Annotated in this window: 46 protein-coding genes and 1 pseudogene (2 of these 47 cut by a window edge); 18 read left to right on the plus strand and 29 right to left on the minus strand. The window is 68.0% G+C overall.

What is annotated here, in order from left to right:
• Positions 1-1,043, minus strand: the 5' portion of a protein-coding gene (locus tag ABN034_RS28455) for an ABC transporter substrate-binding protein (RefSeq protein WP_349694059.1). Its footprint begins 895 nt before the window's first position; 1,043 of the gene's 1,938 nt are visible here — the first part of the coding sequence; it begins with the start codon at positions 1,041-1,043; its stop codon lies beyond the left edge, outside the window.
• Between the two features lie 319 nt (positions 1,044-1,362).
• On the opposite strand from ABN034_RS28455, the gene ABN034_RS28460 reads away from it, so the two are divergent.
• Positions 1,363-3,372 carry an AfsR/SARP family transcriptional regulator gene (locus ABN034_RS28460; RefSeq protein ID WP_349694060.1) on the plus strand — a complete coding sequence of 670 codons (2,010 nt, stop codon included), beginning with the start codon at positions 1,363-1,365 and terminating at the stop codon, positions 3,370-3,372.
• A gap of 40 nt (positions 3,373-3,412) precedes the next feature.
• Here ABN034_RS28460 and ABN034_RS28465 read toward each other — a convergent pair whose 3' ends face one another.
• On the minus strand, positions 3,413-5,464 hold the full coding sequence (locus ABN034_RS28465; RefSeq protein WP_349694061.1) for a DUF2599 domain-containing protein: 2,052 nt from the start codon (positions 5,462-5,464) through the stop codon (positions 3,413-3,415).
• Positions 5,465-5,661: 197 nt separating this feature from the next.
• On the opposite strand from ABN034_RS28465, the gene ABN034_RS28470 reads away from it, so the two are divergent.
• Both ABN034_RS28470 and ABN034_RS28475 read left to right on the plus strand, forming a co-directional pair.
• A complete protein-coding gene (locus ABN034_RS28470; RefSeq protein ID WP_349694062.1) occupies positions 5,662-6,021 on the plus strand; it encodes an ArsR/SmtB family transcription factor in 360 nt (119 codons plus the stop codon).
• Complete coding sequence (locus ABN034_RS28475) at positions 6,021-6,581, plus strand: SRPBCC family protein (RefSeq protein WP_349694063.1); 561 nt, start codon at positions 6,021-6,023, stop codon at positions 6,579-6,581. The genes ABN034_RS28470 and ABN034_RS28475 overlap by 1 nt, the downstream gene beginning before the upstream one ends.
• A gap of 96 nt (positions 6,582-6,677) precedes the next feature.
• Here the strand turns inward: ABN034_RS28475 and ABN034_RS28480 are convergent, their stop codons facing one another.
• Both ABN034_RS28480 and ABN034_RS28485 read right to left on the minus strand, forming a co-directional pair.
• Positions 6,678-7,538, minus strand: a complete 861-nt coding sequence (locus tag ABN034_RS28480) for a phytanoyl-CoA dioxygenase family protein (RefSeq protein WP_349694064.1) — start codon at positions 7,536-7,538, stop codon at positions 6,678-6,680.
• A gap of 185 nt (positions 7,539-7,723) precedes the next feature.
• Positions 7,724-8,533 (minus strand): NAD(P)H-binding protein, encoded by an 810-nt coding sequence (locus tag ABN034_RS28485; RefSeq protein ID WP_349694065.1) that lies wholly within the window; start codon positions 8,531-8,533, stop codon positions 7,724-7,726.
• 158 nt (positions 8,534-8,691) lie between these two features.
• On the opposite strand from ABN034_RS28485, the gene ABN034_RS28490 reads away from it, so the two are divergent.
• The gene (locus ABN034_RS28490; RefSeq protein ID WP_349694066.1) at positions 8,692-9,543 is read left to right on the plus strand and encodes a TetR/AcrR family transcriptional regulator; all 852 of its coding nucleotides are present in this window, start codon (positions 8,692-8,694) and stop codon (positions 9,541-9,543) included.
• Positions 9,544-9,587: 44 nt separating this feature from the next.
• Here ABN034_RS28490 and ABN034_RS28495 read toward each other — a convergent pair whose 3' ends face one another.
• Positions 9,588-14,003 (minus strand): S8 family serine peptidase, encoded by a 4,416-nt coding sequence (locus ABN034_RS28495; protein ID WP_349694067.1) that lies wholly within the window; start codon positions 14,001-14,003, stop codon positions 9,588-9,590.
• Between the two features lie 276 nt (positions 14,004-14,279).
• Here ABN034_RS28495 and ABN034_RS28500 point away from each other — a divergent pair, with 276 nt between their 5' ends.
• Positions 14,280-15,215: a DUF2332 domain-containing protein gene (locus ABN034_RS28500; protein WP_349694068.1), complete on the plus strand. Its 936-nt coding sequence runs from the start codon at positions 14,280-14,282 to the stop codon at positions 15,213-15,215.
• Positions 15,216-15,298: 83 nt separating this feature from the next.
• On the opposite strand, the gene ABN034_RS28505 is transcribed toward ABN034_RS28500, so the two are convergent.
• The gene (locus ABN034_RS28505; protein WP_349330548.1) at positions 15,299-16,015 is read right to left on the minus strand and encodes a metal-dependent hydrolase; all 717 of its coding nucleotides are present in this window, start codon (positions 16,013-16,015) and stop codon (positions 15,299-15,301) included.
• A gap of 377 nt (positions 16,016-16,392) precedes the next feature.
• On the opposite strand from ABN034_RS28505, the gene ABN034_RS28510 reads away from it, so the two are divergent.
• Positions 16,393-16,857 (plus strand): hypothetical protein, encoded by a 465-nt coding sequence (locus ABN034_RS28510; RefSeq protein ID WP_349330547.1) that lies wholly within the window; start codon positions 16,393-16,395, stop codon positions 16,855-16,857.
• A 198-nt stretch (positions 16,858-17,055) separates the two neighbouring features.
• Positions 17,056-18,573, plus strand: a complete 1,518-nt coding sequence (locus ABN034_RS28515; RefSeq protein WP_349694069.1) for a LamG-like jellyroll fold domain-containing protein — start codon at positions 17,056-17,058, stop codon at positions 18,571-18,573.
• Between the two features lie 333 nt (positions 18,574-18,906).
• On the opposite strand, the gene ABN034_RS28520 is transcribed toward ABN034_RS28515, so the two are convergent.
• Together ABN034_RS28520 and ABN034_RS28525 are read right to left on the minus strand one after the other, a co-directional pair.
• Complete coding sequence (locus ABN034_RS28520; protein ID WP_349694070.1) at positions 18,907-20,427, minus strand: lysine--tRNA ligase; 1,521 nt, start codon at positions 20,425-20,427, stop codon at positions 18,907-18,909.
• A 124-nt stretch (positions 20,428-20,551) separates the two neighbouring features.
• Positions 20,552-22,705, minus strand: coding sequence for an ABC transporter substrate-binding protein (locus tag ABN034_RS28525; RefSeq protein ID WP_349694071.1), 2,154 nt, complete (start codon positions 22,703-22,705; stop codon positions 20,552-20,554).
• Between the two features lie 247 nt (positions 22,706-22,952).
• Here ABN034_RS28525 and ABN034_RS28530 point away from each other — a divergent pair, with 247 nt between their 5' ends.
• Positions 22,953-23,609, plus strand: coding sequence for an SRPBCC family protein (locus tag ABN034_RS28530; RefSeq protein ID WP_349694072.1), 657 nt, complete (start codon positions 22,953-22,955; stop codon positions 23,607-23,609).
• Positions 23,610-23,707: 98 nt separating this feature from the next.
• Here the strand turns inward: ABN034_RS28530 and zwf are convergent, their stop codons facing one another.
• The 4 genes and pseudogenes from zwf to ABN034_RS28550 all read right to left on the minus strand — a co-directional run bounded on the left by zwf (position 23,708) and on the right by ABN034_RS28550 (position 26,955).
• Positions 23,708-25,081 carry a glucose-6-phosphate dehydrogenase gene (zwf, locus tag ABN034_RS28535; RefSeq protein ID WP_349694073.1) on the minus strand — a complete coding sequence of 458 codons (1,374 nt, stop codon included), beginning with the start codon at positions 25,079-25,081 and terminating at the stop codon, positions 23,708-23,710.
• On the minus strand, positions 25,071-25,529 hold the full coding sequence (locus ABN034_RS28540; RefSeq protein ID WP_349694074.1) for an HAD hydrolase family protein: 459 nt from the start codon (positions 25,527-25,529) through the stop codon (positions 25,071-25,073). The genes zwf and ABN034_RS28540 overlap by 11 nt, the downstream gene beginning before the upstream one ends.
• Before the next feature lie 83 nt (positions 25,530-25,612).
• Positions 25,613-25,966, minus strand: a pseudogene (locus ABN034_RS28545) (HAD hydrolase family protein); the annotation flags it as partial.
• Positions 25,963-26,955, minus strand: coding sequence for a 2-deoxy-5-keto-D-gluconate 6-phosphate aldolase domain-containing protein (locus tag ABN034_RS28550; protein ID WP_349694075.1), 993 nt, complete (start codon positions 26,953-26,955; stop codon positions 25,963-25,965). The gene ABN034_RS28550 and the pseudogene ABN034_RS28545, both read right to left, overlap by 4 nt.
• A gap of 77 nt (positions 26,956-27,032) precedes the next feature.
• Here ABN034_RS28550 and rpiA point away from each other — a divergent pair, with 77 nt between their 5' ends.
• Positions 27,033-27,779 carry a ribose 5-phosphate isomerase A gene (gene rpiA, locus ABN034_RS28555; protein ID WP_349694076.1) on the plus strand — a complete coding sequence of 249 codons (747 nt, stop codon included), beginning with the start codon at positions 27,033-27,035 and terminating at the stop codon, positions 27,777-27,779.
• A gap of 53 nt (positions 27,780-27,832) precedes the next feature.
• On the opposite strand, the gene pgl is transcribed toward rpiA, so the two are convergent.
• The 6 genes from pgl to ABN034_RS28585 form a co-directional block, all read right to left on the minus strand.
• On the minus strand, positions 27,833-28,513 hold the full coding sequence (gene pgl / locus ABN034_RS28560; RefSeq protein WP_349694077.1) for a 6-phosphogluconolactonase: 681 nt from the start codon (positions 28,511-28,513) through the stop codon (positions 27,833-27,835).
• Positions 28,514-28,518: 5 nt separating this feature from the next.
• A complete protein-coding gene (gene gnd, locus ABN034_RS28565) occupies positions 28,519-29,547 on the minus strand; it encodes a phosphogluconate dehydrogenase (NAD(+)-dependent, decarboxylating) (RefSeq protein ID WP_349694078.1) in 1,029 nt (342 codons plus the stop codon).
• Between the two features lie 49 nt (positions 29,548-29,596).
• Positions 29,597-31,231 (minus strand): glucose-6-phosphate isomerase, encoded by a 1,635-nt coding sequence (gene pgi, locus ABN034_RS28570; protein WP_349694079.1) that lies wholly within the window; start codon positions 31,229-31,231, stop codon positions 29,597-29,599.
• Between the two features lie 46 nt (positions 31,232-31,277).
• Positions 31,278-32,354, minus strand: a complete 1,077-nt coding sequence (gene tal / locus ABN034_RS28575; RefSeq protein WP_349694080.1) for a transaldolase — start codon at positions 32,352-32,354, stop codon at positions 31,278-31,280.
• The gene (gene tkt / locus ABN034_RS28580) at positions 32,351-34,513 is read right to left on the minus strand and encodes a transketolase (protein ID WP_349694081.1); all 2,163 of its coding nucleotides are present in this window, start codon (positions 34,511-34,513) and stop codon (positions 32,351-32,353) included. The genes tal and tkt overlap by 4 nt, the downstream gene beginning before the upstream one ends.
• A gap of 158 nt (positions 34,514-34,671) precedes the next feature.
• On the minus strand, positions 34,672-35,415 hold the full coding sequence (locus ABN034_RS28585; RefSeq protein ID WP_349694082.1) for a YcnI family protein: 744 nt from the start codon (positions 35,413-35,415) through the stop codon (positions 34,672-34,674).
• A 149-nt stretch (positions 35,416-35,564) separates the two neighbouring features.
• Here ABN034_RS28585 and ABN034_RS28590 point away from each other — a divergent pair, with 149 nt between their 5' ends.
• Both ABN034_RS28590 and ABN034_RS28595 read left to right on the plus strand, forming a co-directional pair.
• Positions 35,565-36,065, plus strand: coding sequence for a MarR family winged helix-turn-helix transcriptional regulator (locus ABN034_RS28590; protein ID WP_349694083.1), 501 nt, complete (start codon positions 35,565-35,567; stop codon positions 36,063-36,065).
• A gap of 75 nt (positions 36,066-36,140) precedes the next feature.
• The gene (locus ABN034_RS28595; protein WP_349694084.1) at positions 36,141-37,613 is read left to right on the plus strand and encodes a DHA2 family efflux MFS transporter permease subunit; all 1,473 of its coding nucleotides are present in this window, start codon (positions 36,141-36,143) and stop codon (positions 37,611-37,613) included.
• Here ABN034_RS28595 and ABN034_RS28600 read toward each other — a convergent pair whose 3' ends face one another.
• From ABN034_RS28600 to ABN034_RS28625, 6 genes are all read right to left on the minus strand, one after another.
• Positions 37,614-38,132 carry a DnaJ family domain-containing protein gene (locus ABN034_RS28600; RefSeq protein ID WP_349694085.1) on the minus strand — a complete coding sequence of 173 codons (519 nt, stop codon included), beginning with the start codon at positions 38,130-38,132 and terminating at the stop codon, positions 37,614-37,616.
• 77 nt (positions 38,133-38,209) lie between these two features.
• Complete coding sequence (locus ABN034_RS28605; RefSeq protein ID WP_349694086.1) at positions 38,210-38,446, minus strand: hypothetical protein; 237 nt, start codon at positions 38,444-38,446, stop codon at positions 38,210-38,212.
• A 104-nt stretch (positions 38,447-38,550) separates the two neighbouring features.
• Positions 38,551-39,153: a TRM11 family SAM-dependent methyltransferase gene (locus tag ABN034_RS28610; RefSeq protein WP_349694087.1), complete on the minus strand. Its 603-nt coding sequence runs from the start codon at positions 39,151-39,153 to the stop codon at positions 38,551-38,553.
• The gene (locus ABN034_RS28615) at positions 39,150-41,408 is read right to left on the minus strand and encodes a heavy metal translocating P-type ATPase (protein WP_502879108.1); all 2,259 of its coding nucleotides are present in this window, start codon (positions 41,406-41,408) and stop codon (positions 39,150-39,152) included. The genes ABN034_RS28610 and ABN034_RS28615 overlap by 4 nt, the downstream gene beginning before the upstream one ends.
• Positions 41,409-41,526: 118 nt before the next feature.
• Positions 41,527-42,549, minus strand: a complete 1,023-nt coding sequence (locus ABN034_RS28620) for a DUF8832 domain-containing protein (RefSeq protein ID WP_349694089.1) — start codon at positions 42,547-42,549, stop codon at positions 41,527-41,529.
• Between the two features lie 33 nt (positions 42,550-42,582).
• Positions 42,583-42,864 (minus strand): metal-sensitive transcriptional regulator, encoded by a 282-nt coding sequence (locus ABN034_RS28625; RefSeq protein WP_349330525.1) that lies wholly within the window; start codon positions 42,862-42,864, stop codon positions 42,583-42,585.
• A gap of 462 nt (positions 42,865-43,326) precedes the next feature.
• On the opposite strand from ABN034_RS28625, the gene ABN034_RS28630 reads away from it, so the two are divergent.
• Positions 43,327-43,959, plus strand: coding sequence for a bleomycin resistance protein (locus ABN034_RS28630; RefSeq protein WP_349694090.1), 633 nt, complete (start codon positions 43,327-43,329; stop codon positions 43,957-43,959).
• Between the two features lie 9 nt (positions 43,960-43,968).
• Here ABN034_RS28630 and ABN034_RS28635 read toward each other — a convergent pair whose 3' ends face one another.
• Positions 43,969-44,631 carry a VC0807 family protein gene (locus ABN034_RS28635; protein WP_349694091.1) on the minus strand — a complete coding sequence of 221 codons (663 nt, stop codon included), beginning with the start codon at positions 44,629-44,631 and terminating at the stop codon, positions 43,969-43,971.
• Between the two features lie 202 nt (positions 44,632-44,833).
• On the opposite strand from ABN034_RS28635, the gene ABN034_RS28640 reads away from it, so the two are divergent.
• The gene (locus ABN034_RS28640) at positions 44,834-45,628 is read left to right on the plus strand and encodes a phytanoyl-CoA dioxygenase family protein (protein ID WP_349694092.1); all 795 of its coding nucleotides are present in this window, start codon (positions 44,834-44,836) and stop codon (positions 45,626-45,628) included.
• A gap of 103 nt (positions 45,629-45,731) precedes the next feature.
• On the opposite strand, the gene ABN034_RS28645 is transcribed toward ABN034_RS28640, so the two are convergent.
• Complete coding sequence (locus ABN034_RS28645) at positions 45,732-46,439, minus strand: class I SAM-dependent methyltransferase (protein WP_349694093.1); 708 nt, start codon at positions 46,437-46,439, stop codon at positions 45,732-45,734.
• Positions 46,440-46,645: 206 nt separating this feature from the next.
• Here ABN034_RS28645 and ABN034_RS28650 point away from each other — a divergent pair, with 206 nt between their 5' ends.
• Entirely contained in the window at positions 46,646-47,590 is a 945-nt protein-coding gene (locus ABN034_RS28650) for an SDR family NAD(P)-dependent oxidoreductase (protein ID WP_349694094.1), read from the plus strand.
• Between the two features lie 101 nt (positions 47,591-47,691).
• Here ABN034_RS28650 and ABN034_RS28655 read toward each other — a convergent pair whose 3' ends face one another.
• Positions 47,692-48,213, minus strand: coding sequence for an O-acetyl-ADP-ribose deacetylase (locus ABN034_RS28655; RefSeq protein ID WP_349694095.1), 522 nt, complete (start codon positions 48,211-48,213; stop codon positions 47,692-47,694).
• Positions 48,214-48,359: 146 nt separating this feature from the next.
• Between ABN034_RS28655 and ABN034_RS28660 the strand changes: the two genes are divergently transcribed.
• The 4 genes from ABN034_RS28660 to ABN034_RS28675 all read left to right on the plus strand — a co-directional run bounded on the left by ABN034_RS28660 (position 48,360) and on the right by ABN034_RS28675 (position 53,061).
• Positions 48,360-49,043 carry a hypothetical protein gene (locus tag ABN034_RS28660; protein ID WP_349694096.1) on the plus strand — a complete coding sequence of 228 codons (684 nt, stop codon included), beginning with the start codon at positions 48,360-48,362 and terminating at the stop codon, positions 49,041-49,043.
• 165 nt (positions 49,044-49,208) lie between these two features.
• Complete coding sequence (locus ABN034_RS28665) at positions 49,209-50,054, plus strand: phytanoyl-CoA dioxygenase family protein (protein ID WP_349694097.1); 846 nt, start codon at positions 49,209-49,211, stop codon at positions 50,052-50,054.
• Positions 50,055-50,163: 109 nt separating this feature from the next.
• Complete coding sequence (locus ABN034_RS28670; protein ID WP_349694098.1) at positions 50,164-52,122, plus strand: ABC transporter substrate-binding protein; 1,959 nt, start codon at positions 50,164-50,166, stop codon at positions 52,120-52,122.
• An 81-nt stretch (positions 52,123-52,203) separates the two neighbouring features.
• Positions 52,204-53,061: a helix-turn-helix transcriptional regulator gene (locus ABN034_RS28675; RefSeq protein WP_349694099.1), complete on the plus strand. Its 858-nt coding sequence runs from the start codon at positions 52,204-52,206 to the stop codon at positions 53,059-53,061.
• Between the two features lie 14 nt (positions 53,062-53,075).
• On the opposite strand, the gene ABN034_RS28680 is transcribed toward ABN034_RS28675, so the two are convergent.
• Together ABN034_RS28680 and ABN034_RS28685 are read right to left on the minus strand one after the other, a co-directional pair.
• The gene (locus ABN034_RS28680) at positions 53,076-54,803 is read right to left on the minus strand and encodes a DUF7402 domain-containing protein (RefSeq protein ID WP_349694100.1); all 1,728 of its coding nucleotides are present in this window, start codon (positions 54,801-54,803) and stop codon (positions 53,076-53,078) included.
• A protein-coding gene (locus ABN034_RS28685; protein WP_349694101.1) for a glycoside hydrolase domain-containing protein crosses the window boundary here: on the minus strand, positions 54,800-57,671 show its 3' portion. Its footprint extends 1,895 nt past the window's final position; 2,872 of the gene's 4,767 nt are visible here — the last part of the coding sequence; the start codon falls outside the window, past its right edge — the gene reads right to left on this strand; its stop codon occupies positions 54,800-54,802. The genes ABN034_RS28680 and ABN034_RS28685 overlap by 4 nt, the downstream gene beginning before the upstream one ends.

Genomic DNA, 57,671 nt, shown 5'->3' on the forward strand with positions numbered 1-57,671 from the left:
TCGCCCTTTTCACGCCCGCGGGCCAGGACTGGTTTGTTGTCCAACGTGGCGACACCACCGGTCAGTGCCGGAGCGTTGAAGTCGAGATCGCCACTCGTCGTGCGAAGGAGCACAACCTCGAGATCCATGATCTCGTACGTCACCCGATCGATGTACGGCAGCTGACTGCCGTCTGGATCCACCTTCCAGTAGTACGGATTCCGTTCGAACACACCACGACCCGACGAGTCGTCGACCGCCGTCGTGAGAACCCAGGCGTTGAGGCTCGGACGGTCAGGGTTGCTCGTCGTCGTGTTGCGGTCCCAGAAGTAGTCGATCCAGTCCGAGAAGCCCTCGTCTTTTGCGGCCGCCTCGGTGTCGGGGTTGTAGTCGATGTGAAACTTCTCCATGTAATGGCGAGGAGTGATGAGCGAGTTCGCGCTCGGAGTGGCGAGGCGACGGAGGAACAACGCGTTCGGAGCACCGAACACGAAACGCACGGTGTGGTCGTCGATCTTCTCGAGCGTGGCGAGCTTGCCATCGGTCGAGAACATCTCTGGCGGTATCGGGCTGATCTCCTTGTTACCCCAGACATCCTCGAACATGAACGTGAGGTCGTCCGCGGTAAAGGGTTCACCGTCGGACCATTTGACGCCTTGCCGCAGGTTGAAAAGGTAGGCTTGGCCGCCGTTCTCGACTTCCCAGCCTTCGGCAAGGTTGGGGATGAGGTCACTCCAGTCAGGCGCCCAGGACACCAAGGGGTCATATCCGAGTTCGACGTAGAACTTGTATCCCACTGCCGCCAGACCGTCGAGGTAGCTATGCCATGTCCCGCCGTAACGCCCCACCTCATCGATCGGGTTCACCACGAGCGGGTTCTTCGGCAGCCGGGATGACAACGGTGGCAGGTCGCCCGCCTTCACCAGTTTCTCGAGGCTCGGCGCCTGTTTTCCTTTGGCCGCGCCAGCGTTGTTTCCCGCATCAGACCCGCCAGGATCGGTGGAGAGCAGGTCACAGCCCGCGACCGCCACGCTCGTCAGCGCCAAGCCTCCCGCCAGTCCCAACGCGTCCCTTCTCGACAGCCGACGTGGGAACTCTTGACTGTTCCTGACCACGTGAGGTTCCTCCGCTCTACTGTGTGGCTCCTGCGGCGACACCACACGCCACACGCCACACGCCGGCGTTGCCGGCCTCGCCAACGGGTAAGCGCTTACCCTTGGCGCTCACCCTCGTCGTGTCAAGACCTCATCAGCGTCAACGGTCCAGTCGGGCCGAGGTCGGACAGCCGGCTACTCCAGTGCCGACGTCCTGGGAAACGGCTGGGATGCGCTGTGCGACGATCTTCGCCGTACGCATGCGGTGCAGCCATACGGGGGAGGACGCATGGAGTACCACCTGCTCGGGCCGGTCGAAGCACGTCACCAGGGGGACGCCCTCCGGATCGGGGGCCCACGACAACGGACGGTGCTGGCGACCCTGGCCCTCAACCTCGGCCAGGTGGTACCCGTCCGTAGCCTCGTCGAGGCGGTGTGGGATGGCGCGCCACCGGCCACCGCCCACCGGCAGATCCTGACGGCCGTGTCTGGGCTGCGCCGCTCGCTGGGTACGGCGATCGAGACCCGGCACGCCGGCTACCTGTTGCACGCCCGCCCCGACGACGTTGACATTCATCGCTTCGAACGCCTGGTTGCCGAGGCCCGGCGGCTCGACGAGGGTAGCCTGCACGCCGCCGCCGCGCGGCTCCGGGAGGCGCTCGCCCTGTGGCGCGGACCGGCTCTCGGCGGAGTACGCGGCATGGCTGCCGAAGTCGCCCGGTTGGAGGAACGACGACTTTCGGTGCTGGAACTGTGCCTCGAAGCCGAGCTCGCCACCGGCGCACACGCCGACCGAGTGGCGGAGCTGTTCGCGCTGGTGAGGGCGCATCCACTGCGAGAACGGTTCCGGGCGTTGCTGATGAGGGCGCTCCACCAGCTCGGCCGTCAGGCCGAGGCGCTGGAGGTCTACCGGTCCGGGCGTACGCAGCTCGTCGAGGAGTTGGGCATCGAACCCGGCCAGGAGCTGGCCCGGTTGCACGCGATGATCCTCGCCGGAGGCGACGAGCGGATACCCGTCGCCGCGGGGCCACTGCGCGCGTCCGATCGCGTTACCGAGCAGCAGGTCCCGGGTCCGGCGTGGTACCGCGACCCGCCCGTACCCGTGCCGCCGGCTTTCTTCGGCGTGACCCTCAACAGCACCCGCGGTGAGATGCCCGGCTTCCGGGTGAGCGCCGTCCGACTGTGGGACTGCGCCTGCCGATGGTCGAACATCCAACCCCGCAAGGACGTCTTCGACTGGCAGAGACTCGACCGGTTCGTGGCGCGTGCGCAGAGCGCCAGGCTGCCGGTGCTCTACACGATGGGCATGCCCGCCGGATGGGCGAGCCCGGACGCACGACGCGCGCCCTACACCAACGACTCGCGTGCCGCACCGCCGCGCGACCTCGCCGACTGGGACGCCTACGTGCACGCCACCGTGACCCGCTATTGCGGCCGGATCGAGGCGTACGAACTCTGGGACTATGCCAACTCGCCGATGAGCTACAACGGCAGCGCCGACACCCTGGCCGAGATGGTCCGGCGCGCGGCACAGATCATCAGGTCGGTCGACCCGGCTGCGTTCATCGTGTCGCCGTCGTTCGGCGACCTGTGGGAACCTTCTGGCCGCGAGCAGCTTCACAGGTATGCGCTGGCGGGTACGTTCGAACCCTGTGATGCCGTGGCGGTCAAGCTGCATCAGCGGGATACCCTCGACCCGCCCGAGCAGATGATCGAGCTGACCGACCTCATCAACCGGACGTTGCACAAGGCCGGCGTCCAGCGCGCTCTCTGGGCAACCGGACCGTCGCACGACATCGTTCACGCTCCACGACCGGACCAGGCCACGGCCGGTGCACACGCCGTTCGACACTTCCTTGCCGGCATATACGCCCGTTGCGCCCGGATGTACTTCTACAACTGGGGAGGCCGGAAGATTCCCCTCGTCCTGCAGGCCGACGGAGGTCCGCCCACCCAGGCCGCCCGGTTCGTCGAACGACTGCAGCACTGGCTGGACGGTGCGTGCGTACGATCCGGTAGCCACGGCAGCGACGACAACCTCCCGCCGAACGTCTGGCAGATCCGGCTCGTGGCTCCCACCGCACCGGAAGGCGGCCCGCCCGGTCGGTCACCGGGCGACGCGGTGATCCGGTGGACCGACACCGGCGAGGCGACCATGCCGGTCGAGCCGGGCATGGCACGGATCGAGCACCTCGACGGCACGGTCGAGGTGCTCGATTCCGCCGGCCCGATGGTCATCACCGAGTTGCCCGCCCTGATTCACTACCACCCGGGCAGCGAACCCTCCGCGGGCGGCTGAGCAGGTGCCCGCGCCGGTACCGGCGATGCTCCCGCCACACTCATTCGACACAGAGCAGGCAGTCTTGCGCCCCAATGGCGGTGAGCTCCGCGTCCGGAAGCACGCCGTCGAGGGCGTCGCCGAGTGGCAGTGGTGCTCCTGGTACCCAGCCGCTGTCGATCACGGTGGCACCGGTGGTGAGGGCGCGCGGCTCGGCGACGTCGACGTCGAATCCGGCATCAGGACTGGTGTCATAGAGCAGGTCATCGGGCGGAGTGGTTCCCGAGGAGAGCGGCCAGACCACCGCACGGAAGCTGGCGTCGGTGGCGTACGCGACGAATCCGTACTCCCCGGCCGTTCCCTTCACCGCGCTCTTGGCGTCCGGTGTGATCACCAGCCAGTCGAGCGTGGTGGTCGTGAAGGTGAGCCGCTCGTCGCCGCTGGCCGGCGCGGAGAGCGTGAAGGTCCCGAACGGCTTGGTGGAGTCGGTCGTGAGGTACTTCGCCACCGTCGCGAACATGGCCAGGTCGTCGACCTTGCCGGCGCCGGTCAGCAGGCCGGCTCTCGGGTCGTAGACAACGACCATGATCTCGGCCGAGTCCGCGCCACCTTCATCGTCGGTCACGGTCATCTCCATCGTGTACATCCCGGCGTGGTCGAAGGTCCTGCCGCGACTGCACGTGTGGTCGTCCGCGGCGAACTTCGACGTGGTCCCGTCGTCCCAGGAGACGGAACAGGTGTGCGTATCGTTGCTGCCCGGATCGATGAATGGCGCCTCGAGCTCTATCCGGTCCTCGACGCGGTAGACGGCCCAGTTCTCCGGGGCTTTCAGCCTGAGGGTGGGCGCGACATTGCGTACCGTCAGAACCGCGCTGTCGCTGACCGGCGCGTTCACCCCGTCATCCCCCGTGAGCGTGAGCCGGTACGTGCCGTCGTCGGTGCATCGCACCGTGGTCACGGGATCGCTCTTGTCGGCAAAGCGGCACTTCGCTCCGGCATCCACACCGTCCATCGGTTCGTACGTCCAGTGGACGGGAGGCTCTCCCAGCTCGTCGACCGCCTCGCCGCGTAACTTGACGTCGGCGCCTTCATTACCGTCCACGTCCGGTCCGGCGTTCACGACCGGCGGCCGATTGTCCGGCCGGTCCACCGGGGGGATGTTCTCGTCGTATTCTGCCTCGGAACTCCAGTTGCATTCGTGCTCTTTGGCGCCGCCCCACACCTCCGCCCAGGAGATGTTGGGGCGCCATGACTCGAGGTCCCACGAGTCGCCGATCTGGTCCGGTTCGGCGAAGTACTTCCCCTGCGCGTGGCAGACGAGCTGTTTGTAGATCGACTCCCGCTGGTCGTCAGAGAAATGTTCGGGAAGCGGCGTTCGGGCATTCAGCTCCGCCGACATGAATTTGAGCGCAAGCCCTCCGAAGATGTCGGTGTCATTGGTCTCCTGCGTGGGCCACACGCTGGCGGTGATGCCGAGATCCCCGTGGTACTCGTCGTTGTAGACGCTCGTCTTCTCGAAATAGATCTGGTCGTCCTTGTCGTCGGAGAGCGATCCCAACCAGTCCTTCTCGCTCCGACCGCTGTACTGGATCTCACCGTCGGAGTCCTTGGCCCAGAGTCGCCAGGACATTTCCGTGATCTTCGAGGTCTGGCGGTCGATCGTGAATCCATAGTCGTCACCGCACTTGTCCTTCGGAATCTCCTGTACGCCATTCCCACGTCCCACTCGCCAGGTCACGCCGATGGTGAGTCCGTCGTCGCAGTCGAGGTCCAACAGGATGAACGAGTTGAATCCCGCCCCACCCTTGCGGCCGTGCTCGCCGTCGTTGCCGCTGTAGAACCAACCCTCGCCGAGGACGTCGGAGCCGTCACCGACGTACCCGAAGCTGGTGGACGCGCTCGCTGTCGAGGTGATGTTCGACGGGACGAGGAGGCCGCCGACCATGGCCACCAGCACGAGCGCGCGCATGAGAAGGCGGCGCGGCAGCAGCGGTGCCGGCATGATGCGCGCACCGAGAGCGGTCTTGCGTTCCGCCAACCCCCTCGTGCCGGAACGCCTCTCGGCACGCGCCTTTGCCGGCCTGCGGTGGGTCCCGCGTAGCAGACGCCTCATCCGTGCTGTCCCCCTTGGCAGTGCTCTGCCTGTCGCGTCGCCTGGTCGGCCGCATCGTCGGCCGGCGCATATCCGTACGAACCGACCATCAAGACTCGCGGAAGCCGGTATCGATCCGGTACTGCTCCGGTATCGCCGCCGGAGCCCACGCGCGTATGCCTTGACAGGCATATGCTCCTCTCGGCATATTAGGCATCGTGACAGCAGACGCCTTCGGCGTACTCGCCGAGCCGACCCGGCGCCGCATCCTCGACCAGCTCCTGCGGTCAGAGCGCACCGTCGGTGAGCTGGTCGACGCGGTGTCGATCAGCCAGCCCACGATGTCGAAGCACCTGAAAGTGCTGCGGGAGACGGGTTTCGTCTCCTGTCGCACCTCGGCACAGCTCCGCATCTACCGGATCGAAGCCGGTCCGTTCGCGGCGTTGGACGAATGGCTCGAGCCCTACCGCCGGCTGTGGACACAGCACCTTGACGCCCTCGAACGCCACCTCGACAACCAACCCGACGACCAACCTGACGACCAACCTGACGACCAACCTGACGACCAGGAGGAATGATGGATCACAGCACCTTCAAGCCAGGCCCCCTGTCCGAGGTCAATGCCCGGGCCAGCGCGGACCAGTGGACGCTGGTCTTCGTCCGTACCCTTCGCCACTCACCGACCAAGGTGTGGGCGGCCCTGACCGAGCCCGCACAGCTGGCCGAATGGGCCCCCTTCACCACCGACCGCGATCTGGGCAGTCGCGGCGACGCGATTCTGACAATGATCGACGGCGAGGTGGCCGAGCCGACGTCGGCGACGGTGACGCGCTCCGAGCCACCGACCCTGCTGGAGTACACCTGGGGAACCGACCAACTCCGCTGGGAACTGGCCACCGTCGAAGGCGGAACACGGCTGACCCTCCTGCACACCCTCAAGGACCGCGACTGGATCCCCAAGATCGCCGCCGGTTGGCACATCTGCCTCGACGTCGCCGAACACCTGCTCGCTGGCAACCCCGTCGGCCCGATCCGTGGCAATGAAGCACGCGACTACGGATGGGACGAGCTGAACCATGCGTACGCCGACAAGCTGGGAATCCCCGCCACGGACCTACCCGACAGCGAGAAGTCCTGACCGGGCAGTCCTGACCGGGCAGTCCTGACCGAGCAGACCGGGGAGTGCTGGCCGGCACGTGCTGGCCGGGGAGCGTCGTCCGGATCCGGGCGAGACCTAGCGGCGCGAGAGGACGACCGGGAAGCCCTCGTCGGTCATCGGTTCGCCGTCGCCAACGGTGACGAAACGCTTCATCACGTGGTCGCCGCTCGCGTCGTATCTCGTGTCGTCACCCATGACGTGCAGCGCGATCGCCCGGCGAGGCCGGTTGCTCGTGTTGCCGTGGGAACCGTGCCAGGTCAACGAGTGGTGGTAGTGGACCTCGCCCTTGGCGACGGGGCGGAGGACCACTTCCACCCGATGCCCTTCGTAGGTCTCGGGGAGGACGGGTTGGCCCTGCTGCTGGACGGTGTGCAGGAACTCGATCTGGTCACCCCACAGATGGGAGCCGCGCACCATGCTCATGCAGCCGTTCGACTCGTCGACGTCGTCCAGCGCGACCCAGGCGGTGACCTGCGTCATCGGCTGGATGATCGGCCAGAGCGGAGCGTCCTGATGCCAGTGCAGCAGGCCACCCTGCTCCGCCGGCTTGTACTGGATCTGGTCATGCCAGATCCGCAGCTCGTTCGCGCCGGTGAGCTGGCCCAGCTCCTCCGTGATCGTCGGATGCGTCGTCAGGCGGGCGAACGCCTTGCTCGCCTGCCAGATGTTGACGATCTGCCAGATCGGGTGGTCCTCTTCAGCCAGGTTGTTCAGCAGAACCGGCTGCGGCTGATCGGCGCGGTCACGCTCCTCGATCACCCGCAGCATCTCGGTACGCAGCTCGTCGACCTCGGCGTCGTCGAGCACCCTGCCGCCCTTGACGAACCCGTCCGCGTGGAACCGCTTCACCTGCTCATCGGTCAGCATGCTTCTCGCCCCATCCGCCTCATCGGTGAACGTCGACCAGTCTCCGGCGATCCGCGCGCGTCTTGTCAAGAAGTGTTCATCGGACTGACGGACGGGCAGGCTCACGGGCTGGCGGCGGCGAACACGCGCACAGGCCGGGCGGATGCTGATGTGGTGCAGGCGGTGGGCCCTGGCAGGCGCAGAGGCCGGGCGGATGCCGGTGGTCCATGGTCAGTCTCCGTCCATGAGGTCTGCCGTAGCGTACATAGCCCGGGTCAGGCCACACGGAATGCGTCGACGTGCTTGACCGCCCACTGCGCGAACGTCTTCGCCGGCCGACCGGTGACCTGCGCGACTGTCGCGACCGCCTGCTGCGGATGCGCGACGAGGGCGGCCTTGCCCTCGAGGTACCAGTCGGCGTGCTCCCCCATCGCCTTCGACAGTTGCTCGACAGCCTGTTCGCGGGTCAGTTCCACATAAGGGATGTCGCGACCGAGTGCGACCCCGATGCACCGCACCATGTCGGCTCGGGTGATCGACTCCGGTCCGGTCAGTTCGTACGCCTTCCCGACGTGACCGTCCTCGAGCAGTGCGACGGCCGCTACTGCGGCGATGTCGTCCATGGCGATGGGTGCGTTTGCCGCATCGGGGTAGGCGTCACGGACCTGTCCGGTCGTACGGATCTGGTCGGCCCAGATCAGGCTGTTCTCCATGAACTCGCCGGCGTCGAGATGGGTCCACGCGACGCCGGACTCCTCGACCGCCACCTCGATCGCGTGCCACCAGTTGCCCTCCGGCCCGGCCAGGTCGACGACGTGCTGGACGCCAGCCGTCCTGGCCAGGGCGAGAACCTCGTGCACGGTCTCCGTGAGCGGTGCGAGGTACATCCGGTCGACGCCCTCGAGGGCGGGTGGGAGGGTCTCGGGCCGGCCGATGTAGCCCTTGACGACATCAACCTCCATCGGCAGCGCTGCCTTCTCGGGCTTGTTGGTCAGCGCACGGACGTCCGTCGCCCCGGCCGCCAGCAGGTGGTCGACCACGAGCCGCCCGACGCTTCCGGTCGCTCCTGTCACCAGAATCGTCACTTCCGGCCATCCCTTTCCTTTTTCCGTACGTATTACGAGAATGATTTAGTGTACGGCATACGAGAATGTAGGATCGCCCCTGCGACGCGACGCTGGGCTCACCGCAGTCCTGCGTACCCTGGATCGCCGGCGAACCGGCACGAGACGACGAGCAGGCGATGACGATCGAGTACAGCGGCGGCGGGACGGATCCCGACCGACTCCTCGCCCTGCTGTGGCGTCGTTCCCGAACCGGCCCGGTCGCGCCCGCGGCGAGGGTCGCGGCCGCCAACGCCGACGCGAGTGGCGAGAGCGAGAAGACCAGGCCGCCAAGGGGACGGAAGCCACGGCTCACCCTCGACGCCGTCGTGACCGCCGCGATCGCCCTCGCCGATGCCGAGGGACTGCCGGCGATGTCGATGAACGCCGTGGCGGCAACGCTGGGCGTGGCGACCATGACGCTCTACACCTACGTTCCCTCCAAGCCAGATCTCATCGACCTGATGGTCGACGAGGCCCTGTCCGAGAGGGCACTGCCCGCGCCCGGAGAGCCGCGACCGCCGGGCTGGCGCGCACAGGTCGAGCTCTACGCCGAACGCACCCGCACGATGTACCAACGACACCCGTGGCTACGTCACATCTCCACCATCAGGCCACCGATCGGTCCGGGGATGTTGGCCGAACGGGAGTACGTGCTGTCCGCGTTCCTCGACACCGGCCTGAGCCCGCAACAGATGGACGCCGCCGCGCTCGCCATCGGCACGTACGTCGAGACCACGTGCGGTCGTACCGCCGAGAGCGCGGAACTCGAACGCCTCACCGGACAGTCCAACGACGACTGGTGGCACGAACGGACGCTGCTGTGGGAGGAGTACTTCGACGGCGAACGCCATCCGACGATGACGCACATCTGGAACAGCGGCGGCTTCGACAAGGGGACGGCCGAATCGATGACGGTGGCGCACGCGTTCGGTTTCCAGCGTCTGCTCGACGGGATTCAGGCGCTCATCGAGGAGAACTCCCCTCGCTGACCGCGATCTGCGCTGGACGAGATCCGCGCCCCACGTGGGCCGGTCTACTTCCTGACCTGAAGGCGGTGTACGCCGCCACCGTCCGTTCCGGCGAAGAGCCACCCGCCGTCGGCCGTCATCGCCAGCGACCTGACCGACGTGTTCTGCAGGCCGGCGGAGACGTTGGCCCACGTCCTGCCGCCGTCTTTGCTCCTGAGGACTCCGCGACCGGTCCGCCAGAGGACGTCGTTGGCGAAGGGCTCGCCGTGGTGGACGTCCCCGACCTCGAAGGTGCCGCTGGCCGCGTAGATCGTGTCGGGGTCACGCGGCGACGTGATGAGGTCGTTGACCATGGTGGGCAGCGACCCGAGGTCACCGGTCCGCCAGGTCTTTCCGTTGTCCTCGCTCGTGAGAACGCGGTCGCCTCCGGCGATGACCCGGCGCTCGTGGGAGTCCACCAGGACGGCGCGGAACGTTCCGGCTGCGATCCGCGTCGCGGTCTCACCTCCGTCGTCCGATCGCCAGAGCCCGTCGTCTCCGCCAATCCAGATCCGGTCCGGCCGGCGTGGATCACCTGCCAGCGCGTGGATCAGGGCGCCATCGCCCGGTGCGAGGTAGCGCTTCCAGGTGGCGCCGTTGTCCTTCGTACGCAGGAAATAGACGCCGTCCGGCTGGCGGACCGCCACGTCGACTCGGCGCGGGTCGGCCGGGTGGACCAACAGGGCCGTGGGCGTGCCGCCGTAGACGGTGCCAGGTTTCCAGCTACCTCCGGCGTCGTCGCTGCGTTCCACCGCGAAGCCACCGACGGAGTTCGGCCGGACCTTCCACAGCGTGCCTGGAGCCTGCGGCGACACCGCCACGTGGCGGACCGCGGTCGCGAAGGTGGCCTCGGCGCCGTTCGTTCCCCACTCCAGGGTTTCGGGAACGACGGGACCGGTCGGTGCGGGTGTCCGGTGGGTCTCGCGGATGGTGCCGGCGACGAGCACGTCGCGTCCCTGGTCGTCACGGGGCATCGCCAGGTCGTAGACGGTCTGGCCGGGGAATCCGAGTCGGCGGTAGCTGGCGCCGCGGTCGTCGGTGACGTACACACCCGCGCCAGAGATCGAGACCACCACATCGGCATCGGCATCGGCATCGGCATCGGCATCGCCGTTGCCCGACCACGGCGCGGATCCGACCTCCGCGGCGACTCCGCCGGGCACGGGGTTCTCCCACTCCGTCCAGCTGGTGCCGTGGTCCCGCCCGACGAAGAGCCGGCTGTAGCTCGCGACGTACACGACACCATCGGCGACCCACACCCCGTGCACGCGCCGCGTCGGCGGCATGAAGGCCGATCGCCACGTCTGCCCGCCGTCGGTGGAGACGAGAACGCCGGTGTCGAATCCCGCGGCCGCCAGAACCGTGCCGTCGGTGGCGAAGCTGCTGATCCAGCGCGGCCCGGACGCCGGTGTGAGGATGCGTTGCGCAGGTTGTGGCGTGCCGGTGATGTCGCGCACCAGCCACAGGCCGTCATTCGTGGCGACGTACAGGTCGACGCCGGACAGGGTCACCGATCTCACCCCCGGTGCCGGGGCGGGATAGGTCGCCCAGTGTGCGCCCTGGTCGTGGCTCACGTGGACGGCCTCTGACGAGTGGGCGACCAGAACTCGTCCGGTGTCGTCGATGGCAAGACCCACGTGACGGTGGCCGCCGTCGGGCCAGCCCATCTCGGTCCAGGAGCGGCCGCTGTCGTCGGTGCGGAGCAGTTTGCCGTTGTAGACCGGGAAGTCGGCGTCCCCTGGCGAGACGGTGAGCCACATTCGCTTCCCGTCGGTCGGGTCGACGACGGGACGACTCACCGTGGACGTGAGGGCCGGAAACCGTCCGCGTTGGGTCCAGGTCCGTCCCCGGTCCGGCGAAACCCAGATCGACCGGTTGCCGAGGGCGACCAGCTGGTCGGGTGCCGCCGCCGAGAAGGCCAACGGACCGGCATCGCCGTGGGGACCGACCGGCTCGAAGTCGGTTCCAGCGGCGTCGCGGTCGAGGACCTCGAACGTCGACGAGCCGGCGAGGGTGACGCCCCCGTGGTCAGGCGTGGTGACCGCGCTGACGTCGACGTCGTACGTGCCCGGACGTGGACCTGTCACGGCTGCCCGCCACGTACGCGCGTGGTAGGGCACCATCCCCACCTGGGTGGAGTCGCCCCCGGGGTGGTGGACGGTGACGGTCGGCGGTTCGCTCAGGTCCACCGGCGTGTACGCGAAGACCTCGCTGGAGCCCTCACTCGGATCCGGTGCGACGAAGACGTGCAGGGGCGCGACCGCGAGCAGGTACGGAACACGTGAGTCCGACGAGCGGCCCGGCGCGTCGACCTCGATCCAGCCGCCGAGTTCGGTGTCGGCGGCTGGCCTCTCTCCCGAGACCGTGACGGTGACGGTTGCCGATCCACCCGCTGGCAGCATCACCCGGTTCGGTGCGACGCGTACCGACCCCGCGTCGCTTCCCGCCGGCACGCCGCGCAGTTCGAGCTGTACGACGTTCGGCGACGTGTTTGTCACGGTGACCTGACCGGTGGATGTGACGCGGGTCCGTGACAGGTCCGCGAGGCCGAGGGAGAGGGTTGCCGGCGAGGCGAGGACCGACGACGTGGCCGCGGCCGGAAGGTCGAGAAGTCCGGCACCCTGCTCGGTCGGCGTACGGCCGGCAAGCAGTCGTGCACTTCCGACGAGCATCGAACGGATCTGCAGACCATGCCGGTCTGGATGCAGCTGCCGGAGCAGAGCGGCGCCGCCGGCGACGTGAGGAGCGGCCATGCTGGTGCCACTCAACCGCGCGACACCAGGCTCCCAGAGCGAGGTGGGATACGCCGACCGGATCTGAACACCGGGTGCGACCAGATCGGGTTTGAGGTGGTAGCGGTCGTTCGGCCCGCGCGAGCTGAACGACGCCAAGGTGTCGGTGCGGTCGAGGCCCACGATCCGCACACGGACGGTTCCCTGCCCCAACAGGGCACGCAGCTGGGTGTACTCCGTACTGTCCGCGCTCAGGGCCACCAGCCGGTCGAGCCGGCCATCGTCGCCGGAACCCACGGACAAGCGCGGTAGGAGTTCGCCGTCGGTGCCTCCTGCGAGCGGGCCGGGCGTCTGGTCGCCACCGGCACCGGGGTGGAAGACCACACCCACCGCGCCCGCCGACTCGGCCAGTTGCGCGGTCTCGAACGGATCAGGCCCGGGATCCTGCGGTGGCCGCAGGTGAATGAGGGCCAGCTTGTCCCGCAGCTTCTCGGGTACGAGATCGGCAGGTTCGCCGGGTCCGAGGTCCACCACGCCGGCGGTGACCGGCTTGGCCGGAGCGTTGGCGGAGAACGCCAGGGCCCACGCCTGCAGGGTTTCTCGTTCGGGCGTGGTGAGTTCGAGGGCGGGTGTGCGGACCCCCGTCGCCGATGCGCCAACCGCGATGACGTTCGCGGCGGCTGCGGGGCTGCCGATCGTTCGGGGACCCGGCCCGTTGTTGCCGGCCGAGGCCACCACCACGACCCCCGCGTCGGTGGCGCGGTTGCTGGCCTGGCTCAGCGGATCGGTGCCGTCACCGGGTCCGCCCACGCTGAGGTTGACGACGTCCGCGCGGTGTGGGCTGGCGGGATCGACGGCCGCTTCGAGCCCGGCGAGAACCTGTGACATCGCACCGGAGCCGGCGGCGTTGAGGACGCGGTAGGCAGTGAGGTGTGCGTCGGGAGCCACGCCGACGAGGGCGGGAACCTCGCCGCCGCCACTGCCACTGCCACTGCCACTGCCGGCGATGGTGGCCGCCACATGCGTACCGTGACCGTTCTGGTCCATCGGGTCCGCGTCGTTCGCGACGAGATCGTGCCCGCCGATCACCTTGTGTCCGGGACCGAAGCCGCCACCGAGGGCCGGATGGGTGTAGTCGATCCCGGTGTCGACGACCGCGACCGTCACGCCCTTCCCGGTGACGCGGGCACCGGTGGGATCCGTACGCCGCCACAGCTCGGGAGCGCCCACGTGCGGAACGCTGACGTCGAGCGCCGCCCTCATCGTGGCGTCATCGTGGACCACGCGGACACCCGGAAGGTCACGAAGCCGCCCCACCTGGCCGGCCGGCACGCGTGCGGCGACGCCGTTGAACAGCAGGGAGAACTCCCGGGTCTCGGTCACGTCAATGCCCGCGGACCGGGCCGCCTGGTCCAGCTTCTGGTGCTGATCTGCGAGCTCGCCACGCCGGCCCTCGAGCTGGCGCAGAGCCGCGTTCGAAAGAGTCCGCGACTGGTGTTGCTCTGCGTTCAGGATCGCCATCGCCGGTGCACCGGCGAGCTCGATGATGACCCGCCGCTGCTCCTCGCGTGCCTGCGGGCGGGTAATGGTCAGCCCTCCTCCGGCCGACGCGTCGGTGACCGACAGCAACGGAGCGAGCAGGATGGCGGCGACGGCGAGCAGCAGGCCGCCGCGGACCTGTAACGCGGGCGTGGACACGCGAGCACCCATACGATCTCCAAGCTTGATCTGCCTGGTCCCCTGATTGGCCCGGCCGCGGATCGAAGGCTCGGGTCGCAGGGACAGGTCAGTCGTACAACCCCGCGATCGCCCTGGTCCAGAACCTCGACTGGCGCCATGCCGCCAGTTCGCGGTTCCGCCAGTTCGCGGTTCCGCCAGCGCCACGTGCCGGCCGATCGCGGGGCGCAGTCGGTCGGGTAGTCCTGGGTCGCGAGGAGACCGGGACCCGTGAGCCCGCCGCCAGCGCGACGGCGGGATCATCCGTCCATGAAGACCGCTGAGAGGTACGCAGAGTTCGCCGCACGCGAGGCACACGGCGTGTCGCCCGTCTACGAGCGCCTGTCGCTCGCGGTCTCCCGTGACGACGAGACGCTGGCCCTGCTCGACACCCTCCCGCCGGTCAAGCAGCAGCCGAACCTGCTGTTCGGCGTCGTACGTTTCCTCGGAGGTCCGGTCGAGGACCCAGCCGCGTTCCACGACTACACGGTGGCGAACTGGCCGGCGATCGAGGTGGAAATGCGCACCCGCGCCACGCAGACCAACGAGGCCGGGCGGTGCGCCGTCCTGCTGCCGGTGCTTGCCGCCCTGCCACAGCCGCTCGCGCTGCTGGAGGTCGGCGCATCGGCGGGGCTGTGCCTCTACCCCGACCGGTACGCCTACCGCTACGGCGACCAGACTGTCGGCTCAGGCGAACCGGTCCTCGAGTGCGCGGCGACCGGAGTGGTGCCGCCCACCCGCTCCCCCTCGGTGGTGTGGCGTGCCGGCCTGGACCTGAACCCGCTCGACGTGACCGACCCCGCGGATGTCGCCTGGCTCGACGCCCTCATCTGGCCCGAGCACGCGCACCGTCGCGCCCGGCTGCGGGCCGCGGCGGCCGTCGCCGCAGCCAACCCGCCGCTGCTCGTGCGCGGTGACCTGGTCGACGACCTGCCGGCGATGGCCGCTCGCGCGCCGGCCGGCGCGACGCTGGTGGTGTTCCACTCCTCGGTGCTGTACCAGGTGCCGGAGCCGCGAAGGGACGCGTTCGCCGAGACGGTACGCGGGCTGCCCGGGCACTGGATCGCGAACGAAGCCCCGGACGTCCTGACCTACGACGCACTACCGAAGCCGCCGGGAGTCGCGCTGCAGAACGTGCTCGCACTGGACGGGACGCCACTGGCCTGGACCAGGTCCCACGGGCAGGCGATCAGCTGGTTCGGGTAGTTCCTGGACCGTCTTCTCGACCGCAGGTCTCGCCTCAGGATCTCGTGCCCGACGCCGGGCGCAGGGCAACGGAGCGGGGAGTCCTATCGGATGGCCTGCACCGCGGCGGCCACGACGTTCGTGAGCTCCGGCACGGTCAGGCACAGCCCCGCCATGGTGACCACGAGCAGGACCGGGAACACGATCCACGCTTCGTACCACGCGCCGGTGATGAGCGGGCCGTCGTCGTAGTCGTCCCCCGGCTGACGTCCATTGATCCACGACAACGGACGCGGAACCGACGCGCGGGTCACAGCGTCCCCGACGATATGCGCCACGACCCCGAGGCCGAAGGCGAGCGGGAGCCACCACGGGTAGGTCGCATAGGTCACCACCGCCCATCCCGCCCCCGCCGAGACGAGCAGGTTCGCCGGCCAGAACTTCTCGTTGTCACCCGGAATCACGAACGCCAACGCCCGCAGGGCCGCGCCGACCACCGCCGCGACCGCGACACCGGTCGAGATCGGATGCAGTGAGGCTGCGTACGCCAGTGCCGCGAACAGTGCCGGCGCCACCAGCCAGTCATGCGTACCCCCACGGTGGCCGCGGAACACGACGTGCACCAACCGATGAACGACGCGCGACAGCGGGCCCCACATGATCGTCACCGAGGACGAGCGGTGGTCCCAGTCCGGAATCAGTGCCGCGCCCGCGCAGGCGGCCACCCATGCAAACTGGTCCACCATGCCATCGACGGGTACGACGGTGAGCAGGAGTGCGCCCGCGGCGAGCCCCGTCGCCGCATGCGTACGCCACATCATGGGTCAGTCCGTTCGCGATCATGCACGCGGACATCATCAACGCTGGCGCCGACATTTCCTCGCCGGACACGCCGGATGCTCCGGGCGACGGACCTCCACTGGACAGCGCGTGGCACGGATCACATTGGGCGTTATGAACCATTCGGTCCTGACTCGCGTTTCCTCGATGCATCAGCGCCTGGATCAGGCTTGAGCGCGCCACCGGATATGCGGGGGCCCACACATCTGCGTGATGCGTGAGTCCGCTGTCGCGCCGACGACCTGTTTCTCAGGGCATCCGACATGCGTACCGCATCAGCAACAACGGTGTGGCCGCGTGTCTCATCAGGGGATTCTCGTGAATTTCGCTGGTTCGACCAGCTGAAGAGGAGACGACAGTGGAGTTGAGAAAGCAACGGCTCACGGCCAAGGCACTCGTCCTGGCATCGTTGTGTGCCGGGACGGTCATGGTGAACACAGGCGTGGCGGTAGCCGCAGATGACACCTTCGCGGTGGTCACGGCATTCGATGGGTGCACTACGACACCCAATGCAGCGTGGAAGGGCTTCGCACAGTTCCAGGACTACGGGCCTGGCGCACCGGGCGGCGGCGACAACGACGACTACGTCATTGTCGGTGACAGTTGCGCGGACGGTCGCGGTGTCAAGGCGTGGGCCTGGGTCGATGGCGACTACAAAGGTGCCAAGTACGTCGGCACAGGTGTCGACACCTCCGCCGTCTGGGACCCGCTGGGCAACGTTCCAGGTGGCCACTCCGTCGGTCTGAAGGTGTGCTCGGTCGACGGCAACAACGACTCGACCGCACTTTGGTGTGACTCCCATACCGTCACGATCGACGGATAGCGTCAGAGACCCGCTGACGAGCTGGAAGGTCGTCGGCACCCGATGCTGACGTGAGCTGGTCGGCGGACCACTGTGGTCCGCCGACCGGCTGTTCACACTGGCAACACGACCTTGCCAACTCCTCTGGTCGATCCTCAGGATCCCTGTAGCCGCATGCCGTGCGGACGTTTTCGTACCACGACGAAGGAGCCCTGTGGGATGACCGACGTGGCCTTCGACGCCGACTTCACCGTCGCGCTCTGGCTGGTGGTGCCGGCTGACCGACCCGGATCCGCCGGCGGGCTGGCGACCACGTTCGATCCCACGTCCCGGACCGGATTCCACCTCGGCGTCATATCCAGTGCCGGCGGTTACAACGGACCCGGTGACGAGTTGCGCGTCTCTTTCGGTATCGACGTGGGAACCGACCCGCGGTGGATCGACTGCGGGCGGCCATCCCCCTCCTCGAGCCTGATCAGCAATTCGCTCACCGTCTTCGACGGACATCTGCACGCGGCGTCCACCGACGCACCGGCCGTTGCGGACTGGGCGCACGTGTACCGCCACCATGGTGGGAAGGAATGGGAGGACCTCGGCCAGGTCGGCAAGGGTGCGGCGCATGGCGTCGGACCGCTCATCGTCCACCGCGGAAGCCTCTACGCCGCGACGTGGAACTATGACTGGACCCGCGTGGACACCGACGACCTCACGGCCTGCCGCGTCTACCGCTACGAAGGACCAGGACGGTGGGAGGACTGCGGCCAGCCGGGTGCCTCCCGACGCCTCTACAGTCTGGCGTCCTACCGTGGCGACCTCTACGTCGCCGGCGACGACTGCTCCGTCCACGTCTATCGCGGCGACCGGACCTGGGAGAAGGTGCGTTCGTTCGCCTCCCATGCTCATCCCATGACGGTCCACGATGGCTCACTCGCCCTCGCGACGCTCAATCCGGCCACGGTCTGGACGTACGACGGCACCACCTGGACCGACCTGGGCAATCCACTGGGTGATGAGGAGCACTGCAACCAGATTCACACGCTGGACGAATTCGACGGAGCACTCCACCTCGGCTCATGGCCGCTCGGCAAGGTCGTCCGATGGGACCTAAGAAGCACGAGGTGGAACGACCTTGGCCGGCTGGGTGACAGCACCGAGGTGCAGGCACTCGCGTCGTACAACGGCATGCTCTACGCCGGCGCGATCCCCCGTAGCGAGGTCTTCCGGTACGACGGCGACCACAACTGGACCAGCATCCGCCGTTTCTACGACCCACCACGTTGGGAACCGCTCCTGGTCTCCGAAGTCGACGACACTCCACGCGGCGAGCGGGGCCTGCGGGAGTGGAGTCGGGTCACGAGCCTTACCCAGCACGCGGGCATGCTCTTCGCGTCAACGGGAAGTTGCACGGGCGCGGCGGCCGACGCTCCTGCGGACATCCGCGGCACCGTCCACGCCATGAGTGCCGGCGTCACCGCCACGACAGCGCACTCTCTCGAGCCCGGCCGGCACCACATCGCCGCCGTCCGCCGCGGCGGAACGGTGTCGATCTACGTCGATGGGAGGGAGGCCGCGACCGCCCAGGGTGAGGTGACGGGATCCCTCGCGACTGCCACTGGTCTCCGGGTCGGCCCGGACGTCCCCGGGTCCTTCTGCGGTGAGGTCCAAGACTTCGGCGCCTATGACCACGCCCTCGACAGCCGAGAGGTCGAGGCACTCGCCGCGCAACGCCCCGACTGATTGCGTGTGCGGCGCCTACGAGTCGCCGCTGACAGGACAGATCGCCTTCGTCGCGGTGGAACCGTGGCAAGAACGGCATGCCCGAACGACCCGCACCGCCCGAACGACCCGCACCGCCCGAACGACCCGCGCCGCCCGAACGACCTACGCCGTGCAAACGAAGCCAGGTCAACCAGGCCTCGAGACACGGAAACGGCATCAACGCCTTGCCCAGCGACCACAGCCCCAGCCAACCAGGCGAGTAACCCATCCAACCAGGCAAGCCCCGCCCAACCAGGCAAGCCACCCGTCGGCCTCCGCCGACCCGTCACGCTGCGAGCAGTGCCGCGAGGCTCAGGACTGTGAGGCCGGCTTGAGGAGCGGGAAGATCTGGCACTCGCGAATGCTCTTGTCCATGAAGAACGCGAACACCCGCTCACTCATCCCGAAACCGCAGGCGGGCGGCATTCCGTATTCCAGCGCCTCGACGAAATCATCGTCCGCCATCTGTGCCTCGTTGTCACCGGCGTCCCGAAGTGCCTGCTGCTGGTCGAACCGCTCGGCCTGGTCGATCGGATCATTCAACTCCGAATAACCATTGCCGAGCTCGCTGCCGGCGATCAGGACGTGGAAACGCTCGACGATTCCGGGGCGAGAGGCGCTGCGCTTGGCAAGCGGCGACACCTCCAGCGGTTCGTTGACCAGGAACCCTGGACCGGTGAGCTGGCGGCGGCAGTGCTTCCAGAGCGCGTCCGTCGCCCGCGCGCGGTTCAGGCCGGCCTTGTCGTAGGAAACGCCCAGCTCGTCAAGCCTGGCGACCATCTGGTCGACACTCGCGTCGAGGACATCGATCCCCGTCAGCCGTTGAACCGTCTCCACGTAGTCGTAGCGTTCCCATGGACGGCTCAGATCGACCTCGTAGGTGCGTTCGTTGCGGTGCAGGGTGAACTGCAGAGTGCCAAAGGTCTCCATGACGACGTAGGTCATCAACTCCTCGACCAGGGCCATTCCCCACTCGTGATTGGCGTACGCCCAGTAGAACTCCATCTGGTCGTAGTCGTTGAGATGCTCCCGGCTCTGGCTCTCGTTGCGGAACTGCCGGCCGATCTCGAAGACCTTTTCCAGACCGCCGACGAGCAGGCGCTTCTGCCACAGCTCGCCCATCGAGATCCGCAGGCACACCTCGGTGTCGAGGAAGTTGTGGTGGGTGACGAACGGACGCGCGTCGGCCCCACCGCTGGTGTGTTCCAGAGCGGGCGTCTGCACCTCGACGAAGTCGCGGTCTTCGAGGAATCGCCGGATCGACCGCCAGTACCGCGCCTTGGCATAGATCATGTCCTGGACGTCGCGGTGTAACAGGATGTCGAGGTAGCGCTTGCGGAGCAGCAGATCCTCGTTGGCCAGCCCGGCGTGCTTGTCCGGCAGCGGGCGGAGCGCCTTCGCCAGCAGGGTGACCGCACGGGCACCGACCGACGGTTCGCCCGTCTTGGTCTCCATCCGTACGCCCTCGACGCTCACGAAGTCACCCAGGTCGAGGTGCCTGATCCAGAACTTGTATCCCTTACCTGGCTCGGCACCCTGGTCAAGATCCTTCTTGGACAGAACGAACTGGATGTCGCCGCTCTCGTCATGGAGCCGGCCGAACGCGATGTTGCCCATCACCCGGAAGAGCATCACCCGTCCCGCGACGGTGACGGGGGTACCGTCGGTGAGCTTCAGGGCGTCCGCCGCCGAGGTCTTGTCCACCGGACCGGAGGGGTAGGGCTCCACCCCGGCCGCCCGGAGCTTGGCGATCTTCTCGGTCCGCTGCCTGCGGATCGTCGCCACCAGGTCCTCGTCGCCGCCACCATGCTGGGACACGTCGTCGTTCGTCACCGCTGCCGTCCACGCCTTTCCTGGTCCGCCCGGAGTCGTCTCCGGTGCACGTCAGGCGGCCAGTCTGGCAGACGGCAGGAACGAGCTCACGGCCTTAACGGCGCCGCCGCGCTGGACGGCTCGCTCAGGCGCTGGCACCGCTTCCGCCGTGCTCGTCCGGGTTGCGCCAGAAATACGCCTCTGGATCGTAGACGGCCGGTGTCGGATGGATCCACGGTGCGGTGAATCCGCCTTGGGCGAGATTCTCCTTCCTGGGTACGTTCCCGAGATCCCGGTGCGCGACCGTGAGCGACGGGGTGTTGGCCACCGAGCCCTGGAAGAACGGCCCTTCCTCGACGTGGATCTTGGTGATCTCCCAGACGAGCTGATGGCGTTTCATCTCGTCCGGCTCGACCTTGCACTGGTCGTAGAGCTTCCACAGCTTCTCGATGGGGCCGCTCGGTTCGGGCTCCATCCGGGGCGGTGTGCGGTCGTAGGGGTCCTTGTCACGTTCGGCGTTCTCGGCCGGCGTTCCCCGCACGTTGTAGAACTGGCCCTCGAGCGGTGCCCAACGGGTCGGCTCGATCGGCACGATCCACTGGGGGAAGACGAGACAGTTCGGTCCGTCGCCGACGCCCCAGTCGCCACGGCCCATGATCTTGCCGCTCTGCCATCCCGGATCCATCGACTCCGGCGGGATCGGATCCTCGCGTACGTCGAGTCCGATGCGTCGCCAGTCCCTGACCATGAGGTTGTTCGACTGCGACACGACGTCGTTTGGGTTGGCCGCGAACGTCAGGACGATGGTGAGCTTGTCGCCGTCAGGCATCTCGCGCTTGCCGTCACCGTCCTTGTCGACCACGCCGAGCTCGTCGAGCAGCTTCTTCGCGGCCTCGGGGTCGTAGGCGTTGTACGCATCCCGCCAGCTGCGGTAGACGTCGGGGCCCTCCGAGCCGACGTGATACTCGACCGCCTTCGGGCTCATCGTCCCCGTTGTCGCCTCGCCCATGCCGAAGTGCACGGCCTTCTGAACCTCGGCCCGGTTGAACGCGAGCGACAACGCCTGCCGGAACGCCGGCTCCCGGATCAGCTTCCGCATCTTCTCGTCGTGATAGTCGTAGTTGAAGAAGAAGCAGGCGTTTCCGGTGCCGTCACCGTTGTCCCACAGGACCGTTTCCACGCCGCTGCGGTCGGCGGTCTCCTTGAGCCCTGCGACGTCGGCGAGGGCGAGCTGTGCGAACGGCCCGTGCACGTAGTCGTACCTGCCCTCCTGGACCTGCAGTTTGCCGACCTGCGCGTCCTGCACCACCGACATGATGAGGCGGTCGACGAACGGCAGCTGGTTTCCGTCGGGATCGACGCACCAGTAGTACGGATTGCGCTCCCAGCGCAGGACCTCGCCCTCCTTGACGGAGGTGACGCGCCAACCGGTGAGTGTCGGGCACTCGGGATTGCGGACGAAGTCGGCCTTCGTGTAGAAGACGCCGTCCTTCGACGCCCAGTCGGCGGGTGCGTCCGGGTTGTACTTCGGGTGGAACTGCTCGACATAGTGCCGCGGCAGCGTCCAGATCGGCCCGACGTCGCCGTTGCCGCCGCTCACCCACGTGGCGAGCCGGTCGGCGGTCAGTGGAGCGGGGGCGTCGTAGGTGAGGACTAGAGTGAAGTCGTCGGGCGCGGTCATCTTCGCCAGCGTGCCCTTGCCTGACCGCATCTCGTCCGGCGGCACCGCGGAATGGTCCTCGTCGAGGACGAGATCCTCCCACCAGAAGAGGATGTCCGCCGTGGTCCACGGCTTGCCGTCGGACCATTTGAGACCTTCGCGGAAGTGCAGGGTCCACTCCGACGCGTCGGCGTTCGACTCCCAGCTCTCGGCGATGCCCGGGCCGATGTCCATGCCGTCGTTGAGATAACGCAGGATCGAGTGGCCGTACATGTACTCGCGGACCTGACCGTCGCTGACCTTCGGCGTCATCATCCGCAGTTCGCCGCCGAACTTGCCGGGCTCCAGCCAATTGTGCGGCACGACGTAGGGCCGCGCGGGGAGCCGGTCCTTCACCGGCGGGAGGTCGCCGGCCTTCACCTGGGCCGCCAGCATCGGCGCCTCGTGGAACTCGGCCGGCGCGGAGAGCGGCTTCTTGCTCGACCCCACGCCGTCGGCCTTGCCGCCGCCGCCCTTCTTCCCTGCCGTACCGTTGCCGGCCGTGTCGTCGCCGGCCGAGCACGCGCCGAGCATCACGCCGGCGGCGGCCGCCGCCGAGCCGAGAAGAAACGCCCGCCTGGTTCCCACCGTCGGTGTCATCCTCGACTCCTCATCTGGTTCCCTCATCCGACGTACGACGGCCGAGGCGAAGATCACCCGCACCGTGGGCCCGACCCTAGTCGTCCGTTCTGTCCGAAGTCCTGGCCAGCACCGGCGCCCGTCCCGTGGCTCGGGCTGGGCGGCACTCCGATACATCTCAGCGTTGACTTATATAAGCTTCGACTGAGATGCTTCGCGCGACGCGGCACGCTGCGCAGACAATCCGGACAGCAAGGAGAACGACCCGATGGACATCGGCGACGAGATCAACGCCATCCAGCGCGAGACCGGCCAGGGGCGCATCAAGGAGCAGGACGTACGCACGATCACCCTGCGACGCAGCTACGACGCCCCGATCGAGGACGTCTGGGACGCCATCACCGACCCGAAGCGAGTCAACCGCTGGTTCCTTCCCGTCACCGGAGACTTCCGCCTCGGCGGTACGTACCAGATCGAAAACAACGCCGGCGGCGAGATCGTCGCCTGCGAGCCGCCGGAACGCCTCAAGGTCACGTGGATGCTCGGCGAGCCTTCCGAGGCCGACCTCAGCGAGGTCGAGGTCCGCCTGTCGCCCGGCACCGACGGCCAGACACTCTTCGAGCTCTGCCACACCGCGGTCGTCGACCCCGGCTTCTGGTCGATGTACGGGCCGGGCGCGGTCGGCGTCGGCTGGGACCTCACACTTCTCGGCCTGGGCCTCCACCTGGCCGGTGGCGAGATCGACAAGGCCGAACGAGAAGCATTCGAGCAGTCGCCGGAGGCGCGCGACTTCATGACCAGGAGCAGCCGGGCGTGGGGCGCCGCATACGAAGCCTCGGGCGCCGACAGCGCCGAGGTGGCCACGGTCGTCGAGAACACGACGAAGTTCTACGCCCCCGACCAGGACGCGCCGAGCCAGAGCTGACCGAGCGGGACCCGTCCGAACGTGCTGAGGCCCGAAAGGGATGTCGAGCCCTTCGGACAGGTGCCACCCCTCACGTTCACACCGGCCCGGCGCCCGGCTCAGGCCTGCGGGTCATGCCAGGTGGTGCCCGCTGGGAGCAGGCCGTCCGCCGCCTCCGGTCCCCACGAGCCCTGGGCGTACGGATGGACCGGCACCGCATCGTCGAGGATGGGGTCGACGATCCGCCAGGACGCCTCCACCGAGTCCTCACGGGCGAAGAACCACTGGTCGCCCGCCAGCGCGGCACCGATCAGCCGGTCATACGGCCTCGGGTCGGAGCCCGGCTGCTGTGCGAAGGTGAGCTCCTCGACCTGCGCCTCCGGGCCGATGGCAGGTTTCTTGCCGGCCAGGCTGAGCGTCACCGCGGTCTCCGGGCGTACCCGGAAACGCAGTTCGTTCATGCTCTCGAACGGCTTGATGCCGCAGATGTTGCGTTCGGGCCGGCGGAACCGCACCGAGACCTCCGTCGCGCTGACGGGGAGACATTTGCCGGCGCGGATGTAGATCGGTACGCCCGCCCATCGCGCGGACTCCGACGCCAGCCGCACCGCGAAGTACGTCTCCACCGTCGAGTCCGGCGCGACACCCGGCACGTCGCGGTAGCCGTCGTACTGCCCGCGGACGACATCGCCCGGCGTCAACGTCCGCAGCGCCTGCACGGCCTCGGCGCGTTCGTTCCGCCAGGACCGGATGTCGTGCCGCGGCTCGTCGGCCATGATCGTCACGAGCAGTTGCATCAGGTGGTTCTGCAGGACGTCGCGGATCGCGCCGGTCCGGTCGTAGAACCGGCCCCGGTCGGCCACCCCGAACGACTCCCCCATGGTGATCTGGATGCTCTCCACGTGGTCGCGGTTGAGCAGCGGTTCGACGATGGAGTTGGCGAAGCGGACGAACTGGATGTTCTCCACCGGATCAAGACCGAGCCAGTGGTCGACGCGGAAGATCGCGTCCTCCGCGAAGACCTTGTGCATGGCGGCGTTGAGTTCCTGGGCGCTGCGCAGGTCCGTGCCGAACGGCTTCTCGACCATGACGCGCGAGTCGCGTTCGCGGCCGACACTGGCGATCCCCTGCGTGATCCGCCCGAACAGCTGCGCCGGGACCTCGAGATAGAACAGCGTCCGGCGGCGGTCGCCGAGGCGATCCGAGACCTCCTGGTAGGTCGCGTCGTCGGTCAGGTCGCCGTCCACATAGCCGAGCAGCCCCAGCATGCTCGCCGCCGCGCCCTTCGTCGGATCGATGTCGTGGTGCCGCAGGGACTCCGCGGCATAGTCGCGGAACTGCTCGAGTTTCCACCCACTGTTGGCCACGCCGATGATCGGTACGTCGAGTACACCGCGCTCGACCAGGCTGACCAGAGCGGGGTAGGTCTGCAGCTTCGCCAGGTCCCCGGTCGCGCCGAAGATGACCAACGCGTCGACTGTGTCACGTTCCATCTGTGTGCCCGCCTTTCCTGTTCGTCGTCGCGACGCGGCCCGACGTGGTGGCACCCGCGCCCGCACGGGCCCGGGCGGGCAACACGTAGCGCTCGACGGCGTTCGCGAAACCCTCGTCGGTGTTGGCCGTCGTGACCCGGCGGGCCGCGCGCTGCACCTCGGGGCTCGCGTTGCCCATCGCGATGGACAGGCCCGAACGCGCGAACATGAGAACGTCGTTCGGCATGTCGCCGATGGTCACGATCTGTGCCGGATCGATGCCGTACGTCCTCGACAGGAACGCCACCACGCTCCCCTTGTTGGCCTCCGGGTGCGTGACGTCGAGGTAGTAGGGCTGGGACCGGGCCGCCGAGACGTGGTCGCCGAACTCGTCACGGGCTGCCGACTCCGCCGCGGCCACCGCGACCAGGTCGTCGCTGACACCGACGATCTTCGCGACGCCACCCATCCGGAGTAGCTCTCCACCACGGTCGGTGCGAACTTCACCGTCCACGCCTCACGGTCGACGTGCGGGCCGTTCCGGTCGTGGACGAACCACTCCGTGCCCTGGTAGAGCCAGACGTCCAGCCGGTACGACCCCAGCAGGGAGACCATTGGCCCGACCACCTCGTCCGGGACGGTCCTCACTTCGATCACCGACATGTCCGGATGGACGAAGAGACCGCCGTTGAACGCCGCGATCGGTGTGCTGAGGCGGAGCGGCTCGACGAGCATCGACATGCCGCGCGGCGGGCGCCCGCTGGTGATCGCGAACAGGATGCCGGCGTCACGCAGCCCGTGGACGGCCTCGACGGCGCGGTTGGTGAGAACCTTGTCGTTCGTCACCAGCGTGCCGTCGACATCGGCCAGGAACAGCCGGACCGGTGGAACGTCGCCGGCGTTCATGACCGCTCCGAGCCGGCAAGGACGCTCGCGTCCGACGCGGTGAGGAACGTGTGGATCAGCGCGAGGTAGCGATCGGCGATCGCGGTCGCCGCGTGGTCCCGCGTCACCGTGCCGGCCAGCCACGCCCGCAGCGCGTCCTCCCACAGTGTCCGACCGACCGCGAACCCGTCGAAGCCTGGGACGCCGGCGGCGATCCGCAGCCACTGCTCCACCCGGGCCTCGTCGGCACCGCGCCCGAGAACGACACAGCAGACGTCGTCGCGGCCGCCAGCCCGGGCCTGTGCCACCACCCGGGCGCAGGCGTTCGCGGTGTCGAGTCCCTCGATCTTCCAGATGTCCGGCTCCACATCCGCGTCCTGAAGCGCCGCGAGCGCGCGGACGACGAGGTCCGGCCGCAACTCGCGGTCGTACCGTCCCTGGTCCCCACCGCAGCGTGTCCACTGGTCATCGGTCGACGGGACGAGCAGCTCGAAGAGGAACCTGCGTTCGGTGTCGTGCAGCCACGCGCTGAGCTGGGCGAGTCGCTGTGTCTGGCGGGCGTTCAGGTCCTGATCACCGTCGGGGTTATAGCGGACCAGAACCTTCGCGAACGTCGGACCGAATCGCTCGATGTGTGCCGCGAAATCCTCGCCGTAGGCGAACTCGAACTCCTCCTGCCCGGACTTCTCCACCGGCATCGCGAGCACGTGCCCGGCCGCACTCGCCGCGCGGGCCACCTGCGTACCGAACTCCTCGTCGACGAGGACACCCGCCGCGTCCCGCGGCGCGCCACGCTCGAGGGCCTGGACGAAGCCTTCGTAGATGAGGTTCTTGGCGTCGATGATGCCGGCGCGGACCGTATCGCTCGGACCCCCGGCGGGCTTCGCCCGCCTGTCGCCCGCTCTCGCCTGCGGCACGGACGGAGGCTTCCCGCCGAACAGGTCGTGCTCGAACGATCCCCGATGGTCGAAGGCCATCAGGTAGAGCGGCGCGCGATATCCGAGAGCCATCGCGATCCCTCCTTCGCGGCATGCGGTGCGGCCCTGCCGAGGTGTGTGCGGGCGGCCGGCGGGGAGACTGTGTGCACGTGAGCGAGCGAAGCGAGGGAACCAATGAGCACAGCACGCGGGAACGCGTGAGCGCCGAGCGGAATCCGTCCGAGCCGAGCCAGGCCGGGGACGACAGGGGCGAACGGGAGAAGCGGATCGCTGCCGAGGCCGCCGCCGCACTCGTGCAGGACGGAATGACCGTCGGCCTCGGCACGGGCAGCACCGTGGCCTTCCTGCTGCCGGCACTCGCCCGGCGGAACCTGTCTCTTCGCTGCGTGGCGTCGTCGCCCCACACCCACCACGCCGCTCTCGGGCTCGGCCTCACGGTCCAGGAGTTCGACCCTCTCGACCGTCTCGACATCGCCATCGACGGCGCCGACCAGGTGGCCCCCGACGGCTGGCTGGTCAAGGGCGGAGGTGCCGCGCACACCCGGGAGAAGATCGTGGCGGCGGCCGCCGACCGGTTCATCGTCATCGTGGACTCGCGCAAACTGGTCGCCGCACTGCACGCCCCGATTCCGGTCGAACTGCTCGAGTTCGGGCTGCCGGCGACGCTGCGGCGCCTGGCGTCGGTGACGGTGCGGGGTGTGCCGCGCAGTCCGGACGGTGGCGTCATCGCCGACTACCACGGCGAGGTGGGCGACCCCGCACGCCTCGCGGCCGACCTCTCGGGCACACCCGGTCTCGTGGAGCATGGCCTCTTCTCGCCCAGCCTCGTGGCCACCGTCCTCGTCGGGCGCGACGGCACCGTCGAACGACGTGACCTGCGGTCGCCGGGCCGCTGAACCCGCTTCCATCGGTAGGGCGGTCATCGGCGGGGCCTTCATCTGGCGGCTACTCATCGCCCGGCCGCCGACCGGTCGGCGAGGACGAGTGAGGCGCGCGCCTCGACCTGGCCCGCCGGGATGGACTCGTCGCCGGCGAGGAGCTTCGCCAGGGGCAGGTGTTTGTCCGCACCGGTGACCAGCCAGAGCAACTGGTCCGCTCGCGCCAGCGCCGGATAGGTGAGGGTCATGCGCCGATGCCCCTGGTAGGGACCGGTGATCGCGACCAGGTGGTCGGTCACCTTCAGCACCGGGTCATCCGGGACCAGCGACGCGGTGTGTCCGTCCGGTCCCAGACCGAGGTGGATCAGGTCGAACCGATCCGGCAGCAGCGCCGCATAGCCGTCCGCGGCCGCCTCGAGGCCGGCGACGTCGGTGTGCTCGGCGTCGTTCACCGGCATCGGTACGACGTCCGCATCGGCCGGGCCGAGACTCCCACGCAGGTGGGTGAGATTGCGGTCCGGATCGCCGGCCGGCGCGATGCGCTCGTCGACCTGGAAGATCACGACGTGGTTCCACGCGACGTCGCGTCGGGCGAGTTCGGCAAACATCGCCCACGGCGTGTGCCCGCCGCTCACCGCGCACGTGAACCGTCCGTGGTCCGCGATCGCCTCCCGGCTACGGCGTACGACCTGATCGGCCGCGGCCGCCGCCACCGCCACGGGATCGGCGAAGACCTCGAGATCGTGGTGCATGCTGGTCAGTTCCCCTTCTCCGCATGGCCCCCGAACTCGCTCCGCATCGCCGACATGGCGGCGTCGGCGAAGTGGCCGAGCCCGCGCGACTCGAAACGTTCGTTCAGGGCGGCGGTGATGGCGGCCGCCGGCACGCTCTCCTCGATCGCCGCGATCACCGTCCAGCGGCCTTCGCCTGAGTCGGAGACCCGGCCCTTGAAACTCTCCAGCTGGGGCGAGGCGGCGAGTGCGTCGGCGATCAGGTCGACGAGCCACGACTCGATGACCGAGCCGCGCCGCCAGACCTCCGCGACCTCACCGACATCGATGTCGTACTGATAGGCCTCCGGGTCACGCAACGGCGAGGTCTCCGCGTCGACCGGACGGTCCTTCTTGCCGATGTTGGCGTGCCGCAGAATGGACAGGCCCTCGGCGATCGACGCCATCATCCCGTACTCGATGCCGTTGTGGACCATCTTCACGAAGTGCCCGGACCCGTTGGGGCCACAGTGCAGGTATCCCTGCGGTGCGGTGCCGTTCAGGGTGCGGTTCGGCGTGGGCGCGGCGCTCCCGGCACCGGGCGCGATGGTGGCGAAGATCGGGTCCAACCGGCTGACCGCACGGCCCTCGCCACCGATCATCAGGCAGTAGCCGCGTTCCAGACCCCAGACCCCACCGGAGGTGCCGCAGTCGACATAGTGGATCTGCCGCTCGGCCAGCTGCTTCGCACGGGTGATGTCGTCGCGGTAGTAGGAGTTGCCACCGTCGATCACGACGTCGTCCGGGTCGAGCAGTCCCACCAGCTGGTCGAGAGTGGACTGGACGACACCCGCTGGCACCATCAGCCAGATCGCCCGCGGCTTGTCCAGCGCGGCCACGAACTCCTCGAGGGTCGACGCCCCGGTGGCACCTTCGCCCGCCAGCTCCTGCACGGCGGTCTGGTTGACGTCGTACGCCACACACTGGTGGCCGTCCCGCATCAACCTCCGGACGAGGTTGGAGCCCATCCGGCCGAGCCCGATCATGCCGAGCTGCATGGGTGTGTCCGTGGCCATCGTTGTCCCCCTTGTGGATGTCGAGCGGGCTGGTAGCAGTCGGGCTTCGTTACGTCCTGAGCGTGCGGTAGCGACGGATCAGCGCGTTGGTCGACGAGTCGTAGCGCAGGTCGGGTTCGGTGTCGCTGGTGAGATCAGGGATGATTCGCTTCGCGAGCACCTTGCCCAGCTCGACGCCCCACTGGTCGAAGGAGTCGATGCCCCAGACCGTGCCCTGGGTGAAGACGCTGTGCTCGTAGAGCGCCACCAGCGAGCCCAACAGCCGGGGCGTCAGCACCTCGGCGAGCAGGACGTTGGTCGGGCGATTGCCCGGCATCACCTTGTGGGGTACGACGTCCTCCGGTGTCCCCTCAGCTCGCACCTCGTCCTCGGTTTTCCCGAACGCCAACGCCTGCGCCTGGGCGAACACGTTGGAGGTGAGGATGTCGTGGTGCTCACCCAGCGGGTTGAGCCCCTTGCCGAACCCGATCAGGTCGACCGGGATGAGGCGGGTGCCCTGGTGCAGCAGCTGGTAGAAGCTGTGCTGGCCGTTGGTGCCCGGCTCGCCCCAGTAGACGGGACCGGTGTCGTAGTCGACGGCCTTGCCGTCGAGCGTCACGTGCTTGCCGTTGGACTCCATCGTGAGCTGCTGCAGGTAGGCCGGGAACCGCTTCAGGTACTGGTCGTACGGCATCACGCCGATCGTCTGCACGCCGAAGAAGTTGACGTACCAGCAGGCGAGCAACCCCATCAGGGCGGGAAGGTTCTCGGCCAGCGGTGCGGTGCGGAAGTGCTCGTCCATCGCGTGGAAGCCCGCGAGCAGCTCGCCGAACTGCTCCGGGCCGATCGCGACCATCGTCGACAGCCCGATCGCGGAGTCCATCGAGTAACGGCCACCCACCCAGTCCCAGAAGCCGAACATGTTGTCGGTGTCGATGCCGAACGCCGCGACCTTCTCCGCGTTCGTGGAGACCGCGACGAAGTGCTTCGCGATCGCCTCCTCGGCGCCCACCTCGCGGAGCACCCAGTCGCGGGCCGAATGCGCGTTGGTGAGCGTCTCCTGCGTACCAAAGGTCTTCGAGGAGATGATGAACAGCGTCTCCTCGGCCGACAGGTCCCGGGTCGCCTCCACGAAGTCGGTGGCGTCGACGTTGGAGACGAACCGGAACGTCAACTCGCGCTTGCTGTAGTGCCGTAACGCTTCGTAGGCCATCACCGGGCCGAGGTCCGAGCCGCCGATGCCGACGTTGACGATGGTGCGGATCGGCTTGCCGGTGTGGCCCTTCCACTCCCCCGAACGGATCTTCTGGGCGAACGCCGCCATCTTGTCCAGCACGGCGTGCACCTCCGAGACGACGTCCACGCCGTCGACGACCAGCGACGCCTTCCTCGGCATCCGCAGGGCGACGTGCAGCACCGAACGGTGCTCGGCGGTGTTGATCGGCTCGCCGGAGAACATCATGTCCCGCCGGCGTTCGAGTTCACACTCCTCCGCGAGCCGCACGAGCAGGCGCATGGTCTCGTCGGTGACGCGGTTCTTGGAGTAGTCGAGGTAGATGCCGGTCCCAGCGGCCTCGGCGCACAGGCGTTCGCCGCGCCCCGGGTCCTCGCCGAACAGGTCGCGCAGGTGTCGCTGCCCGATCTCCGCGCGGTGCTCCTCGAGCGCCTTCCAGGCCGGTCGGTCGCGGAGCGGGATCCTCGGCATCGTCGTTCCCCCCGATCAGGTCCTGATCAGCTTCGATGTGGTGGCGTCAGGTCGTGAGCGCGGCGCGCTGGGCGGAGATCCGACCCAGCAGGTCCTTCCACGACGTCACGAACGCCTGCGCACCGTCGCGTTGGAGCTTGTCCGCGAGGGCTCTGACGTCCACGCCGGCGTCGGCGAACCGGCTCAGCATCTCGTCACATGCTCCGCCGTCGGCGGGCATCGGATCGCCCACCTCGCCGTGATCGTGGAACGCCTCCAGCGTGGCGTCCGGCATCGTGTTGACGGTGAACGGCGCCGCCAGCCCGTGGACGTAGAGCGTGTCCGAGGCGGCCGGGTCCTTCGTCCGCGTACTTGCCCACAGCAGGCGTTGCGGCCGCGCACCGGCGTTCTCCAGCCGCTGCATGGCGTCGGAGTCCAGGAAGCGCCGGTACGCACGGTAGGTGTCCAGCCCCACCGCGAGGGCCAGCTGGTCCTTGAGCTGCTCCGGAACCTGGTCGGCGACGGCCACATCCCAACGGGACATGAACACCGACGCGACCGAGCCGACCGCGGGATCGCGATCCGCCTCGACCCGACGCTGGACGCCGTCGCGGTAGGCGCGCGCCGCCGAGCGGTAGTGGTCGGCGGAGAAGAGCAAGGTGACGTTGACAGGGACGCCGGATGCGATGCATTCGGTGATCGCCGGCAGGCCCTCCTTCGTACCCGGGATCTTGATCAGCAGGTTCGGTCGACCCGCCCTTGCGTGCAAGGCCTTCGCCGCCCTGATCGTCGCGTCGGTGTCGTAGGCCAGCAAGGGCGAGACCTCGAGGGAGACCCAGCCGTCCACGCCGTCGGTCCGTTCATGGATCGGCAGGAAGAGGTCGGCCGCGCGCCGCAGGTCCTGGATCGCCAGCTCGAAGAACAGGTCCTCGTCCGTGCGACCCCGCGTCGCCGCGGCTCGGATCGCGTCGTCGTAGTAGCCGGTCTCGATCGCCTGGTCGAAGATCGACGGGTTCGAGGTGAGCCCGGTGATCGAGTACGCCTCGATGTAGTGCTGGATCTGCCCGGTGTCGAGCATCCTGCGGGTGATGTTGTCCAGCCACAGACTCTGCCCGCGCTGGTGCAACTCCTGCGTGGCGGTCACGGTCTGTCCTTTCCCTGAGCTCCGGTCTGGGCACGCGCCTGTCTCACCACGGCCCGGGCGGTCTCGGTCACCCTGTCCGGGGTGAACCCGAACTTGTGCAGCAGTTGCTTCAGCGGCGCCGACGCGCCGAACGTGTGCATCCCGATCACGGCACCCGCGGGGCCGACATAGCGGTCCCATCCCAGGGTCGACGCCTGTTCGATCCCGACCCGGGCGGTTACCTCCGGCGGGAGGACGGAGTCGCGGTAGTCGGCGGGCTGCCGGTCGAACAGCTCCCAGCACGGCATGCTCACCACCTGCGCCCCGATTCCCTCGCCGGCGAGCTCGTCCCGCGCCGACAGGGCCAGTGCGACCTCCGAGCCGGTGGCGAGCAGCAGTACGTCCGGTCGACCGCCGTCGGGAGGATCGGCGAGGACGTACGCGCCACGGGCGACTCCCTCGGCACCGTGCAGCTGCTGCCGGTCGAACGTCGGCAACGCCTGCCGGGACAACACGAGAACGGCGGGCTCGCGCCGGAACCCACCCACCACCCGCCAGGTCTCGACCACCTCGCTCGCGTCTGCGGGGCGGAAGACCAGCAGCCCGGGCATCGCCCGCAAGGACGCCAACTGCTCCACCGGCTGGTGGGTCGGCCCGTCCTGCCCGACGCCGATCGAGTCGTGGGTGAAGATGTGGATGACCGGCACCTCCATCAGCGCGGACAGCCGGATGGCGCCCCGGGCGTAGTCGGAGAAGATCAGGAAACCCGACCAGAACGGCCGGAGCTTCGACAGCGCCATGCCGTTCGCGATCGCGGCGGTGGCGTGCTCGCGGACGCCGAAGTGGAAGTTGCGCGCCGCCCGGTCATCAGGCTCGAACGCCGTACCACCATCGACCTGCAGCCAGGTCTTGGTCGAGGGCTCGAGGTCGGCCGACCCACCGAGGAGCCACGGCACGTGCCGGGCGACGGCGTTGAGCACCTCGGCCGACGAGGCCCGGGTGGCGACGCCCTTCGGATCTGCCGGAAACGTCGGGAGGTCGGCGTCCCACTCGGGCGGAGCCTCGCGGCGTTGCATCCGCTCTACCTGGTCGGCGAGCTCGGGGTAGGCGTTGGCGTACTCCTTGAAGTTCGCCTCCCACGCCGTCCGCACCGCCTGACCGCGAGCGCCGATCCCCTGCTCGAACCAGTGATAGATGCCGTCCGGGATGTAGAAGTCCACATCGTCCGGCATTCCCAGCACCCGCTTGGTGGCCTTCACCGCCTCGACCCCGAGCGGTGAACCGTGCGCCTTCGGCGAGTCCTCCCACGGCGAGCCGTACCCGATGTGGCTGTGGACGAGAATGAGCGTCGGCCGCTCGTGCTCGGTCTTGAACGAGTGGAACGCCCGGGCGACCATCTCGAGGTTGTTCGCGTCTGCGACCGTCGTGACATTCCAGCCGTAGGAAAGGAACCGGGCGGCCACGTCCTCGGTGAAGGTGATGTCGGTGTGGCCCTCGATCGTGACGTGGTTCGAGTCATAGATCCAACACAGGTTGGACAGCTTCTGGTGGCCGGCGAATGACGCCGCCTCCGACGAGATGCCTTCCATCATGCAGCCGTCGCCGGCAAGTGCGTACACGTCGAAGTCGAAGAGCGGACTGAGCTTGCCCGGGGGACGACCCCCGGACCCCCGCGACACACCGTCGCGGTTGTACCGCGCGGCGAGCCACTGGCTCGAGACCGCCATCCCCACCGACATCGCGACACCCTGGCCGAGCGGTCCGGTCGTCGCCTCCACGCCACTGGTCAACCGATACTCCGGGTGCCCCGGGCAATGCGACCCGAGCTCGCGGAAGGTCTTGAGATCGTTCAGGGTGACCGCGGGGGTTCCGAGAACCTCGTAGTCGGGATCGACCGAACGTACGCCGCTCAGGTGCAGAAGCGACCACAGCAGCGCGGACGCGTGCCCTTCGGACAGGACGAACCGGTCCCGGTTGGGCCAGATCGGATCGCCCGGATCGAATCGCAGGAACTTCTGCCAGAGCGTGTAGGCGACAGGCGCGATTCCCATCGGCGTACCCGGATGCCCGGACTCGGCTTTCTGCACGGCGTCCATGCACAAACCGCGGATCGTGTTGACCGAGAGGAGGTCGAGCCTGGAGGGGAAGTCGTGATTGGATCCGGATTCGAAGTCCGCCATGGCCCACCCGCTCCCCAGTCGGTCGTCTCACCCGTGCCTCGGGCCCCTACGTGGCCCACATGGTCAGACTGGTCCGCAAGATCGGATCTGGCACGGGCCGCGCGGCCGTGGTCACGAGGGCCCAACGGGGGACCTCCGACCTCGCAAGGGAGACGGAGCTACTCCGTGAGCGAGCTGCCGCGACGGCGCACGAGTGCGAGTCCGCCGGCCGCGGCCATGACCCCGACGCCGAGGACGACGGCGGCCACCCCGATCCAGCGACTCGCGCCGGTCCAGCCCGCCCGCGTCAGACCGGAGATCACGCCACTCTCCGAGTCGCCGGCGGTACTGGCCTCGCCCGCTGCCGCCGGAGCCGCGCGGAGGGTGAGCGCCGGGGCGGGGTGCGCGGATTGTCCCTCCGCGCTCGCGCGCGCCGCCGACCGCTCCACCGAGCCGTCGTCATAGGTCTGGACGGTCGGGAACGTGAGGCGTTCCACCAGCGGCAGGGGCCCCACGAAGACCTCGAACTCGTCGAACTCGCCCGGACTGATGCGGGCGCTTTTGTCGGCCGTCCAGGTGATGGACGTCACGGCAGGCGTCATCGCGCAGTCGCAGGTGTCGCCTGGCCCGCGGACCTTCGTCTCGATCACGTCGGCGGTCCAGCCCGGCTGTCGCTTGACCCGTACCGACGCCAGCGGCGGCTTGGTCGGGAACGCCACCTTGACCTTCACCGTGCTGGCGCTCTCGGACTCGTTCGGGACGACGAAGGTCAGCGTGGTGTAGTCGCCCTGGGTGGCCGTCGAAGGACTGACGATGACATCGGCGGCGACATCGGCCGCGGCGGCCGCCGGCGCAAGAGTCAACGCGAGCGAAGCGGCGACCGACACCGCAGTGACGACCAACCGGCGAGAGGACGTACGCACGACGACATGGTGGCCGATCCCGCGGCCCTTGGCTATCCGAAGGTCCGGCCCCGGCCCCGGTGGGTTCGGCTCGTCTTCGAGCCCGCCGCAGCAGGATTTGTCTGCGTACGAAATAATCCCGCGACAGACAATCTTGCTAGGATTGCGTCATGCCTGCCCAGACACCGACTGACCTTGCCGCCGACCTGCTGTTCCTGCTGAACCAGGCGAGCTTCGCCCTGGCGACCCAGATGGCCTCCGGGCTGGCCGACCTCGGGATCTCGCCGCGGGACTACTGCGTACTCATGGGTGCGAGCAGCGGGCGCTGGACGCAGAGCCAGCTCGCCGAGATGTCCCACCTCGACAAGACGACCATGGTCGTGACGATCGACAAGCTCGAAAGGCTCGGTCTCGCCGAGCGCCAGGCCTCGCACACGGACCGCCGCGCCCGGGTGATCGCGGTCACTCCAGCGGGAGAGAAGACGGTGGCCGCCGCCCGGAAGATCGTCGCCGAACTCTACGACGATGTCCTCGGCGAACTACCCGCCGGCAAGCGGAGGGTCTTCCTCGACAGCCTCGTCCGCCTGGTCAGCGGCCAACTGGCCACCCCGTCCCACGTCGACCAGCCGATCCGCCGGCGCGCACCGCAGGTCCCGCAGCCAGCCGGTTAATAACGAACTAGATAGTCCCGAACAAAACTATCTGCTACGGTCACTCCTGGAACTCGCACCAGGAGGCGACCCTTCATGCTCCGACATTCACCGAGCGCGGCCCGGACGCGCCGTCTCGCCCTTCTCGTCCTCTGCGCCGGGTCGTTGATGGTCATCCTCGACCAGACGATCGTCAACGTGGCCCTGCCGTCGATCCAGGCCGACCTCGGTTTCTCCCAGTCGGGCCTTGCCTGGGTCGTCAATGCGTACCTCATCGCGTTCGGCGGGTTGCTCCTGCTGGCCGGACGACTCGGCGACCTGATCGGTCGCAAGCGCGTCTTCCTCGCCGGGCTGGCCGTGTTCACCGGGGCGTCCCTGTGGTGCGGTCTCTCCACCAGCCAGGAGATGCTCATCGTCGCGCGGTTCGTCCAAGGGGCCGGCGCGGCCATCAGCTCCTCGGTGATCCTGGGCATGATCGTGACGATGTTCGCCGAGCCGGGGGCGCGGGCGAAGGCGATCGGCATCTACAGCTTCGTCGGTGCCGGTGGCGCCTCGATCGGCCTGCTCGCCGGCGGCGTCCTCACCCAGATCCTCACCTGGCACTGGATCTTCCTCGTCAACCTGCCGATCGGCATCGCCGTCGCCCTGCTGGGCGTCCGGCTCCTTCGTACCGACCGCGGGATCGGACTGCGCCAGGGCGCCGACGCCGTCGGCGCGACGCTCGTCACCGTCGCCCTGATGCTCGGCGTCTACACGATCCTCCGGTCGGCGGACGGCGGCGGGGACTCGACGCGGACGGTCGTCCTCGGCGCGGCGACCCTCGGCCTGCTCGCCGGGTTCGTCCTCCGCCAGGTCACCGCGAAGAACCCGCTCCTGTCGCTTCGCATCTTCCGCTCACGTCAGCTCACGGGCGGCAACGTGGTTCTCGCCCTCATGCTGGCCGGGATGTTCGGGCAGTTCTTCCTCGGCTGCCTGTATCTGCAGCACGTGCTCCACTACGACCCTCTCGAGATCGGGCTCGCCTACCTCCCGGTCGCGGCGATGATCGGCATGCTGTCGGTCGGTCTCTCGCCCCGACTCAACTCCCGCTACGGCGAACGCACCGTGCTGCTCGCGAGCCTGGTGTCCGTTGTCGCCGGACTCACGCTGCTGGCCCGTGCGCCGGTGGACGGGGTGTACGTGGTGGACGTCCTCCCGGCCTTTCTGCTGCTCGGCGCGGGCGGCGGCCTGGGCTTTCCCGCCCTGGTCACGCTCGCCATGTCCGGCGCCACGCCCAGCGACTCCGGGCTCGCATCCGGTGTCGTCAACACGACCCAGCAGGTAGGCGGCGCTCTCGGACTGGCCGTCCTCGCGACCCTGGCGACCGTGCGTACGGACCTTCTGCTCGCCGAAGGGCACTCTTCGGTCGCGGCGCTGAACGGGGGTTACCACCTCGGATTCGGCGTGGCCGCCGGCATCGTCGCGGTGGGCGCTCTCGTGGCCGCGGTGGTCCTGCGCCCGCGCCAGGCTCGGGGGTCGACGACCGCCGCCGGTTCTACTGACGACATCCGGGCGGAAACTGGGGCCTGATCAGGGGTTCGGGGTCCGGCGGCGAGCGAGCCGACGCCACCAGGGGGTGCGCTGCGTGGGGACATCAGCCTCTGGCGCCAGGTCGACGGCCCGGGCGGCGGCGCGCTTTGCCGCCGCCTCCTCGCGATCCGCCCGCCACTGGCCCACGACGGCATCCGCCTTGACGGGGACGACCGGCACGCGCGGACCCGACGGGGCCCGCAGCCAGCGGGTGATCCGATGGTTGAGCTCGTCGACGACCGCACGCACGTCCTGCTCCGAACGCAGCTCGCGGACCGTGTCCGGCAGGCGCTCGATCTCCTTGCGCAACTGCAGTGGTGTCGGCAGCAGGTCCTCGGTCGACACGCCCTCCTTGCGCAGGTGGCGCTGCACCCACACCTCGTCGTACGGCTTGTCGAGGTCGGCGATGGGCTTGCCTGCCCCAGGCAGGTTGTCGAACTCGCCACGCGCAACGGCGTCGTTGATCTGCTTGTCGACCCATGACTCGAAGCTGATGCCGGGCGGTTTGCGTTCGGTCATGGTGCCATTCTCCCGCATATCGCCAACGCCCTTCCATGTCACTTCCGCCGCCCGGCCGAACGTGGCGAAGGTGAGCGTCACTGGCGCCGGCGTACGGTGAACGTGACCGCCACCAGGCCCAGGACCCAGGCGATCAACAAGGCACCCCACAAGGGCATGGTCACCTCCGGGATGAGCAGCCGAATGCGCACGGTGGCGGTGTTCTGGAAGATGAAGATCAGCGCGAGTGCGGCAATCGCGGCAAAACCGACGACCCGGCGAACCATTGGTCGGGACAGGAATCCCGGCTTGCGTTGTGTGTCCGACCCTGCCATGGAGTCCCCCGATCTCCCTGCGCTCGCTCCGACGAGCGTTCCATTCCACGATGCCTCGCAGACCGCGACCGGGTGGACCCTTTCCCGATCAGGACCTCTCCCACTCAGGATGAGAAGACCAGGCAGTAGTCGTTGGTGAGCCACGTCGGCGGTTCGTCCCAGTCGATCACGACCTCCCGCTCGTAGGTCAGGACGGTCGAGACCGCCTGACCGATGTCCCACGCCAGTCGGGTCGAATGCAGCCGGAGGTTGGCGGCGTTGATCACCACCGTCCCCCCGGGCGCGAGGCAGGTCGCCACCCTGCGATAGATCGCGGCCAGCTCGTCGAGATGCGTCTGGTAGTCGCCGTCGAGCGTCTGGTATCCAGTCAACGGGTTCTGCGGGTGATCCTCCCTCGACATGTACGGCGGCGAGGTGATGCTGAAGTCGATCGGCGGGAGGTCGAGCCGATCGAGGTTCCTCGTGTCGGCACACAGGATCGCCGACGGGTCCTCGAGCTTCGCCCGCACGACCTCCACCCGCTCGGCCATGATCTCGATGCCGAGCGGACGGCGGCCCATACGTTCGGCGACGACAAGGGTGGTGCCGAAGCCGGCGAAAGGATCGAAGACGACGTCACCTGGCTTGGTGTACTCATCCAGGAACGCCTCGACGAGCTCCGGCGTGAACGTGTCGCCGCCCGCCCGCAGCGAAAGGACCCCCTTCACTCCCCTCCGCCCCTCGCTGTGGCGGTGAATCGGCGGAGCCGGAGGCTGTTGCTCACCACGAAGACCGAGCTGAACGCCATGGCCGCTCCCGCGAGCATCGGGTTGAGCAGCCCGGCGGCGGCGAGCGGCAGCGCCGCGAGGTTGTAGGCGAACGCCCAGAACAGGTTCCACCGGATCGTCCGCAGCGTCTGCCTGGCCAGGCGGATCGCGTCGGCCGCGACCCGCAGGTCACCGCGGACCAACGTGAGGTCGCTGGCCTCGATCGCCACGTCCGTGCCGGTTCCCATCGCCAGCCCCAGGTCTGCCCTGGCGAGCGCGGCCGCGTCGTTGACACCGTCGCCGACCATCGCGACGACCCTGCCCTCGCCCTGCAGCCGGGCCACGACGTCGGCCTTGTCCTGGGGCAGGACACCCGCGATCACGTGCTCGCCGTCGATGCCGACCTCGTGGGCGACCGCCCGAGCGACCGTGTCGTTGTCGCCGGTGAGCAGCCGCGGAGAGAGTCCCAGGGCACGCAGGTCCTTCACCGCTTCGGCACTGGTCGGCTTCACCGAGTCGGCGACGACGAGGAGCCCGCGCGTGGCGCCGTCCCACGCAACCGCGACCACGGTCCGGCCAGCGGCCTCGGCGTCACGTCGTACGTCCTCCAGAGCGGACGGAAGCGGCAACCCGCGTTCGGCCAGCAGACTCACCCGACCTGCGACCACCGATCGCTGGTCGACGACACCTTCGACGCCGAGGCCTTCGAGGTTGGCGAAGTCCGACACGGAGGGCAGGTCACCGACGCGTTGAGCGGCACCGGACGCGACGGCCCGGGCGACAGGATGTTCCGACGCATGTTCCAGCGCCCCGGCGAGCCGCAGCACCTCGTCGACATCCTCGCCCTCGGCCGCGACCGCTTGGGTCAGCGTCATCTGACCGGTGGTCAGCGTGCCGGTCTTGTCGAGCACGATCGTGTCGATCCGGCGGGTCGACTCGAGTACCTCGGGTCCCTTGATCAGGATGCCGAGCTGGGCTCCCCGTCCGGTGCCGACCAGCAGCGCCGTCGGTGTCGCGAGGCCGAGCGCGCACGGGCAGGCGATGATCAGCACCGCGACCGCCGCCGTGAACGCGATACCCGCCGAGCCGGTGCCACCGATCCAGAAGCCGAGCGTCGCGACCGCCAGGGCGATGACGATCGGAACGAACACCCCGGAGATCCGGTCGGCCAGCCGCTGCACCTCGGCCTTGCCCGACTGGGCTTCCTCGACGAGCTTGGCGATCTGGGCGAGCTGGGTGTCGGCACCGACCCTGGTCGCCTTGACGACGAGCCGACCACCGGCGTTGACGGTCGCGCCGACCACGGGACTTCCCACCCGGACGTCGACGGGCACGGACTCACCGGTGAGCATGCTCTGGTCGACTGCCGAGCTGCCTTCCACCACGTCGCCGTCGGTGGCGATCCGTTCACCCGGTCGTACGACGAAGAGGTCGCCCACCTGCAACTGCTCCACCGGAACCCGTTGCTCGTGGCCGTCGCGCAGCACGGCGACGTCCTTGGCGCCCAACCCGAGCAGGGCACGGAGCGCGGCGCCCGCCCGGCGCTTGGCCCGCTCCTCGAAGTACCGCCCCGCGAGGATGAACGTCGTCACGCCCGCCGCGACCTCGAGGTAGATGGTCATGGCACCGTCACCGCTGCTCGCCGTCAGGCTGAACGGGTGCCTCAGCCCCGGCTCGCCCGCCGAACCGAGGAAGAGCGCGTAGAGCGACCACCCGAAGGCCGCGATGGTGCCCATCGAGATCAGCGTGTCCATCGTGGCGTTGCCGTGCCGGAGGTTGACCCAGGCCGCCCGGTGGAACGAAAGCCCGCCCCAGACCACGACCGGAGCCGCCAGCACGAGTGACAGCCACTGCCAGTACGTGAACTGCAGCGCGGGCACCATCGCCAGCAGGACGACGGGAGCCGAGAGCACGGCGCTGACCACCGCACGGGTGCGGGCGTCTCGCAGGCGGGTTGTCGCCTCCCGGTCCGCACCTTCGGTGCCGGTGGGTGTGGAGCCGCCTTCCGCGGGCGGCTCCCCCTGCGGCGGCCGCTCGGTGCGCAGCGGCTCGGCCGTGTAGCCGGTCTCCTCGACCGCCGCTATCAGGTCCGTGACCTGCAGCGAGGCGGGATAGGCGATGGTGGCCTTCTCGGTCGCGATGTTGACCGTGGCCGTCACGCCGTCGATCTGGTTGAGCCGCTTCTCCACCCGGTTGGCACACGAGGCGCAGGTCATGCCGCCAACTGCCAGCTCGACCCGTTCCCGCTCCCCGTCCAGGACCAGGGTGGACGACGTCGCCGACGCCGCCGGGGGCGCGTCGGTGAGCACCGTCAGCTCGGTCCGGTCGCCGCGATCAATGGCCATGACCGTCGTCCTCCTCGCTGGTTGATGGGGTCGGCGCCTCGCCGCCCGGTGGGACCCGCACCGTGAACTCAGCCGTGCGTACGGCGTCGTCGTGGCGGAAGTCCAGGAAGAGCCGATAGGCGCCGGGCGACGGTACCTCCACCACGAACGTGATGTCGGGTCCCGGCCGCGCGCCAGGGTCGTCCGCCTCTTCGACCGGATGGACGTGCAGATAGGCGAGGTCACCGTCGCGCAGAGCCACGAGATGGCCGTACGCACCGAGATAGGGCTGCAGGTCGGTCACCGGCCGGCCGTCGGCGCTGACCGTCAACGTGACCCGGCTGGCCTTGCCGGCCGTCGGCGTACCTTTCCATGTCACGGTGTAGCCGTCGACCGCCGCCGACCGCGCGGGCTCGGGCAACGGACGAGGTGTGAAGCCACCGGGCACGAACACGTCGATGCCGAGCGTCAACGCCTCCTGCGCCCCGGCGGGGTCGAAGTCGGCGAACATCCGGTAGGACCCAGAGTCAGGGAACGTGAACGGAACGGTCCAGTTCCCGTCCTCGTCGAGGGTCGGATGGACATGTTGGAACCCGGACATGTCACGGCGTACGACGATCAGGTGCAGGTCGGCCTCGTGGGCTCGGGTGAACTCGGTCACCGCCTTGCCGTCGGGCCCGAGGACTCGAAACGCGAGCTCGCCGCGGGCGCGAGGCCTGGCGGGCTGGTCGAGAAGTTCGAGGGAGTAGCCGTCCTGAGAGACCTGGAGGCCGTCCGGGACGCTCTGCTCGCCCGACTTCGAGCTGCCCGGTTCAGTCCCCTCTGGGCTGCCCGCGTGACTCTCTTCTGGGCTGTCTTCTGGGCTGTCCGCGGCCATGTCGGCGTGGCCGTTCTGGGGCGTCGCATCGGCGCCGGCTGGATCCGCCGCCAGGTCGATCCCCGGGTCGACAAGACGTCCGGCACCGAACGCCACGCCGAACGTCGCGCCGAGTGCGATCGCGAACGCCGCCAGGGTGACTGGTGCTTTTCGCACGGGATTTCGTCCTCTCGGGATTGGCGTCGCAGGTCAGGACCGGACCAGCCGGGCGATCGCCTGCTGCGCCTCACGGACCTTCTCGTCCGCCTCCACGCCACCTGCCCGCGCGGCGTCGACGACACAGTGCGCGAGATGCTCGTCGAGGAGTTCGAGCGAGAACGACTGCAGGGCTCTGGTCGCGGCGGTGACCTGGGTGAGGATGTCGATGCAGTACTGGTCGTTCTCGACCATCCGCTGCAGTCCTCTGATCTGGCCCTCGATCCGGCGAAGGCGTTTCAGGTGGTCATCCTTGCCGTTGGTGTAGCCGGCCATGAGGCTTCTCCCGTCCGTTCGGTGCGTACGACGCCACACTATACCCCCCTAGGGTAAGCGCGCACACTGCTCGTACGAACGAACGAGCCCTGGCTTCCGCCAGGGAGCCGGACGGCCTGAACGCTCAGGCGCGGGACGTGCGCGAGTTGCGCGACCCGCGCGGCGTTCGCGGCGTTCACAACGTTCGCGGCGTTCGACGCGTTCGCGGCGTTCGGTGGGCTTTCGTCGGTTTTTCGTGGCTTTCGTGGCTTCTGGTCGATCATCGCCTCAAGGCCTCAAGAACCGTGATCTTCCTCCCGCTCGGCGTACAGAAGGTCCGGAACCTCGGCCGATGAGCCGGGATCGCACCTGTTGACACGGCTGCTGTTCCGTGCCGAAAATACAGCCGCTGCTGTAGGGCGCATCGGCAATAGCCGAAAGGGCAATGCCCACCCACCGACGATCACACCGGTAGAGCGCCCCATGCCCAATGTCGAGAACCTGAAAAAGCAGGCCAAGCAGCTGGTCCGTTGGCATCGCGAGCGGAACTATTCCGTCGCCGCCAGGATCCGCGCCGTCCTCCCGCGCTATCGCGGCCTGAGCGACGCGGACATTCTCGCGCGGCCCTTCGCACTCGGTGAGGCTCAACTGCTGCTGGCCCGTGAAGCCGGGTTCGAGACCTGGGCCGGACTCACGTCAGGAGCCGCAGCCATGTCCGACACCGCCGAATCCCTTACCGCACAGTCGATCCTCACCGGCGCCGAACCTCAGCTCTTCGTGGCCGACATCAAGGCGTCCTGCGCCTTCTTCGAGCACACGCTGGGGTTCTCGACCGTCTTCACCCACGGAGAGCCGCCCTTCTACGGCCAGGTCATGCGCGACCAGGTGCGGCTGAACCTCCGCTTCGTCTGCGAACCGGTCTTCATCGCAGAGGTGCGTGAGCGGGAACAGCTGCTCGCCGCGGCGATCACGGTCGCCGACGTCAAGGCGCTGTACGCCGAGTTCTCCGCGCGTGGAGCTGATTTCCAGCAGCCGCTCAAACGTCAACCCTGGGGCGCGCAGCAGTTCGTCGTCCGCGACCCCGACGGCAACCTGATCCTGTTCAGCGGGCAGTGACGGTCGGCTCTACCCGACCGGGCGGGTGCCCCAGACGAGGCGGTAGCCACCGGCCCGAAGGGTGCTGCGGAACCAGGCGTACGACATGAACATGCCCACCGCGGCCACCGGCAGGGAGGCGGCGGTCGCCACCGGCACGGACCACGTGGTGGGGGTGGTGAGCAGTAGGCCGAGAGTCACGCTGGCATTGATCAGCAGGACCGATGCCCAGAGCAGCGAAAGCCGCTGGAAGAAACGGCGTAGCGGTGCCGAGCTCACCACCTCCGGCGGCAGCGGGCAGAAGTCGTGAGCCAGTCGCTGGATGAGCGGACGATCAAGCGGAACCGTGATGAGCAGCGCCACCGCGAACAGATAGGTCGCGGCGGTTGGCTGCAGGAGGAACACGACGGGCGATCCCGCCGCGGTAGTAAGGCCCGCCTGGAGCGTGGCCAAGGCGGCGGTGGCCAGCAACAGTGCCGGGGGGCGACCGCCCTGGACCAGCCGGACCGCAACCGCGAGATACGCCCACGAAAGGGCACCGATCAGGGCGAACTGCAAACCGACGCTGACGAGAATGCCGTAGAACAGCGCCAGTGGAATGATCATCGACTCACCGACATGGCCGGCGACGTCCCGCAGCAGGCGCATCCGGTCAGGCATGGCGATGATTCGGGCGTGTGAATGACTATGCACGCGGCGACTCCTTGAGCGAAGGGTCCAGGGTACGAAACGCCGCTGCGTAGAGCGAGGCCGGACCAGCACGATGTCCGCCTTGTGTCAGGCTTCTGCAGGCCCCTTTCGGCACAAGTACGGCCTTGTCGCAGATGTTCCTAGTCGAGGCGTACGCGCAAAAAATCCAGGTGTGCCGCCGAGTTTGCCGCAGCACACTACGAGGATGGATGCAGACGAGATTCGACATCGGTTCGAGGAGACCGGCGTCATCCGGATGGACGCGGCATTCACACCCGACGAAGCCGCCGCGATGCGCGATGTCATCTGGAGGTATGCCCACCACAAGGCGGGTGTGCGATTCGACGACCCCTCCACCTGGCCGGAGGGCGCCTACCCGGGGGTCAGCTGGAAGGGCCTCAAGCGCAATCGCGCCTTCCTTCCGCTGATCGAGAATGCCGCGCTCCTCACCGCCCTTGAAGCGATCTTCGGAGTGGGCGGCTGGACCCCACCGAAGCCCGGCGCCCAGGTCCTCTGCACCCTTCCGCAGCCCGGACCGTGGGTGCTGCCGGACGCCTGGCACATGGACTGCGGCTTTGAGAAATCGACCTGGCCGGTGTTCGCCGTCAAGCTGTTCGCGTTCTTCGGCGAGGTCGGCCCCGAAGGCGGCGGCACCATGGTCCTGCCCGGCAGCCATCGCCTCGTCGACCGATACCGTACGAAGCTTCCTCCAGGCACCGGTGGCGGCAAGACCAACTGGCGCCCGTTCATGAAACACGATCCGTGGCTCGCCCAGTTGCTCGAGGGTAAGAGGATGCCGGACGGCGGCCGCTCACTCGTCGGTCAGACCCGCGAGATCGACGGCATACCGGTGGAGGTCACGGAGCTCACCGGATGGCCAGGAGACGTCGTGCTCACCCATCTGCACATCTTCCACACCGCCTCTCCCAACACTGGACCACAGCCTCGACAGATGCTCGGCAAGGCGATCAGCGCACAGGAGACACCCGCACAGGTCTGATGGCGTCGTGGTCGCCGCGTGCAGGCTCGGTTGGCCGAAACGGCCTCATCGTGACGCCGTAAGGAAGGGCCTCACGAGAATTGTTACGCCGCAGGAAAGGACCTCACGAGAATGGCTTGAAGCGGTCGAAGTCAGGTTCGAACGGTGGATCGGGCAACCGGAACGCCTGCGTACGATGGCGTCCCGTCCCATCGCGCACCGAGCCGCCGTCGAACGCGTGTGGTATCGCCTGCCATCCCATATTGGTTTCGTAGTAGCGCTCGGCGGTATGGACCGAGGGCCACCAGTGATCGTCGAGAATGATGACTCCTCCGGGGCGCACGATCTTGCGGAGGAAATAGAGATCGACGAACACCTCATGGAAGCGATGACTCCCGTCGACAAATGCCGCATCGGCGGTGAACTTCTCCGAGATCAGGTGCGGGAGTGCCACCGAGGAAGGTTCGAGAATGAGCGTTGTAGTCCCGTCCAGACCGGCAGACCTGATCATTTCCCACCCCACGTAGGACCACTCCGTGGCCTGGAAGGGATCGATCACGACGTGGCTCGGCGTTTCCGCCTCGCCGGACAGCAGTGCTTCGCCGATCGCGAGGGCCGAGCTTGCATAGGCAAGCCCGACCTCGACGATGCTCCCCACGCCTTCGGCGATCAACAGATCGCGCACGAGGTCGCAGTCGTGCTGGGGAACCGTGACGGTTTCGAAGTCACCTTCGTGCGCGCGGGTCCATGGCGGGCCGTCCTGACCCAACTGTCGGCGCACTTCGCGGACCCGGTCGACCTGTCGTTCTCTGCTAATGACGCCTTCTCCCACAGCCCATCCCATTCTTTGCATCAGTCGGAAATTGCGACCATGACGCCCCCACAGTGTTCGGGTCCAGGCGGACGATATTCAAGTCTTGTTCTTGCGACCTGGCTGTGATTGATTGGGTGAAGAGGTTGATGCGCAGCCGGGCCTAAGTCGCCGACACCACGTGTTCGTCGTCGTCGCGACGGCCATGGACCATCTGGGGCATCAGCATGACCGCGACAAGACTCCTCACCACACCCTGCAACGCCCAGTCGACTGCTGCCGAGGTCGTGGCGGGTATCGATCTGGGCGGCCGCCGCGCCATCGTCACCGGCGGCTCGTCCGGCATCGGGATCGAAACGGCGCGCGCACTCGCGAGCGCCGGCGCCGAAGTCACTCTGGCGGTCCGCAACCAGGAAGCCGGCGAGCGCGCGGCAGAGGACATCATCGGCGCGACCGGCAACAGGCAGGTTGTCGTTGCTCCGCTGGACCTGGCCGATCCGTTGTCCGTCGCCGAGTTCGTCGCCGCCTGGAGCGGTCCTCTGCACGTTCTGGTGAACAATGCCGGTGTCATGGCGACGCCTCTGATGCGTACGCCTGCAGGGTGGGAACTCCAGTTCGCCACCAACCATCTCGGCCACTTCGCGCTCGCCAACGGCCTCGAACGTGCGCTGTCGGCTGCCGACGATGCCCGTGTCGTGTCCGTGAGCTCCAGCGCACACCTGCAGTCGCCCGTCGTCTTCGACGACATCCACTTTCGCAGCCGAGCCTACGATCCGTGGCTGGCGTACGGGCAGTCCAAGACCGCCAACGTGCTCTTCGCAGTCGAGGCGACGAAACGTTGGGGCGGCGACGGAGTCACCGTGAACGCGCTGATGCCGGGAGCCATTCCCACCGCCCTGCAGCGTTACGTCACCGACGAGGAGCTCGATCGGCTGCGGGCCGAGCTCGGAGCCGCGGATTATGCCTGGAAGTCGCCTCAACAGGGCGCCGCGACGTCAGTGCTCCTCGCGACCTCACCCCTGCTTGCGGGCGTGGGCGGGCGATACTTCGAGGACTGCAACGAAGCCGGACCTCACCAGCCAGGCACGATGACGGGCGTCGCGGCGTACGCACTCGACCCCGAGGCCGCGGCGCGGCTCTGGCAAGTGTCCGTTGACACCCTCGCCTCGTGACCCAACCGATCATGACCGCAACCGGACGCCACCCGAAACCACCTGCCGCCGGAACCGAGTTTCCCCTTACACCATGAGCAAAAGCCACGTGGGCCAGGGCGCTACACATCCAGCTCTTCGTGGACCGCCAATGCCGTCTCGTACGCCCTGCCGCCGAAGAGGACCAGCCGCGCCGCGACGAGATCATCCGGCTCCGCGGGTACGAGCACACTCAGCGCCTGGCGCGCCGCATCTTCGACCGGCCAACCGTAGACTCCAGCGGAGATCAGCGGAAACGCGATAGTCGCCGCGTGCAACCCGTCCGCGACGAGCAGCGCGCTCCGGTAGCACGCGCGGAGCAGATCACTCCGATCTGTTGATGCGCTCCAGACCGGTCCGGCCGTATGCACGACCCACCGCGCGGGAAGCTCGCCAGCCGTGGTCGCAACGGCCTCGCCGATGGGGAGTCCACGGGGGTACTGGGACGTACGAAGCGCCTTGCACTCGGCGATGATCGCCGGTCCGCCACGCCGGTGGATGGCCCCGTCGACGCCCGCTCCGCCGAGGAGCGACGGGTTCGCGGCATTGACGATCACGTCCACGGACTGCTCGGTGATGTCGCCGTCCAGCAGTTCGACCCGCATCTCGCTACCTCCTCCGCCTCCGACCAGGTAAGGGCGCCGGTTGCCTCGGCGTCGTACGGGCGACTCCCCGCCACCCGACTCCGGCCTCATCCGGCCAGTACAACGGATCGACCACGCGCGGAACGCGCCTGTGCTGCCCTTTGATCATGCAACTGCTCGAGGCGGGGATGGGACTGCGGTCAGCGGTCATCGAGTTACGCAGGCCGGGAACCCCTCTTCGGTTCGTCCTGTTTCCCATGGTCCACCTCGGTGAGCCATCGTTCTACACGTCAGTCATGGACCGCCTACGCGACTGCGATCTGATCGTCGCGGAAGGGCTCCGAGGCAGATCCCGCAGCGGTTCCCTGCTGACATTGTCCTACCGCCTCGTGCGCCGAGGCAGGCTCGGACTGATGAAGCAGCATCTCGACCTCGGGTCGCTCGGACGTCCGGTGCTCCGACCGGACATGACCGGCCAGGAGTTCGACGCGGGCTGGCGGACGGTTCCACTCCTGACCCGGCTGCTACTCATGCTCACGCTCCCGGTCTTCATCCTGTACGTCTTCGCCTTCGGCTCCCGTGCCAGGCTCGCTCAGCAACTCGCCCTGGAAGACGATCATGGCCTGGGCGGCTCGGAAGGCGACGAGGACATCGACGCGATCCTTGGCGACGCACGGGACCGGCTCCTGATCGACGCACTTGCGAAGATCCACGAGGACCGCGGGACCGAGCCGATCACGGTTGCGGTGGTCTACGGCGCGCAGCACATGATTCCTGTCGTCCAGGTCATGTCGGCCCGGTTCGGCTACGTGCCCTGTGCTGGCGAATGGCTGATCGTCTTCCAGACCTGACCTGCTGAAGCGCCGGATACCGCACGTCGCCTGCCGCCCGGCCGGATCCGGACGGCCTCGTCCCTCCATGCTGCATTCAGTGCAAGGGACGCATCGTTCGCGTTCTCGATGGCCGGCCGGGATGTTCCTAGGGTGGAAGCCGACGTGGCGATGCGGGAGGCCAGGATGACGACGGCGGCAGCGAGCTTCGACAAGGGAATCGTGGGCGACACCGACGTTCTGTACCGTACGCCAGGAGTGGCTGAGCCACTCGACGATCTCCAGGCGGTGAGCAGCACGGCCATCGAGCACTACCGGGCCGAGGGCTTCCTCGCCATCCGAAGCGGCGTCACGCCAAGCGCCGTCGCCGACCTGATGGCCGGCCTGGCCTCCTTGGCCCGTCCTGACTCACCTGCCGACATCCAGTACGAAAAGTGGGCGGAGGATCGCTTCGACCAACTCTCGCCGGACGAGCGGCTCGATGCGACCCGGAAGTACATGTCCTTCGCCCGGCATGACGCCCGGCTGGAGGCGGTCGCGCACGACCCGGGGATCATGAGGGTCGTCACCATGCTGCTCGGCGGCGAACCGCGGCTGTTCCAGGAGATGGCGCTGATCAAACCGCCGGGTGGCGGGCGGGAGAAACCGTGGCACCAGGACAACGCGTACTTCCATCTGGTGCCCGGCACGCCCATCGTCGGGGTGTGGATCGCGCTCGACGAGGCCACGCTCGACAACGGGTGCATGCGGGTGATCCCGGGTTCGCACCGCGAAGGGCCCGTGCGGCATGCGTTCCTGCGCGATCTGCAGATCTGCGACGGTGAGGTGTCCATCGACAGGGGCGTGGCCGTACCGCTCCCGCCTGGCGGTCTCCTGCTCTTCGACGGGCTGCTCCAGCATGGAACCCCGACCAACTTCACGCGTACGAGACGCCGGGCGCTGCAGTTCCACTACACCGTGGACTCCGCGGTGTCGACGTCGGACGACGAGCACCGTGCGACGTTCGGGTGGGTCGACGGAGCCGAGTGCTGAATCCGGCTGCCCGTTCTGCCAACGCCACAAGCACAACCACAGCCACGGGGCGCAGCGAGAGGAGCGGCGAATGAGGCGGATGGGCCCAACGGCTGGGCGGGACGAGCGCATGAGTCGCCGCGACCTCTTGCGTACGGCCGGATCTGCCTTGCTCGTGACCGCCTCGCTGAGCGGCTGCGACCTGCTCGCCACCGATCCCGAGGGATCCGGCGGGGACGGCCGCGGATCGGGGCGTACGAAGGACAAGGAGGCACCCGACCTGGCCGCACAGGTCAAGGCCGGGAAGCTCCCCTCGCTCGCCGAGCGCCTCCCGGTGAACCCCCTTGTCGTCGAGCCGGTCGACAGCGTCGGTGTCTACGGCGGTACCTGGCGGTCGGCACTGCTGGGTCCGGCAGACACGCCGTGGCTCGGGCGTACGGTCGGGTACGAATGCCTGTTGCGCTGGGATACCGCGTGGACGACGTTGGTCCCCAACATCGCCGAAGGCTATGAGGTATCCGCCGACGCCCGGACCTACGAATTCACCCTGCGCGAAGGGATGCGATGGTCCGACGGCGAACCCTTCGGCGCCGACGATCTCGTCTTCGCCTGTGCGGACGTGTTCGGCGACGAGTCCCTCTATCCGGCAGGCCCTCCGTTCTACCTGACGACGGCGAAGGGCCCTGCCCGCGTGACGAAGGTGGACGACCTGACAGTGTCGTTCGAGTTCGCCGATCCGTCAGGGCTCTTCCTCAACAATCTCGCCACCGGCGGTGGAGCGGGGCTCACCGGCCTTCCGCGCCACCACCTGGAGAAGTTCCACCGGAAGTACAACCCGGATGCCGAAACCCTGGCCAAGGACGAGGGCTTTCCCGACTGGGTGGAGCTCTTCACGGCCAAGTCCAACGCGTGGGCGAACAACGACCTGCCCACCCTGTGTGCGTGGCGGGTGACGACTCCGGTGGGCGAGTCCAACCGGGTCGTGGTCGAACGCAATCCGTACTACTGGAAGACCGATCCCGATGGTCGGCAGTTGCCCTACCTCGACTCCGTGGTCTACGACGTCGTCCAGAACGACCAGGTGATCCTGCTCAAGGCCGGCAACGGTGAACTCGACATGCAGGCCCGGCACATCAACGTGCTGACCAACAAGCCGGTCCTGGCGGGGAACCGCGAGAAGGGACATTTCGACTTCTTCACGATCGAGCCATGCTTTGAGAACCAGATGGTCATCGCGCTGAACCTCACCCACGACGATCCCGAGCTGCGCCGGCTGTTCCAGAACAGGGACGTCCGGGTCGCGCTGTCGCATGCGATCGACCGGCAGGAGCTCATCACGTCGGTTTTCCAGCGTCAGGGCCTGCCGTGGCAGGCGGCACCACGGCGCGAGTCACCCTTCTATGACGAGGCGTTCGCCACGCAGTATCTCGAGTACGACGAGAGCGAAGCCGACGAACTCCTGGACGAGGCGGGCTACCGCCGGCGCGACGCGCAGGGGTTCCGACTCCTGCCAGGCGGGAGGCGGATCTCCTTCGACGTCGAGGTGGCCTCACCCGCGCTGGTGCCGTACTGGACCGATGCCATGCAACTCGTCCGCAACTACTGGGCGAAGGTCGGTGTCGAGATGCGGGTCAAGGCAGAGGACCGCGCGCTCTTCTACGAACGCAAGGAGGCGAACAAGCCCCACGCCACCGTCTGGACAGGTGCGGGTGGCCGGGAGTTCGACGTCATGCTCGACCCGCGGTGGTACTTCCCGTTCAGCGGCGAGTCCAACTTCGCGATTCCGTGGGCCACCTGGTTCACCAGCAACGGCGAGAGTGGCCTGCGACCACCGGCCACGACCCGCCGGCAGATGGAGCTGCACCGCGAACTGCGCCAGACGCCCGACGAAGGTGGCCGCGCCGAGCTGATGACGCAGATCCTCACGATGGCGCGCGAGGAGTTCTACGTCATCGGCACGATCCTCGAGGAGGAGGGGTACGGCATCGTGTCGGATCGCATGCACAACGTCCCGAAGTCCATGCCGGAGTCGCATCTGTACAACACGCCCGGTCCGACCAACCCCGAGCAGTACTACATCGAAGGCTGATCCGGGGTCTCACCGCGACGAGGCGCCCGCCACCGGCCAGGACCGGCCGGATCGCCGCCAGCGCCCCTACACTCTCCGGCTATGGGCGATCGGCTGGACTACCGCGGCCGGGACGTCTGGACCGAACTCGCCGCCTCCCTTGGTCGGACGTACGTTCCCGAACCCAGTCGGCACTGCGGCCACGTCAGGTGTGGGCCGGAGTGGTCGTGGCGTTTCTCCTTGCAGGACTTCGATCTCTGGCTGGTCTGCAAGGGCCGCGGAAGAGGTGCCATCGGCGACCAGCCGGTCACGGTCTCGCCCGGGACGCTGCTCGTCCTGCGGCCGGGCGACACGGGTTGGATGGTGCAGGATCCCGACGATCGGCTGACGGTGACCTTCGCCCACTTCGCCCTGGTCGCGCCGGCCACCGGCGTCCCCGTCGATCTCCCCGCCGACAGGCTGCCCTCCCGGCACCTGCGGCTCACCGACTTCCGAGCCGTCCACGAACCCCTGTTGAGCGTCGTACGCCTGATGGAACGCGCCGGGCCGCTCGCCTTGCTCGAGGCGCGGCTCGTCTTCGCCCACCTGCTGCTCACCATCGTCTGTCAAGACGCGGTTGCGGCCGGGCTCGCGCCGGAGATCGTCGATCCGCGGGTGCAGACGGTGATGCGGTTCGTCCGGGAACGGCCCGCCGAGCGACCGACCATCCAGGCGGCCGCGGCGGTGGCGCGAGTGTCCCCCACCCACCTTCGCCGCCTGTTCGCCCGGGAAGTCGGCATGAGCTTTCGTTCGTACGTCCTGCGGTCGCGGATGGAGCAGGCACGCTCGATGCTGTGCGAGTCGGCGATGTCGGTCAGTGAGATCGCGCGGGCGCTCGGCTATGTCGACGTCGCATTGTTCAGCCGGCAGGTCCGTGCGTACTTCGGGATGACTCCGAGCGACCTTCGCCAGGCGAGGTAGATCGTCGTACGTTGCTAGGTAGGGATCACGGGGTCGGTGGGCGAGGACTTTCGTCCGTGGCCGGCCAGGCTCGTCGCCGCAACCGTGAATGTGTACGCCTGACCAGACGTGAGCCCAGGGACAACGATCTCGGTGGTGTCGACGCCGACGTTGACCGCGTCGAGCGGCGTGCCGTCCTCGTACGGCGTCACGACGTATCCGGTGATCGGCGCTCCCCCGTCGAATGCGGGCGGATCCCACGACACCGTGGCGCTTTCCTTCCCCGCGCGCGCGGCGACTGCGGTGGGCATGTCCGGCGGCGACGGCAGAGCGTAGACCTCGAGTTCGGAAAGCCCGGTGTTAGGTCCGGTCCCGCCTTCGACCTGGAACCTCACCGACGTGAACGTCTTCGTGCCGAACGTCACCGTCTTCGCCCCACCCGCTGGCGGAACGTCGGTCACCCCGACCGTGCTGCCATCGCTGAAGCTCAGCGTGCCACCCCTGATGTCGTCGATGCCGGCACGGTCGTAGATCACGATCCGGTCGGCCTCAATCGGCGTCTCCCACTCCAGCTGGATCCAGGGGTTCTGCTCGCCCGCCGAGGCCCAGTCGCCGTTGTCGGGTTGCCCGATGACGCCGTCCCTGACGTTCTCCGGTCCATAACTGCTGTTGTACGCCGACGACGCGGTCACGCTCGAGCCTGGCCACCGCGCGGCGTTGCCACGAAGCAGCGCGGTGTCGAGGGCGATCTGCACCAGCACGCTGGCCTGTGCTCCGGCGCCGTCGGCCGCAGTGGCGGTGACCAGCACGTCACCGTCGCGATGGTTGACGGTCAGGATCCCGTCCTCGTGGATCGTCGCCCTGTCGGTCGGTGTGCCGTCGGGTTCGGTGACAGACCACACGGCCTGGTGGAGGGACCTCTCCGGCGTGAACGATGCCGTGAACGGTACCGACGCGTAGGGCTCGTCGACGAGATCCGGGCCGTCGATATCGATCGTTTCCACCTGCTGGCACCTGCCGAGACCGCCGGCGCGCAGGACATCCTCGACCGCACCAGCGACGAGGGCGTGCCCGGCATCGTTGGGGTGGACGCCGTCCACGGCGATATGCGCCTCGGACCACTCGGAGCGGACGTCCACCACGGTGACGTTCGTGAACTCCGCCGCGATGCTCTCCAGCTTCTGGGCGTAGGCGTCGGCGGTCTCCTGGCTTCCTTTGTCGTACGGCGGATACTTCGCCCACGCGGCGTCCGCGATACCCGGATCGGCCACCAATACCACGGGGACTCGGCTACCCGTTTCCATGGCACGGACGAACGACACCATCTCGGTGAGGTGTTGGCCGTACCGACGCAGCAGATCCGCGTCCGGGCCGAACAACCGGACGTCGTTGATGCCGGTCTCGATGACAACGACATCGCTGGGGCGGAGGAGTGTGCTCGCCGTCATCAACAGCTGGTTCTCGGTCTCGGCGGAGAGATCCCCGGACCTTGCCTTGTTGACGAGCGGCCGGCACGTTCTGGCAGCGACGATCGATGGCCAGGCCTTGCTGGCCTTGGATGCGCCGAGTCCTGCGACATAGGAGTGCCCGAACGTGAGAACTCTCCCGGTCCCAGCTTCCTGGGGCGTCGACATGGCCACGGCCGCGGCGGTGGGCGAGGCACCGCCCGCGCTGTGGCCAGCGAGCAGGAGTGCGATGCCCGCCACGAAGGGACCAACCCTGAATCGCCTCACGCGCTTCATCTCGACCTCCGTGCCGGTCATGACGGAACCACCGGGTCAGTTCGCGCGGACTCCGGTCCCGATCCGATGATGTTCGTGGCAGCGACGCTGAACTCGTACGCCTGACCGGGCGTGAGTCCTGGCACCATCACGCTGGTGACGCCGCCCGCATCGACGGCAACGGGGTCCATCGCGACGCCTTCCCGGTAAGGCGTGACGACGTAACCGGTCACCGGCGCGCCGCCATCGAATGCCGGCGGGCTCCACGTCACCACGGCTCCGCCCTCCTCAGGATCGGCCGCCACGTCGCTCGGCGCCTGTGGCGCGGACGGCACGGCGTGGACCTCGAACTCCGCGAGGCCCACGTTCGGCCCCGATCCGCCCTCGACCTGGAATCGCACCCAGGTGAACGCCCTCTCCTCGAACGTCACCGTCTTCGCAGCACCGCCGGAAGGTATCCCGTCGACTACCACACTGCTGCCGTCACTGAAGCTCAATGTGCCGCCCGTCGCGTCGTCGACTCCCGGCCGGTCGTACAGCATGATCTTGTCCGCCCGGATGGGCTCGTTCCACTCCAGGCGTACCCACGGGTTCTGCTCTCCCGCGGATGCCCACTCACCGGACGATGCGCCGAACCCGTCATGCACCTTCGCCGGACGATAGTCGTCGTTGAACTGCGACGAGGCGGTCGCGCTCACGCCCGGCCAGCGGGAGGCATTGGACCGGAACAGGCTCGGGTCGAGCGCGAGGGTCACCGTTGTGCTCGCACTCACCTTCCCGGCGTCGGCGGCGGTCGCCGTGACGAGCACCGGACCGTCGCGATGGTTGACCGTGAGCACGCCGTCGTCGTTGATCCTCGCCTTGTCCGTCGGCTCACCGTCAGGTTCGGTCACCGACCACGTAGCCTTCTTCAGCGTCGTGTCGGCCGGCGTGAACTCCGCGTCGAACCGCACGGAGCCGTAGGGTTCCACGACTTCCGTTGGCCCGACGATGGTGATATCGGTCGCCAGGATGGGCTCCCCGCGTTCCGGACCGGTCCCGATGAGGTTCCGCGCGGCCACCGTGAAGTCGTACGCCTCGGCCCCGGACAGGTCCCTGACCACCGCCTCCGTGGTGTTCTCGTCGACCTCGACCGTCGTCTCGGCCGCGCCGTCGCGATAGGCCGTCACGACGTAACCGGTCAGCGGCGCACCCCCGTCGAACGCCGGCGGCTCCCAGGACACGAGAGCCTCGGTACCCTCCCGGAGGACGGAGACGTCCGTCGGGGCATCCGGTGCGGATGGCACGGCGTAGACCTCGAACTCCGACAGGCCCGGGTTGAGCCCGGTGCCCCCCTCGACCTGGAACCGCACCCGGTCGAAGGTCTTCATCGGGAAGGTCAACGTCTTCGCCGAACCGTTGCGGGGAAGGTCGGTCACATCGACGGTGCTGCCGTCGCTGAAGCTCAGCGTGCCACCGTTCGAGTCATCATCGCCGGGCCGGTCGTACAACGCGATCCGGTCGGCTTTGATCGGCTTTTCGAAGTCCAGCTGGACCCACGGCGCCCGCTCGCCACGGGAGGCCCAGTCGCCGCCGTCCTTCGACCCGATCACCCCGTCGTGCACCTTGGCGGCGCGGTAGCCGTCGCTGTACTCCGACGACGCCGTTGCCGTCACCCCCGGCCAGCGGGCGGCATTCCCCCGCAACAGCGCGACGTCGAGGTCGAGCGTCACAGTCTTGCTCGCGCGCACCGTGGGGCCGCTGTCGGAGTTCGTCGCCGTCACCACCACGTCACCGTCGCGGCGGTTGACCTTCAAAACGCCATCGTCGTCGATGACCGCCTTGTCGGTCGGCGATCCGTCCGGCTCCGTCACCGACCAGAACGCCCGCTGCCAGGTGGTGTTCTCCGGCGCGAACTCCGCCTCGAACCGCACGGAACCATAGGGCTCTTCCACCTGGTCGGGACCGTTGATGGCGATGTCGGTCGCGTAGACCGGCTGCTCGCCCTCCGATGCCGACTCAGAGGGTGGCAACTCGCCGACTCCCCAACTCCGGTTGGGCTTGTCGCCCATCCACAGCTCCAGCGTGCCACCATCGGACAGCTGGTCGTGCCGGAACCACGACCGGTCCAGGGCCTTGCCGTCGAGGTTCGCCCGCTGAATGTACATGTTCTGCACGGAGTTGTTGTGCGTCACGATCCGGAACTGCTTGCCCGGGTAGTAGTCCTGGTTCAACGTGATGGTGATCTCGTCGAATATCGGTGACGTGATATCCCAGACGGGACGCTCGTGACCGCCGCCGGTGACCTCGAAGAGTCCCATGGCCATCAGGGCACTGGTCGCCCCCATCTGGCCCTGGTCCTCGTCGTGGTGGCCGTATCCGTCGGTGGTCGAGATCGATCCGTACGTCTTCTCCTTGACCTGGCGTACCCAGTACTGCGTCAACCACGGCTTGCCCACGTAGTTGAACAGGTGAGCGACCTGCAGGCCGGGCTGATTGCCGTAGCTCACATAGCCCTGACCGTAGACGCCGATGAAGTTCGAGTCTTTCGCACGTTCGAACGCGTAGTTGAGCCGGTCGGCGTACGCGGCCTCCCCGCCCATCAGGTTGGCCAGTCCCATGACGTCGTGGGAGGTGAACCACGTGGCCTGCCAGGAGTTGGCCTCGACGAAGTCGCTCGGGCTCAACGGGTCGAAGTCCTCCAGGAACGTCCCGTCCGCATGCCTCGGCCGGATGAACCCGGTCGCCGGGTCGTAGAGGTTCCGCCAGTTGCGGGATCGGTCGCGGAGGTACCTCGCGGTGTTGGTGTCATCCCAGACCTCGATCTCGTTGAGCCCGACATTGGCCCCGGCGCCTCCGGTCGCCTCGAACCTGACCCAGGAGACGTCCTTGCTGCCGACATTGACGACTCTGTTCGTGCCGTCGGCGGGG

Source organism: Actinopolymorpha sp. B11F2, from assembly GCF_040195635.1.
Lineage (GTDB): Bacteria > Actinomycetota > Actinomycetes > Propionibacteriales > Actinopolymorphaceae > Thermasporomyces.

What these genes read in the sequence shown, in the direction of transcription:
- ABN034_RS28460 (WP_349694060.1), top strand. Translation starts at nt 1,363, where the DNA reads ATGGAGTACCACCTGCTCGGGCCGGTCGAAGCACGTCACCAGGGGGAC.
- ABN034_RS28660 (WP_349694096.1), top strand. Translation starts at nt 48,360, where the DNA reads ATGCAACTGCTCGAGGCGGGGATGGGACTGCGGTCAGCGGTCATCGAG.
- ABN034_RS28475 (WP_349694063.1), top strand. Translation starts at nt 6,021, where the DNA reads ATGGATCACAGCACCTTCAAGCCAGGCCCCCTGTCCGAGGTCAATGCC.
- ABN034_RS28625 (WP_349330525.1), bottom strand. Translation starts at nt 42,864, where the DNA reads ATGGCCGGCTACACCAACGGCAAGGATGACCACCTGAAACGCCTTCGC.
- ABN034_RS28650 (WP_349694094.1), top strand. Translation starts at nt 46,646, where the DNA reads ATGACCGCGACAAGACTCCTCACCACACCCTGCAACGCCCAGTCGACT.
- ABN034_RS28605 (WP_349694086.1), bottom strand. Translation starts at nt 38,446, where the DNA reads ATGGCAGGGTCGGACACACAACGCAAGCCGGGATTCCTGTCCCGACCA.
- ABN034_RS28525 (WP_349694071.1), bottom strand. Translation starts at nt 22,705, where the DNA reads ATGACACCGACGGTGGGAACCAGGCGGGCGTTTCTTCTCGGCTCGGCG.
- ABN034_RS28640 (WP_349694092.1), top strand. Translation starts at nt 44,834, where the DNA reads ATGGATGCAGACGAGATTCGACATCGGTTCGAGGAGACCGGCGTCATC.
- ABN034_RS28500 (WP_349694068.1), top strand. Translation starts at nt 14,280, where the DNA reads ATGAAGACCGCTGAGAGGTACGCAGAGTTCGCCGCACGCGAGGCACAC.
- gnd (WP_349694078.1), bottom strand. Translation starts at nt 29,547, where the DNA reads ATGGCCACGGACACACCCATGCAGCTCGGCATGATCGGGCTCGGCCGG.
- ABN034_RS28670 (WP_349694098.1), top strand. Translation starts at nt 50,164, where the DNA reads ATGAGTCGCCGCGACCTCTTGCGTACGGCCGGATCTGCCTTGCTCGTG.
- ABN034_RS28465 (WP_349694061.1), bottom strand. Translation starts at nt 5,464, where the DNA reads ATGAGGCGTCTGCTACGCGGGACCCACCGCAGGCCGGCAAAGGCGCGT.
- ABN034_RS28550 (WP_349694075.1), bottom strand. Translation starts at nt 26,955, where the DNA reads ATGGCTCTCGGATATCGCGCGCCGCTCTACCTGATGGCCTTCGACCAT.
- ABN034_RS28590 (WP_349694083.1), top strand. Translation starts at nt 35,565, where the DNA reads ATGCCTGCCCAGACACCGACTGACCTTGCCGCCGACCTGCTGTTCCTG.
- pgl (WP_349694077.1), bottom strand. Translation starts at nt 28,513, where the DNA reads ATGCACCACGATCTCGAGGTCTTCGCCGATCCCGTGGCGGTGGCGGCG.
- ABN034_RS28595 (WP_349694084.1), top strand. Translation starts at nt 36,141, where the DNA reads ATGCTCCGACATTCACCGAGCGCGGCCCGGACGCGCCGTCTCGCCCTT.
- ABN034_RS28515 (WP_349694069.1), top strand. Translation starts at nt 17,056, where the DNA reads ATGACCGACGTGGCCTTCGACGCCGACTTCACCGTCGCGCTCTGGCTG.
- ABN034_RS28540 (WP_349694074.1), bottom strand. Translation starts at nt 25,529, where the DNA reads ATGGGTGGCGTCGCGAAGATCGTCGGTGTCAGCGACGACCTGGTCGCG.
- ABN034_RS28600 (WP_349694085.1), bottom strand. Translation starts at nt 38,132, where the DNA reads ATGACCGAACGCAAACCGCCCGGCATCAGCTTCGAGTCATGGGTCGAC.
- ABN034_RS28505 (WP_349330548.1), bottom strand. Translation starts at nt 16,015, where the DNA reads ATGATGTGGCGTACGCATGCGGCGACGGGGCTCGCCGCGGGCGCACTC.
- ABN034_RS28630 (WP_349694090.1), top strand. Translation starts at nt 43,327, where the DNA reads ATGCCCAATGTCGAGAACCTGAAAAAGCAGGCCAAGCAGCTGGTCCGT.
- zwf (WP_349694073.1), bottom strand. Translation starts at nt 25,081, where the DNA reads ATGGAACGTGACACAGTCGACGCGTTGGTCATCTTCGGCGCGACCGGG.
- ABN034_RS28615 (WP_502879108.1), bottom strand. Translation starts at nt 41,408, where the DNA reads ATGACCTGCGCCTCGTGTGCCAACCGGGTGGAGAAGCGGCTCAACCAG.
- ABN034_RS28675 (WP_349694099.1), top strand. Translation starts at nt 52,204, where the DNA reads ATGGGCGATCGGCTGGACTACCGCGGCCGGGACGTCTGGACCGAACTC.
- ABN034_RS28530 (WP_349694072.1), top strand. Translation starts at nt 22,953, where the DNA reads ATGGACATCGGCGACGAGATCAACGCCATCCAGCGCGAGACCGGCCAG.
- ABN034_RS28490 (WP_349694066.1), top strand. Translation starts at nt 8,692, where the DNA reads ATGACGATCGAGTACAGCGGCGGCGGGACGGATCCCGACCGACTCCTC.
- tkt (WP_349694081.1), bottom strand. Translation starts at nt 34,513, where the DNA reads ATGGCGGACTTCGAATCCGGATCCAATCACGACTTCCCCTCCAGGCTC.
- pgi (WP_349694079.1), bottom strand. Translation starts at nt 31,231, where the DNA reads ATGCCGAGGATCCCGCTCCGCGACCGACCGGCCTGGAAGGCGCTCGAG.
- ABN034_RS28680 (WP_349694100.1), bottom strand. Translation starts at nt 54,803, where the DNA reads ATGACCGGCACGGAGGTCGAGATGAAGCGCGTGAGGCGATTCAGGGTT.
- ABN034_RS28495 (WP_349694067.1), bottom strand. Translation starts at nt 14,003, where the DNA reads ATGGGTGCTCGCGTGTCCACGCCCGCGTTACAGGTCCGCGGCGGCCTG.
- ABN034_RS28665 (WP_349694097.1), top strand. Translation starts at nt 49,209, where the DNA reads ATGACGACGGCGGCAGCGAGCTTCGACAAGGGAATCGTGGGCGACACC.
- ABN034_RS28655 (WP_349694095.1), bottom strand. Translation starts at nt 48,213, where the DNA reads ATGCGGGTCGAACTGCTGGACGGCGACATCACCGAGCAGTCCGTGGAC.